A 57,671-nucleotide genomic window follows, 5' to 3' on the forward strand; every position below is an offset into this window, starting at 1 on the left:
TCTTACTTTGCCTATCTGAAAAAGTATTATAAAGCTCGACAAATGATAAACTTTGTTATTACACCAATCTGTATTGCAGTTTATATATTTGGATTTTATTTGCTACTACCTTACTTTAAGGATTACTTTTCAAAAGGGTTTTACACTTACATTCTAATTTCAGGAGTTATTTCTCTTATTGTTGTTATTGCTATTATTGTTAAAAGCACTATTAAAGAACAACGCTATTTAAAACAATTGCATAAATGATAAAAAATATCAATTTGAAAAAAACAACGTTGCACAACAAAGTACTGTAGTAAAAAACAAGTAAAAACCCATTAAGTTTTGACTAAAGTACTTTTATAATTTTAATCAAACAACAATCAAAATTGAATAAATGCCACTTAACGCTTGTTTCCTTTCTCATGTCGTCGCTCCGCATATTCGTAGCCTTCATTCCACCACTTTTCCATTAATCGTTTACTAAAAATCAGTGAGTTTTCGGTTAAACTTGTTGGTGTGTAGTATAAATTTAGTTTTACGTTTTTATTTCGCGCTGCTAATTTTCCGATAAGAATATCATTTCGCTCCACCTGATCTAATAAGTGCCCAAACAAACTAATCATTAGTGAAAAGGGATTTTTACCCAATACTTTTTGCTTTCCTAAAGTTTCAGCTTCTAAAACAATAGCATCTACTTCTGTGGCACCACGTTGAATGGCTTCTCTAATTGGAATTACAGATCCTAAACCACCATCAGCATATTCATAGCCATCCACTTTTACCAGCGACATAAATGGAATATAGTTGCACGAAATCCAAATCCAATTACAAAACTCTTCATAAGAACACTCTTGTATCGATTTATATTCAACACGATTCATAGACAAGTTAGAAACTGTTACAACAACATCGTGTTTTTCTTTTCTTATGCGCTGATATTCTTCATAAGTAACATTTTTTCTTATGTTTTTTCTAAGTGCTTTGCTTTCTCCAAATGTACGTTTACGCCTAATAAACTGCCATAACGAATTAACAAAATCAATAGATACGTACTCTCTGTCTCCTTTTTTGTGCTGTACAAACGGGCTTATACTAAAAATATCTTGCTGCTGTACGTTGGTAAAGATATCGTAGAGTTTTCCAATTTCGTTAACGGCTAAATGTGGGACTAATAAACTTCCTGTAGAGGTTCCTAAAAACAAATCGTAATTATGTTTTTCGCGTTCTATTAGGTATTGTGCTACACCACCAGCAAAAGCTCCTTTACTTCCACCACCAGATATTACTAATGCTCGCATTTAATTTTAAATTTAGTATTGATTTATTCTGTTTCTAATGGACTCACTTCTTCATCTTTAAAAGACGCATAGTTAAATCCACTTTGCCACCATCTCGTCATTTTATCTTTATCGAAAACCAGTGAATTGGTCGTTAAAACCGTTGGAGTATAATAAAAATTAATGATAGCATTTTGATTTGAAGCCACAAACTTACCTATTTTAATATTTTGATTTTCTATTCTATCTAACATAAACGCAAACATGTTAGTTAATAATGAAAACGCATTGGTTGATGGCATTCTATTTAATTGCGATACTTCTGTTTGCAAAATAATGGCATCAACTGTAGTTGCTCCGCGTTTTATAGCTTCTTCAATTGGTACCATTACACCAAGTCCGCCATCTGCATATTCACAACCATTTTTCTTTACTAAAGACATAAATGGTGTGTAATTGCACGACATCCAAATCCAATCGCAAAATTCATCGTAATCAAAATCATTAATAGACTTATACTCCACCTGATTGAGCGATAAGTTTGAAACCGTAACCACTATATCAGTAGCACTTTCTTTAAGTATCAAAAACTCGTCTTTTGTTAGCGTTCTTTTAATGAGCTTTTTCAAATTGAGACTCGACCCAAAAGTCTTGTGGCCTTTCAATAAATTTAGAAGTACCGCAAAATGATTAATCGCTATAGTTTCTACACCTTTTTTCTTTCTAATAATAAAAGGACAATTATCAAAAATGTCACCGTTATTTACACTGGTATAGACTTGTTTTATTTTTTCGACTTTGTTTAGACCTAAATGAGATACTAAAAGGCTTCCTGTTGAAGTTCCAATAAACAAATCGTATTTATGTTTTTTATTTTCAATAAGATATTGCGCAACGCCACCTGCAAATGCACCTTTACTCCCACCTCCAGATATTACTAACGCTCTCATTAATCGACTTTATTTTCAAGTTTTTCGGATTGCTCTTTAGCGAATTTAACCAATCTCCAGTTGTGATGTGATTTGGCTTTTTCTAAATTAGATTGACAGATGTCATTACAAGATTTGATTAAATCTAAATAATTAAAAGCCTTAATTCTTACATCTGCATTATACGTTTCATCTGTATAACCGACTAACTCATTAAACAATTCCTGCTTATTATCTGCGTCGTAATACGGTGTATTTAAATTTAAAACAATCCACAACATACGCACATTCTTATCCTTAAAGCCTATTACTTTTCTTGTTTTTGAAAGGTACTTAGAACGTTCTAAAGGAAAATTAACCCAAAGATTATATAAGGCGTTTTCTATGGTAACATAAGACTTATCATCTAATAAAGATTCATAGTCTTCTTTCAGTGCTTCCGGAATTTTAGTGACATGTTCTGAAATGGCTTGCCTCACCTTTAAACTGTTTTTAAATACATCTGATGTTACCAATGATGGCATTTGCGAAACAACCTTCACTTTTGCTTCATCTGAGACATAATATTTAAGGTATTCTTCGCACTTTGATGATTTGGCTTCGCAATCAACCATTGCATACTCATTGATAAAAGTAGATTGACGTTTTAGAATTGTATAGGCTTCATCGTAAGGAAAGGCTTTATTTTTAATCCAATAATTCACAAAACGAGATAAGGATTGTCCATATAATTTTTCAACTTCAGCAATAAAATCGGACGTTTCAACATTAGTAAATTGATGCTTTTCTAAATAATTTTTAACTGCTTTTTTAAAAATAGCATCACCAACCTTATCTCTTAAAACGTGTAAAACCCATGCTCCTCGTTGATAAAAGGTTAAACTACTCGATTTTGGATCTAAAAGTGAGGTTCCATTTCCGGAAAGATCTTGTTGACTTAACGCAATTACGGATTCTAAAAGTTTGTAATAAAAATAATTATCACCAAAAACATCGCGTTCTGCCAAAAGCGCATAATAGGTTGCAAAACCTTCTTGCAGCCAATGGTGCTCACTAGATGTCGCAGTAACCAAATCACCAAACCACTGATGCGCCAATTCGTGTGCGTTAACATTGACGTAATTTTTATCATTAAAACCAATACTATCCACCACAAAAGCATCCGAAAAAATAGTAAGGCTTGTGTTTTCCATTCCTGCATATAAAAAATCGTGAACAGGCACCTGTTTATAGTTTTGCCAAGGATACGCAAAGCCAATTTCTTCCTCTAAAAAATCGAACATTTGTTTTGTATAACGGTATGTTGGTTCAACTTTTAGGGAATCTTCTGGATAATAGTAATATTCTAAAGGAATACCGCTTTTTGACGTTTCTGTTTTTTTGTTGTATTTGCCTATGACTGCTGCGACTAGGTAACTTGACATTGGTTTTTGCATGTCGTATCGCCAAGTTGTTAATGAATCTCCAATTTGTTTTTCTATTAATTTACCGTTAGCTAAAGCCTCATAGTTATTAGGATACGTTAATGACAAATCGAATTCAATTTTATCATTAACATCATCAATACTTGGTAGCCAGTTACTCGTGTATTTCCCTTGACCTTGAGTCCAGATTTGGTTATCATTATCACGTTTCATGAAATACATCGCTTTTTTAGGTTTTGCATCGTAATCAAAAGAGATATTATAAATGACATCTTTTTTAAACGTATTCCTAAAAATTATTCTTTTTTGATTGTTCTCATAGTTTTCAAAAGACGAACCATCCAAAGCAACTCTATCGAATTTCATATTAATCGCATCAAGACTAACTGAGTCAGCATCTTTTAACATTTTAAATCGATAATTAACATTACCAAATACACGTGTTGAGTCTGCCTCAAATTCAATATTAGCAGTAGCACTTAAAAAATCGACATCATCCGTTTGCTGAGCAAAAAATAAGCTCGTAAAAAAAATACAAAAGGCAACAAAAAAATTCTTCATAAATAAGATTTGAGCAAGAATGAGACTAAAATACAACTTTTCTTTCGTCAGTTCGAGTGAAATTTGTTTTTTCAAATTTTGTTTCGAGAACCAATAACTTCTCGATACAATTTGCTCGTCCCTCATAAAACATTCGAAGTGACAAAAAATAGATTACTCTATTCGTAGTAATGACAACACCAAGATTTATTTATTGAGATTCTTCACTTTGTTCAGAATGACAGTAAAAAGAGATTCCTGCATTCGTAGGAATTTGGTAAATTCGCAACTATGAGTGTCAATTTACAAACTCCCATAGATTATCTAAAAGGTGTTGGTCCAAACCGAGCAGATTTATTGCGCTCAGAGTTGGGTATTCAGACATATCAAGACCTTATAAATTTATTTCCAAATCGGTATATAGATCGCACTAGGTACTACAAAATTAATGAACTACAACGCAACAACGCCGAAGTTCAAATTATTGGAAAAATCACAGGATTTAGGGAAGTTGCTCAAAAAAGAGGCAAGCGATTGGTTGCTGATTTTAGAGATGACACCGGAATGATGGAACTCGTTTGGTTTAGAGGTCAGAAGTGGATACGTGAAAGTCTAAAAACCGGTAAAACTTATGTGATTTTTGGAAAAACCAATTGGTTTGCTGGAAAATTCAGCATGCCACATCCCGAAATTGAATTGCAATCTGAACACGAACGCAATTTGCGATCTGCAATGCAAGCTATTTATCCTTCTACCGAAAAATTATCAAATAAGGGAATCACAAACAAGGTTGTTACTAATATTATGCAACAATTGTTTTTAGAAACTAAAGGGAGGTTTGTTGAAACTTTACCAGCTTCTATAATGACGGATTTAAAATTAATTTCAAAATCTGACGCGCTTTTTAATATTCATTTTCCGAAGACTCCAGAGCTTCTCGCAAGAGCTCAATTTCGATTAAAATTTGAAGAATTATTTTACATTCAGCTTCAATTAATCATTAAAAATCTTATTCATAAATCGAAAATAAAAGGCTTTACTTTTGATAAAGTCGGAGACTACTTTAACACCTTTTACAAAGATCATTTACCTTTTGAATTAACCAATGCACAGAAGCGTGTTTTAAAAGAAATTAGAAATGATTTAGGTAGTAATGCGCAGATGAATCGCCTTTTGCAAGGAGATGTGGGCTCTGGCAAGACCATAGTTGCGTTTATGTCAATGCTCATGGGACTTGACAATGGTTTTCAATGTTGTTTAATGGCGCCAACTGCTATTTTGTCAGTACAGCACTACCAAGGATTACAAGAGCTATGCAAGCCATTAGGAATCAGTATATCACTATTAACTGGCTCAACTAAAACTTCAGACAGAAAAATAATTCATCAAAATCTCGAAAATGGTAATTTACAAATCTTAATTGGTACACATGCACTTCTTGAGGATAAGGTGAAATTCAAAAATTTAGGCCTCGCAATTGTAGATGAACAACACCGTTTTGGCGTAAAACAAAGAAGTAAATTATGGCACAAAAATGAGCTACCTCCTAATGTTTTAGTGATGACCGCAACTCCTATTCCAAGAACCTTAGCAATGTCGGTTTATGGCGACTTAGATATTTCTGTAATTGACGAATTACCAGCCGGAAGAAAACCCATAAAAACAGTTCATAGATATGACAGTAACAGACTGAAAGTTTTCAAATTTATGAAAGATGAAATCGCTTTAGGTCGACAAATTTATATTGTGTATCCATTAATTCAAGAAAGCGAAAAAATGGATTATAAAGATTTAATGGATGGTTATGAAAGTGTCTCAAGAGAATTCCCAATGCCAAATTATCACATCTCAATTGTGCATGGTAAAATGAAACCTGCAGATAAAGATTACGAAATGGAGCGTTTTGTAAAAGGTGAAACTCAAATTATGGTTGCAACAACTGTTATTGAAGTTGGAGTTAATGTACCGAATGCTTCTGTGATGATTATTGAAAGTGCAGAACGCTTTGGCTTATCACAATTACACCAATTGCGTGGACGCGTTGGTCGTGGTGCTGAACAGAGTTATTGTATTTTAATGACCAGCCACAAACTAAGCCAAGACAGTAAAACCAGATTAGAAACCATGGTTAGAAGTAGTGATGGCTTTGAAATTGCTGAAGTCGATTTAAAACTAAGAGGTCCAGGCGACATTATGGGAACGCAACAAAGTGGAGTTTTAAACCTGAGAATTGCAGACATCGTAAAAGATAAAGACATCTTAGAACAATCGCGTTATTACGCTAAAAACATTCTTAAACTAGATCCTAGCTTGATTTCGCCTGATCATAAAGTAATTCTTCATACCTATAGACAAATGAGTAAGTATCGTAATATTTGGAATTATATAAGTTAAGCTCTCTTAAGTTATAACTTAGATTATCTAAAAATAAAAAGAGACACTTTGTAATAAAGTAGCTCTTTTCGCGCTACTAATCAATTATCCAACGGGTAATTTTCTTTTTCTAATTTTTCAATTCATTTAGAGCTTCACTGATAATTGTATCACCTTCTAAAATTTCGAAAGTAGAATTATACGGAGCATCATCATTTAGTGCTTTTACAAGCGTTTGAGCTACATCTGCTCTGCTAATTTCTCCTCGCTTATTTAATTTTTCTTTTAATTCTATAGTGCCTTTAGCCTCCTTGTTATTTAAAGCTCCTGGCCTAACAATAACATACTTTAATCCACTTCGCTTAAGGTGTTCATCTGCATTTTGTTTTGCTCGTAAGTAGTCTTTTAACGCTTCTGATTCTTCTGGCTTATCCGCTCCCATTGAACTAAGGAGCACAAAACGGCTTACATTTGCCATTTTAGCCACAGCTATTAAGCGTTTTGCTCCTTCTTGGTCAACTTCAACAACATTCTTACCTCCAGAACCAGCAGCAAAAATAACCTTATCAATACCCTTTACAGTATGTGTTAGATCTTCTGTTAAGTCTGCAAGGACGGTTTCTACACCTTCTTTCTTGAATTGTTTTTGTTGTTCTTCTTTTCTAACCATAGCAACTGGATTAAAATATTGCGTAGATTTTAGAAGCTTAACAACTTGTTTTCCTGTGGTGCCAGAAGCACCAGCAACTAATATATTTTCCATGGTGTGTATTGTTTTTATTTACTATTTACATAAAATGCATAAATCACTCCAGGCAACCAACCAACAAGGGTCAGTAAAAGGCTAATTAAAAATTCGGACCCTAAACCGTGTTTTAAAAACACTGCTAATGGTGGCAATAGAATAGATAGAATTATAGATAGTAAAGACATTTGCTTGCTTTTTAAGTTCTCGACAAACTTAAAGCAAACACCATAAATTCATTAACTTGTTTGATAGTTATGTTAGCGCAAATTGAAAACCATATTACTATTAAGAAGAAATTTCAAACAACCGAACGTATCTAAATGAGGATAATACAGTTCCTAATACAAGCATTATACAATTCTAACGGCAACTAAAAACACTTCATTACCTTACAAATCGCCCAGAAATATTACCCTCAATAATCTTAACAACATCGTCGACATTACTGTAGTTGACATCACCTTCATACGTGTGTTTTAAAGCACAAGCTGCACAAGCGAATAACATTGCTCTATAGTCATCGTAATGTTGTAAACCATGAATTAAGCCTGCTGCAAAAGCATCACCTGTTCCTATTCTGTCTACAATATGAGTAATATTTAAATCGTCGGTTTCCCTAAATTCAGTTCCAGTCCACATTCTAGCTCTAATTTTGTGTGAATTCGCATTTAAAGCTGTTCTTATTTTATCAAACACCTTTACAATAGATGGAAATGTTTCCATTAACTGTTTACTCGCTGTTATAAAATCGTCGTTAGAATAACTATAATCAGTTCCGAGCACTTCATTAATCTCATTAATTCCACCAATAAAAATATTAGAATAGTGTAATAAATCTATTAAGGTTTCTTTGGGGTCTTTACCATATTTCCACAATCCGCTGCGATACGTAGGATCTGCAGAAACAGTTAATCCTTTTTCTTTGGCTAAAACTAAACCTTCTTTTAAAGTGTCGTAAGCTCCTTGTGTTAATGCTGGTGTAATACCTGTCCAGTGCATCCAATTCCCCTTTTTCAATGCTTTTTCCCAATCTACCATAGCTGGTAAAACCTCAGAAAATGATGAATGCGATCTATTATAAGATATTTGGCTCGGTCTCATTACTGCTCCAACCTCTAAAAAGTAAACACCCAATGGCCGTTTGGAACGCACAAAAGACGATGTACTAATACCAAACTTTCTTACATAAGATACTGCAGTATCACCTATAAAATCATCCGAAACTAAACTGATATGTTTTACATTACCTCCAAAATTAGCTAATGAAATGGCCACATTTAATTCCGTACCTCCAAAATAAAATTCAACAATATTAGATTGCATAAATTTTTTGTTTCCTCTTGGTGATAAACGCATTAAAACTTCACCGAATGTTATAATTTGATTCATAATTTGATTTTTGTAACTGGCCTTTAAAAATAATTATTTTAATTCTAAATTTAGAAAAATAAAAGATAGTGACTTAAATTTACTTGAATAAACTTATCCTATATTTTGTTTAATTTTTTACATCGAACTCCTTAAATTACAATATGCTATTCAAAAACATAGAAACCGAACGACTTATCTTAAGACCAGTCACAGAAGAGGATATTCAAGATTTCTTTGAATTAGATTCCAACCCAAATGTTCACAAATATCTTGGAAACAAACCTGTGCAATCTATTGAAGCGTCGGAAGCAATGGTTGCCAGTATTTTAAAACAATATAAAACTAATGGTATTGGTCGTTTAGCTCTGATAGAAAAAAGCTCGACTAAATTCATAGGTTGGGCAGGTCTTAAATATGAAGATAACTTGAGAAAAGACTTTAACTATTTTGACTTAGGCTACAGACTAAAAGAACAGTTTTGGGGTAAGGGTTTTGCCACTGAAGCTGCGTTGGCATCTTTAAATTACGGATTCAAAGATTTAAAACTCAAAGAGATTGGTGCAGCTGCACATATTAACCATATCGCCTCTAACACTATTCTTTCTAAAATTGGTATGCAAGCTACAGATACTTTTGAACATGAAGGCGATTTGTGTAATTGGTACGAAATGACAAACCCATATGAATAACTTTGAAGAATAAAAAAATACCATTGCAAGCCGAATAGAAGTACATTTTAAATAATGCTTTCAATACGTCTTACAATGGCATTTCAATCAATTTAAAACTTAACACCATTAGGTTTTACAATCACAAAAACTAATTTTGTTCTAGTCTAAAGTTAATAGGTATACTATACGGAACACCTACATTCATGTCTCGTTGTCTTCCAGGTTCCATTTTAGGTAACAAATTAATAATTCGCTCTGCTTCTGCTTCTAAAATTTGGGCAGGTCCTCTACTTTTTACATTAGTTACTGTTCCTGTTTTATCAATTAAAAAGAACACATACACCTTACCTGATATATCAAGTTCTGCGGCAGCTGCAGGATATCTAAAATTTTTCTGCAAATGCTCTTGAATTTTACGCTCAAAACACGCTTTTAACTCTGCATTATTCCCTGTACAACCTGGAAAACGCGGTACTTTCTCAATCACGGCAAAAGGCACTTCAACATCTTCTTCGACTTCTATAACCTCGACTTCTTCTATACCAACTTCACGCTCATCAATAGTATCATCTTGTCCTATTTCTGTACTTTGTATGACCGTTTCTTCAATTTCTTCAACATCTTCAACTATGGTAATAACTTCAGTAACCACTTGTTGTTGCGGAGGTGGTGGAGGTGGTAACACATCAATAACAGTTATCGGAATATCTTCATCAATTTGATCCTCTAGCATTAACAAATCAATTTTAACGGCTTCTTTCTCGTAAGTCTTATGTTCTAATCCTAAATACGTTAGGAGTAACATTACGTTTAAGCCAACAGCAAAAAATAAACTACTGTTTCGACCTACATTGGCTCTTGGGTTTTTTTTGAGTTCCATGACGTTTAATTTTATAGTATAAATTTAAGAATGAATACACTAAAAAATTATGACTTATATCATGTTTAACTCAGACTCAGCACTTTAAAATTTATAAGTTATCTAACTGATTATCTGTACCATCTTCGCTAATGGTCCAAAAGAACCCTACAAAAAAGAATTGGTCTGATGCTGGTGTTAAAGATCTTCTGTTAAACTGACCGCTATAATCTGGAGTGTCTGCGTATTGGTAGCCATTAATATTTTTTAATCCTAATACATTATTTACTGAGAAGTACAATATTTTTTGTGGACTAAGTAAATAAGCCCAATTCACACTTAAACTATTAAAAGCTTTTGTGCGTTCACTTAAAAACTTATTCGTATTTGGATTGGTATAAGGACGCCCTGAAGAAAACCCATACGACATTCCAACTTGGCTTTTCCATTGGTCAATCCAATACTTACCAACAATAGATAAATTATGTTTGGTGGCATAATTGGGCTGTGCAGAAGTGGTATAATTTCTGTAATCGCGTTGCGTATCTAAATACGAGTAGCTCAACCAATAATCAATATTTTTAATGCTTGTATTATCTCTCCAAAAGAAATCTAGACCTTGTGCATAGCCATCACCAGAAGCATTAAAACTACTATCAAATCCTTCAAAAGCGGTATCAAACTTAATTAAGTTATCGTAATCTTTTCTGTAGGCTTCGGCTCTAAATATTTTTCCATCATTTACATATTGATAGTTTAAAATATAATGTGATGTTTTTTGTGATTTTAAATCGGATTCAAACTTTAAAATACTACTATTTGGGTTTTGATAAAAGTTACCATATGCCAAAGAAAATTGTCCGTTTTTAGAGCTTTTATAAGCCAATGCTGCTCTCGGAGCTACATCAGTGGATTTAAAAATAGAGCTATAATCTGCTCTTACGCCAAGCTTTAATGCCAAATCTTTTGAGAAAATAACATCTGCTTCAACAAATCCGGCAGTAATATTATTATCAAAACCATAGGTCTCATCAATTGAACTCTCTTTATAATTCTCATTAAAATCAGTGGCAAACTGTTCTGCTCCAAAACTTAACTTAAAACGACTGCTGAAACGTTTTTTTAATTTCAACTTTAAATGTACTGAGTTATCTGTATCCTTTATATCACTTGCTTCAATCCCAATTGTATTCTTCGCATACGTATAACTCACACCAGAGTTGATAGCCCAACTATCACCTAAAATACCTTTATAAGATGTATTGAGATAGAAGTTATTGTTATTCAATTTAAAATCTATTCCATCCGCATTGTTTATATCGTCTTGATTAACTTCAAAACTTGAAGTATCAAAAGCAGCATAAAATTTCAACCTACCATTGTTTAGTTTTTGCCTAAAAACGGTTTCGCCTTGTGCTGCAGAAACAGGTGTTTTCCACTCATTTCTATCTTTAAAAACAGCTAAATAAGGTGCCATATTAATATAACTAACGTTAAAACTCAAAGACGACTTTTCCCATTTTTGAGTATTTCCCAAACTAGCTCCAAGACTCATAATACCAATATCTGTTTTTTCTTGGTCTGGCTCGTCTATAGTATTTAATAGTAACACACTAGACAGGGCTTGACCATATTCTGAAGAATAACCACCTGTAGAAAAGGTAATACCGTCAAATAAAAATGGTGAATAACGACCACGAGTAGGCATATCATTAGTTGTAGGTGTGTAAGGTGTAAAAACACGAATACCATCTATAAAAACCTGTGTTTCTTCAGCATTACCTCCTCTAACAAACAAACGACCATCTTCTGAAACATTAGACGTTCCTGGTAAGGTTTGTAGCGCACCTACATAATCACCCAAAGCACTTGCGGTAGTAACGACATCTAAGGGTTTTAAAACGGAAACTTTAGAGTTATCACGAGCTTCAAAACTACCTGCACTAATAACAACAGCATCTAAAGACTCTACATCTTCTCGTAATTTAATTTGAAGATTATTTAGTTTTGAAACCGTTTCTGTAATTGTTTTTGTTTCAAAAGATAAAAATGAAATAATTAAGGTTTGTACACCTGTTTCATCTGTTGAAAATGAAAACTTACCCTTATCGTCTGAAGTATCACCATCATAAGTCCCTTCTAAATAAATATTAGCTCCAATTATCGGTTGGTTTTTTTGATCGGTAACTACACCTGAAATAGTAGTTTGTGCAACAACTAGTGATGTAAAAAATAGAATAATGATTGTGATGCGTTGTCTACGCACTTTAGTTCCATAGTGGGTTCTGTGTCTGTGGCTCTGTGGTGTCATAATTTGATTGGCAATTAAAAGTTCGTTTTTTGTTGATGACACAAATTTGAAGGATTTTTAAGTCTGTAAAAATTCTATTTTACCGAACTGTATTATTTGTATGACGAATTGAATATATTTGACTCAAAGCAACAGGCTTCTTAATAAAAACGGACTAAAAATGTTATCTACTACCGAAAAACAATTCAGTATTTTCTTCTTAATCATTGTACTTTTTGAACTTATAACAGGACATATAGCCTCGCTTAACACTTTGCATTATATCGCTAAACCAGCCATAGTCATCAGTCTTATTTATTTGTTTGCAAAAACCTCTAAATCGCTTCCTAAAGCCATTAAAAACACAACACTTTTGGCTTTAATTTTTTCGGTATTGGGCGATATATTATTAATGTTTGTAAACCACTCACCACACTTTTTCACGTTGGGATTAGTCGCTTTTTTAACCGCTCACATTTTTTATGTTGCTGTATTTTTAAAACACAGAAACAAACAAAAATCACCTTTTGGATTTATTATATTACTACTTATATATGCTGCGAGTTTATTCTATTTTTTAAATGGAAATTTAGGAGCTATGTTAGTGCCAGTTATTTTATATATGCTGGTGATTTTAAGCATGGCAGTTGCAGCTTATTTAAGAAAAGACAGGGTGAATATACTTAGTTACTGTCTTGTATTTTTAGGTGCCTTATTTTTTCTAATTTCAGATAGTATTTTGGCACTTAATAAATTTTACGAACCTCTAGCCTATTCTAATATTAGCATTATGGTGACCTATGCTTTAGCGCAATATTTAATTGTAATGGGAATTTTGAAATTAAAAGCTGATTAAATCTTACTTTTTAAACGGTCTAATGATAAGTCGTGCTGCTTTATCAAAATTGATGTAATTGTATGTCCAATTAAAGAGTACGATCACACGATTTCTAAAACCAACTAAAGACATAAGGTGTACAAACATCCAAATAAACCAAGCAAAGAAGCCACCAAATTTGTAATGTTTTAAATCTACAACAGCTTTATTCCTACCTATAGTTGCCATAGATCCTTTATCTTTATATATAAACGGTTTCAACGGTTTATTTTCTATGATTTTCATTATATTTTTCCCTAGTAAATGGCCTTGTTGTATAGCTGGCTGCGCCACTTGAGGATGCCCTTTTGGATACGCTTCAGTAACCATTAATGCAACATCACCAACTGCAAAAATATTAGGGTAGTTTTCAATTTGATTATATTGATTTACATTATAACGATTTGCTCGTTCTATTAATGCTTCCGCTTTTAATCCTTGTATTGGTGCTCCTGTTACTCCTGCAGCCCAAATTAAGGTTTCAGATTCTAGTTTTAATTCTGAATTTGTTGTCACTGTTGTACCATCGTAATGTTTTACAAAGGTGTTGCAATGTGTTTTCACTCCTAATCTACCTAAAAACTGAGTTGCTTTTTTTGAAGCAAATTCACTCATTGGTGGCAGAACACGATCTGCACCTTCTAATAAGTGAATGTGCATATCTTCAGGGTTTAAGTCATTATAATCTCTTGGTAAAATATTATTTTTAAGTTCTGCAATGGCACCAGCAAGCTCTACTCCTGTTGGACCTGCACCAACAATAACAAAGTTTAGTAACGCTTCTCGCTCCTCACTAGAATCTGCGATGGCTGCTTTTTCAAAATTCTGTAAAATAAGACTTCGGATATTAAGTGCCTGAGGCACCGTTTTCATTGGCATACTATTAGTCTGTATCGCCTCATTGCCAAAATAATTGGTTTTAGTACCTGTTGCGATAACGAGATAATCAAAAGTTAAATTACCAATAGAGGTAATTATTTCATTGTTTTCTGGCAGAATTTGCTCAACTTCAGCAAAGCGAAAAAAAGTAGTTTTATGCTTTTTTATTATCTTTCTTAACGGATAAGCAATGGAGTCTGGCTCTAAACCAGCACTAGACACTTGATATAACAACGGTTGAAACGTATGGTAATTCCGTTTGTCTATTAAAACAACTTGAACATTTTTATTCGCTAAGGATTTTACTAAATTCACACCTGCAAAACCGCCTCCTATAATAACGACTCTTGGTAGGTTAGACTGAGGAATATTCATCAAATAATAATTGAAATTTCAGTTGCAAAAATACAAATTCGGAAGACGAAAGTTACATTTTAAAATAATAGTTAAATAAATTTGTAACAAAAGTCAATTTCCTACTACTAATTAGTTAACTAACCAATTAAATCAATTGAACAAAGAACTTGAACATAGTTTTGTAGAACAGTTGCAAAAACATCAAAACATTGTACATAAGGTGTGCCGTTTGTACACAAACAATGCCGATGCGCATAACGACTTGTTTCAAGAAATCACGATACAATTATGGAGAGCTTATCCAAAATTTAGAGGTGATGCTAAATTTAGCACTTGGATGTATAGGGTTGGATTGAACACTGCAATAACGTTATACAGAAAATCGAAAAGACGCATAAACACTCAAGCATTTGATACGGTTCAGTTTAAAATTAAAGCGGAGGAATATGACGATACTGAAGAGCAACAATTAAAACTATTATACCAAGCAGTACACCAATTAAATGACATTGAAAAAGCCCTTGTTTTCCTGTATTTAGAAGACAAAGACTATAGAGAAATAAGCGCGACATTAGGTATAACGGAGGTAAATGCACGAGTGAAAATGAATCGCGTTAAAAAGAAATTAAGAACAATATTAAATCCGTAAGCATATGGATGAATTAGAATTATTAAAAAAAGACTGGAAAAAAGATAAGACGGAATATAAAAATTATTCAAATTCAGATCTAAATCCAATGTTGCATAAAAAATCGTCATCAATTGTAAAGACGTTATTTTATATTAGTTTGGCAGAACTAGGGTTTTGGATACTTATCAGTATTCTACCATATTTTATGTCTTCAAGTTTTACGGACCGAATGAATCGAAGTTATGAAAACCCACTATTTTTAGGGTTGTCTATACTTAGCTTTGTCATAGTCTTTGTATTTGTGTATCTATTGTTTAAATCTCACAAATCAATTTCCTCAACAGACAATGCCAAAAAATTAATGGAGAGCATTATAAATACACGCAAAGTAATTAAATACTATGTCCTCTATAATTTAATTATGATCTTTATTTCAGTTCCATTATCACTGTATTTTGAATTTAATCAAAACATAGTGTTTCATGATCAAGTTGAAGCTTTTAACGCTAAACAAATGTTCTTTTTGTGTGGTTTTGTTATTCTGTTAACAGGTGTTTTTATAACTGTAATTTGGTTGTTTTACAAGTTACTTTATGGTATACTATTAAAACGTTTAAACAAAAACTACAACGAACTAAAGAAGCTAGAAATATAATTTACAAGGCGTTAGATAAACACAATAGCAATAAACTATATTTATTATCAAAGATTGAGACTGTAAACTAAATTACATATCTCGCAATTCTTTATTTAAGCGTTCCTTTTCTTCTAGTTCTTCTTGTGGAATTACCTTTAAAAATGAAGGATGTTGCTCAATAGCATATTCAATTTTTTCAACAATTTCTGCAATAGACTCATTGTCGTAATCAATATCTAAAGGTTCTTTTATTTCAAAAGTTTGAAATATATTTTTCTTTTTAATTCGAAGTCCTTTTTTATCAAATGAGCGTCTAAAACCATCAATAACAATTGGTACTACAATAGGTTTATAGGTTTTAATAATATGGGCTGTTCCTTTTCTAATCGGTTTAAAAGGAGTGGTTGTACCTTGCGGAAATGTTACTACCCAACCATCATTTAGTGCGGTTTTTATCATAGTAATATCGCTCATCTTTACTTGCCTATTCACGTCTTTTCCTTTAGACCTCCATGTACGTTCTATACTAATTGAGCCCGTATAGGCAAATATTTTTGGAAGTAAACCAGATTTCATGGTTTCCTTTGCAGCAACGTAATACATATTCAATTTTGGATTCCATAGGTAACCAACATTTTTAATACTATCTAATCGTCCGCTTAAACTCGCATTAAACACATGAAACATGGCAATAACATCCGCAAAATACGTCTGATGGTTAGAAATAAACAACACATTAGTATCTGGCAAGTTCTTTATAATATCAGAACCTTCAATTTGCAAATCATTAAAACCTCTAAAACGTCTATGCGTAAAAACACCTAGAAGTCGTATTAGCCATTTCTTCACCCAAAGTATATGTCCAAAAGGATTTCTTTTAAATAATCCCATAGTAAATTTTCAAAATTTTGTCGATTACAAATGTAACCATTAAGTTAACTTATAAAACCTGTTTTAACAAGTCTTTTATTTCTCCAAGCATCATTGCTGTTGCTCCCCAAACAATATGACCATTAAATTTAAATGCAGGCACATCCACTTCAACTCCAAAAGAAGTTGGTACTCTTGTGGTTAAAGTACTACTTTCACTTAAGAAATCGGTAAGACTAACTTCTATTATAGCTTCAACCTCTTCGTCTTGTTTGGTAAAAATTAAATATTCTTTTGAAATACCAATATAAGGATGCACTATAAAATTACTTGGTGGTATATAAATAGGAGATACACCTTTTAAAACATCAAAATGTTGTCTAGCAACACCTATTTCTTCTTCTGTTTCTCGTATTGCAGTTACCATTAGATCATTACCATCTTCATCTTCATATTTACCACCTGGAAAACCAACCTGTGCAGAATGTACTCCTTTATAGGTTTTTCGCAGAATAAGCACCAAGTAAGTTTTGTCATTAGTTTTAGGGTAAAACAAAGCCATAACCCCCGCTTTTCTTGCTGTTGCAGACTTTTTTTTCATTTTTTCTGCCAAATCTACACGGTAAGGTGGAGACATTTTTGCATGCGAGTCTTCGCCAGTAAGCTCTAGATTTTTTATTTTTACTACAGATTCTAAAAACGTATTAAATAGCATTTATGAGATTTCTATTAATGTTTCCGATGGCTTTCGGAATTGGTTTATTCCTTCTGAGTTGTGAAGATAAACAAACTTCAAAAAAAACAGATACAACGGTTGTAAAAGATTCCGTTACCGCAGAAACAAAAGTTAAACCAAAAAAGAAAGCAGAGCCAGAATACCCAGAACTTACTGACGCTAATGCCATGGAATTCTTTTTAGAGTTTGAAAAAGAAAACCCAGAAAATAAAGTTAGAATTACAACCGATTTCGGAATTATAGACATCTCCTTATATGATAAAACCAAATTCCACAGAGCCAATTTTGTTTACCTCACAAAACGCAATTATTTTGATAACACCCAATTTTACAGAGTAGTTGAAAATTTCGTGATACAAGGTGGCAGTGGTGACGGACTAAACCTCTACAAGAAAAGACGAAAAATAGGACGTTACCTTTTACCACCAGACACAAAACAAGGCTACACACACAAACGCGGAGCGGTTTCTATGCCTAGTAGCGAAATTGAAAACGCCTATAAATTGGCGTCACCATATCAGTTTTTTATAATTCAGCGCGAAGGAGGAGCTCACTATTTAGATGGAGATTACACGGTTTTTGGTGAAGTTATTTCTGGTATGGACGTAGTAGATAAAATTAATGCTGTAGAAACAGATGAAGGAGATTGGCCTTTAAGTAATGTGTATATTAAAAAGGTTGAGATTATCGATTAGGTTTTGATGTTATTACACTGATATGCGCTGAGACACACTGAGGTTCGCAGAGCGATTTAGTATAGCGACAAAGTGAATTTAATCTAAGGTTATCACAACTATATTTTAAACTTTTATGCTCTTTTTCTCTGTGCCTCTCCGCGAAAACTACGTGAGTCTCTGTGCAACAACTATCAATAATAACCTTCAAGAATTATAGAATATTTCATACACTTCATTCCTATTTTCAGTATCTTGTAGGCTTTTAAAATTCCTATCAAATTTCTAACACTAAAAACTATCATACATGATTTCTAAAACCCTTAAAGCCACATTAATTTGTAGCGTTGTACTTTTCTCTAGCTGCAAAGACGACACCAACAAAACCACAGAATCAACCATGAGCGACAATGTATTAATCCAAGAGTGGACAGGACCTTACGAAGGAGTTCCTGCTTTCGATAAAATGTCTGTAGAAGCCATAAAACCCGCAGTAGAAGAAGCCATGAAGCTTAATCTAGCCGAAATTGAAACCATCGCCAACAATACAGCACCTGCTACTTTTGAAAACACAATAGTTGCTATGGAAAGCGCAGGTAAAGAACTAAGTCGTGTATTTACTTATTATGGGATTATGGGAAGTAATATGTCTTCACCAGAATTTAGAGCTATTCAAACAGAATTAGCACCAAAACTTTCCGATTTTAGATCACAAATTTCTCAGAACGAAAAACTATTCCAACGTATAAAAACCGTTTATGAAGCCTCTCAAGAGTCACCTTTAGAGCCACAAGCACAGCGCGTCGTCGATTTAACCTACAAACAGTTTGAAATGAATGGCGCCAACCTCAATGCCGAAAAGAAAAAACGCTATGCGGAAATCAACAAAGAATTATCATCGCTTTATACCGATTTTTCTAATAATGTATTACACGATGAAGAAAATTATATTACCTATCTAACCGAAAATCAACTTGGTGGACTGTCTGATGGATTTATAAAATCGGCAGCAAAAATAGCTACGGACAAAGGAGAAGACGGAAAATATGCCATTACTAACACACGTTCCTCAATGGATCCTTTCCTCACCTATTCTACTGAACGCGAATTACGCAAGCAAGTATGGGAAAATTACTACTCTAGAGGAGATAATGGAGACGAGTTTGACAACAACAAAATCATAGCCGAAATTTTAAAACTACGTAAAGAACGTGTTGGCTTAATGGGTTATGATAACTATGCCGAATGGAGATTACAAGATCGAATGGCAAAAACGCCAGAAAACGCCATGGATTTAATGCTGGCTGTTTGGCCTGCAGCAACCGCAAGAGTTAAAGAGGAAGTCGCAGATATGCAAACGGTTGCTGATGAACTTGGCGATAATATCACCATAGAACCATGGGATTACAGATACTACGCAGAAAAAGTACGTAAAAAGAAATACGACCTAGACAGCGAAGAAGTGAAACAATATTTACAACTCGATAAGTTAACAGACGCTATGTTCTTTACGGCTGGCGAATTGTTTAATTATAAATTCACACCAGTTGAAGAAGGTTCAGTACCAGTCTTTCACGAAGATGTTAAAGTTTGGGAAGTTACCGATAAAGATTCTGGCAAACATATTGGTTTATGGTATTTAGATCCATTTGCACGCGAAGGCAAACGTTCTGGTGCTTGGGCAACAACTTATAGAAGTTCTGATTCTTTTGAAGGAGAGAAAAATGTACTAGCCTCTAACAATTCTAATTTTGTAAAGCCAGCTCCAGGCGAAGCGGTTTTAGTGTCTTGGGACGATGCCACCACGTTTTTTCATGAGTTTGGCCATGCGCTTCACTTCTTTTCGGCAGATGTAAAATACCCAACCTTAAATGGAGGTGTTAGAGATTATACAGAATTCCAATCGCAATTATTGGAGCGTTGGTTATCTACAGATAAAGTCATTAACCAATTTTTAGTGCATTACAAAACAGGCGAACCTATTCCTGCAAGCTTGGTTGAAAAAATTAAGAACGCATCAACCTTTAACCAAGGTTTTGGTACCACAGAATATTTAGCCTCTGCTTTAATAGACATGAAATTACACTTAGCAGATCCAACCGATATTGACATTGATAAATTTGAACGTGAGACTTTAGACGAGTTAGGCATGCCAAAAGAATTACCAATGCGTCATAGAACACCACATTTTGGACATGTATTTTCTGGCGAAGGTTATGCCACAGCTTACTACGGTTATATGTGGGCAGATGTACTAACAAGTGATGCATCTGAAGCATTTAAAGAAGCCGAAGGTGGTTTTTACGATAAAGACGTCGCTGATAAATTAGTAAAATATCTATTTGCACCACGTAATGCTATGGAACCAGCAGAAGCGTATAGAAAATTTAGAGGTCGTGATGCTAAAATTGAAGCCTTAATGAAAGATCGCGGATTTCCAGTTCCTGGAGAATAAACGTTAACATTTAAAAACATATAAAAGTTCTCTTATCTCTTTCTTTTAGCTGATAAGAGAACTTTTTTTAATGATAAAACTGGTTAACTACAATATGAAACAAACAACATTCTTAATCCTATTAGCATTTAGTCCAAGCTTAATTTTTTGTCAGTCTAAACAAGAAAAGATTGATGAACTTTTTGAACAAATAAACTGTAAAGAAATAATTGAGCAAGGATTTAACGGAATAAGATTCGTAGTTGACAACAATAAGAAAAAACTATTTAATGAATTTGAACTTGACTTTAATAATAAAGCAGATGTCCAAGAATTTGACGAATTCTTAAATGAGGAAATAGAGTTGATAAAAGGCGAAGCTTATGTTTATATTTCTGACAAATATTCAAGACATTACTCTGAAAAAGAACTTCAAAAGTTTATTGATTTAACAAAAAAGAATAAGTCAAAAAAAGACATATTAAATGAAACCAATTTTAAAGTGGAACTTGACTCAATTTTAGATTATCAAGGACAGTATTTAAAAAATGATATACGTTTAATTTTAACTAAAATCCGAGCAAAATACAGACCTCTGATATTAAAATTTGTTGAAAATGATGAGGAAAAAAATATTTCTGCTATGCAATTGGACTTGTTACTAAACACAAGTAATGCGGAAAACCCAAAGTTATCCATTTTAAACAAATCAAATGCAGAAATTATTTTGCCTGATAATCTCGATTTTAATACCGTAAAATCTTTAACTATCAAATTGAACGATAAAAATTATACAATTGAAAGGTATAATATGAACTTACCCGAATTGGTAAGAGAAGTTTCAAGTCCATTAAAGAAAGATGGATTTGAAGACTTGGAATATTGGACTTTGACAATAAATGATGACGAGATAAGTCTAAAAATAAAAGCTGAAGTTATCTTTGAAAAATAAATACTGCAGGTAACACCTTGTATAATTAATTACTTGGTTTTTGCCTACTTACGAAAATCCTAACGGATTTTATATTCCGTTTTTATTTGTTAACTTAGTTGCTTAATCACGCAACGAAATCATACACACGACCGTTCTAGTTAGTTTTAAAAAATGAAGAACCTACTAATAATTTTCATCTTATTTACTTTTATCATCAATGCGCAAGAACAAAGCAAAAGTATAAAATATGAAAAGGATAATTATTCAATAGAGTATCCCTCTAATTGGATTTTAAACGATTCAGGCGAAAGTGGAACTGAAATTTTTCTTTACCCTACAAACTCTGAGAGTTCAGACGTTTTTACAGAAAACATAAATTTAATTGTGCAAAACCTCAATGACACAACAATAACTCTTGAAAAGTACAAAGGTCTAGTGGAAAATCAAATTAGTGAAATGCTGACTGAACCTAAAATTACTTCGAGTGAAATAGAAAATAAAGGAGGATTAAAATCTCATCAATTAATCGCAGGTGGAAAATCAGGAGATTATAAGTTTAAAACTATTATTCACACATACTTAATGAACAAACAAATTTACACATTGACATTTGTTACTCTGTATGAAAACTATAAAAATAATCAAATCGAATCATTGAGAATAATGGATAGTTTTAATCTGATAAAAAACTAATTACAACACTGGCAATAAGCTATAGCACGCTAAGAACCTACTTGGTAAATCTTGCAGATTTCCTACTGTTTGGGAATTCTCGCTACCTTAGTTGCAAAACTATTGTAAGTCATAAAAAAAACCAGAAACCAAATGAATAAAACGCTATTTGAAATTACCAAAATGGACTGTCCATCTGAGGAAAATCTTATCCGAATGAAACTAGACGGAATTTCAAGTATTGCGAATTTAGACTTTGATATTCCAAACCGAAAATTGACTGTTTTTCACAGGGGAGAAATAGATAAAATCGAAAAGTCAATTATAGAACTGAATTTAGGCGGAAAGAAAATCTCGACCGAACAAACCGACCAAACAAAATTTAAAGAAAACGCAAACCAAAAAAAACTACTTTGGTCTGTACTTGCAATCAATATTGTGTTTTTCGTTGTCGAAATGACCACAGGAATAATCTCAAAATCCATGGGACTTGTTGCCGATAGTTTGGATATGCTTGCTGACAGTTTCGTTTACGGAATTAGTTTGTTAGCCGTTGGAGGAACTGTGATTAAGAAAAAACGGATCGCTAAACTTGCAGGCTATTTCCAAATCTCACTTGCTATTATTGGATTTGTAGAAGTTTTAAGACGGTTTTTCGGAGACGAGAAACTTCCTGATTTTTCGACAATGATAATTGTTTCAATTTTAGCACTTATCGCAAACGGCATTTGTCTTTATATTTTGCAAAAGTCAAAAAGTAAAGAAGAGGCTCATATGAAAGCGAGTATGATTTTTACTTCGAATGATGTGATTATCAATTTGGGAGTCATCATCGCGGGAATTTTAGTAAACTATTTGAGTTCAAATAAACCCGATTTAATTATTGGTACCATCGTTTTTCTTTTGGTCATTCAAGGAGCGTTTAGGATTTTAAAATTAAGTAAGTGAATAAAAGCAATACGACTTACAACAATGTACACTAAAAATAGGCAAAACAGTAGTAGCTTCAAGGTTTTAGGTTGTGTCAAATATTGTGTTTAAACCAGAATTTACTGTTTTGAAATCGCCTATTTTCAGATACTCATCGTGGTAAAAAATGACAAGCTAAACTTTATAAAAATTGGATTAACAAATGAACAACACTTCATTTTATTGTATTTATATTAAATTATCCTGTAACAGTTGTTCTTTTAATACAGTAAATAGTTTTTCTTGCTTACTTTTTTCTAAATTATTTTTTTCCGAAAAGTGAACATATGCTAACGTAGCTCGTTTGAGTTCTGACTGTATTTCATCTATATTTAGCGCTTTATTATCGGCTAAATGTAAAAGATAATATACCACTCTTTTAAGTAGGTTTTCTGCTTCTTCTTTTTTACCAAGGTCTTCATAAGTATTCGCTAAATTATTACAAGAAATTATATACACTTGTACAAATGGAATTTTTAAACGGATACAATCTTCAATATTGTTATTCAATACTTCTGCCCTATACATAGCATCCTTATACCCTAATAAAGCTTTTTTTAAATTTCCTTTATTAAACAGTTCATTACTAGAACCTGTTAAAGCTTGCCAATGTTTTTCTATATGATTAATACACGTATCACTCATTATATTTTTAAATTTTTGTTTGCAAAATCCCAGTTTACTATTTCCCAAAAACTTTCTACAAATTTCGGTCTTGCATTTCTATAATCTATATAATAAGCATGCTCCCAAACATCTAATGTGAGAATCGGTTTTTTATGCGCTGTTAATGGTGTATGAGCATCTTTCATTGGAAGGATTTCAAGTTTACCTTTTTCATCTTGAGCCAACCAAGCCCAACCCGCACCAAACAACTTTGTTGCTGTCGTCGAAAATTGTTCTTTAAATTGCTCAAAATCACCAAAATCGCGAACTATTAATTCGCCTATTTTTCCTTCAGGAGCCTTTCCGCCGTTTGGAGACAGACAATGCCAGAAAAAAGAATGATTCCAGTGCTGTGCAGCGTTATTAAATAAAGCCGCATTGTTTTCAGCATAGCCTTTTTGGATGATCTCCTCAACACTTAAATCAACTAATTCAGTGTCTTTTACAAGTCCAGAAAGATTATTTACGTATGCAGCATGGTGCTTTCCATAATGGTAATCAAATGTCTCTTCTGTGATTAATGGATTGAGCGCGTTTTTATCGTAAGGTAACTCTGGTAATGTTTGTGTGATCTTCATTGTTTTCTGTTTTTTAATTTTAAAATTTTAATAGCCTTTTTTAATTCACTTACCTTTTTTAAATCTCTTGTTGCTTTTTGCATATTAACCTGCATAAGATTTTTTTTGATAACATTTCTTTCCAAATATTTTTTGTTTTCTTCTAATAACTCGATAACAAAATTCATAGTTGCACTATATTTAGTTTCACAAAACTAATATTTTAGATAAGACTAAAAAAATTTTTAAGAGAAATAATTATAATGCGCTAATAAAATAGTATTGTCGCAAGAATCAAAAAACTTTTCACATCACCATATCTAACGTATAGCTTGATTGAAGTTTAATTATAAAAACTCTTTTGGATTTTTTACGCTGTTTATATTGGCTAACTTAGTTCTTAAAACATGCCACAAACCATATACATCAACGTTTATAGACATACTCAGCATTGGTTATTAATACATTAATCACTCAACAATCCACCAACAAAACGTTCAAAATCCGCTTTAAACGCTTCGTATTTTTCACCTGTTGCAGGACCATTAAAACCAGTATGTATTTTTTGAACCTTACCAGATTTATCAATAAAAATTGAGGTCGGATAAGACAACACATGATTTAGCATCGGTAACTTTTCTTGCGCCTTTTCTTTATCAGACGTTCCGTATTGCGCTAAAAGAATTGGATAATTAATGTTTAATTTTTCTCGCAATCGCGATATACTATTAAAGGCTTTTTCTTCTGTTTTGGCATACTCAAAAGCTAAGGCAACAATTTCAAAGTCTTTATCCTTATTAGCCTCATAGAATTCATTAAAATAGATGCTTTCATCTAAACAGTTTGGACACCACGTACCCATAATTTGCACAATGACAACTTTATTTTTAAAGCGATCGTCGCTCAATGAGATTATTGTTCCATTTTCATCGGGAAATGAAAATTCTAAACTATCGTAACCTTCTTTTAAAAAGGTAAGTTCATCTGTACTTGGTAATTCATAAGATGCGTTACGTTTAGCTATAAAAGGAGCTTTCCAATGGTTTCCGGAATAGAATGTACCTTCCATGGTCGAGTCCGACACTTTCGCTGTAAACAAAAACGCATGTGCACCATCAAAGGTAGAAAGCTTCATTTGATCACCATCCATAACACCTTCAAGATAGCGGTAGTCGCCAGTTGTAGTTCTAAAGGTGCCAGTAACTTTACTGCCTTCTTGTTTAAAAACTCCTTTGGCAATGTATTGGTCATCAGCATCATTGTGATTAAAAACGGTTTCCCAAATTCCTGCAACATTTTCATTGGCTTCCGATGTTACTTCAAACCGATTCTTTTTGTTATACTCTGCCGAAAATGGCACTACTCTATCTAAACTTTCCTTAATATAACTCCCTTTTAAATTATCGCCTTCAAACGTTGCTGCTAAAAAGCCTTCAAACACCGGAGCTTTAATAAAAATAGAATCATTTCTATATTCAACTTCATCTACTTTAATGACTTCTTCAGCATTAATTATATGCAACTCTGTTGGTGATTTCACCTCAAACACAAAAGGTATTTCCTGATTATCCTCAGCTTTCAATATGGCGCGATATGTTCCAACTTTTAAGTTTTGCTGTTTTATGTCCTCGTTACAAGAGCATACTACTAAAGCCATAAAGCAACCTATTAAAATCCGTATCATAAATATATTTTTTGAATAAAGTTCGAAATAACAACAATTACCTTACATAAAAAAGCAATTTGATGTTTCATCCGCAAAACAACTGTTGCCATTTAGGGGTTAGAAGGCGTATCTGAAGCCCTTAATATTTAGGTTAAAAAATTAAACTTGGATATTTCATTCGCTAATGGGAATTACTATCTTTGCACCTCGATTAAATTGACACATGAAGATATCATACAACTGGCTTAAGCAGTTTATAAAAACCGATTGGGACGCTGAAAAAACAGGCGAATTGTTAACTGACTTAGGTTTAGAAATAGAAGGCATTGAGGCTTACGAGTCTGTAAAAGGCGGATTAAAAGGCATCGTTGTTGGCGAAGTTTTAACCTGTGAACAACACAGTAATGCAGACCGTTTAAAAGTAACAACAGTAAATATTGGTGCTGATGCTCCTTTACAAATTGTTTGTGGTGCACCAAATGTTGCAGCCGGTCAAAAAGTACCAGTTGCCACAATTGGAACCACATTATACACTGCTGAAGGTGAAGCTTGGACCATTAAAAAAGGGAAGATTAGAGGCGAAGAAAGTCATGGAATGATTTGTGCCGAAGACGAATTAGGTCTTGGCGAATCTCATGATGGCATTATGGTTTTAGATGACGATCTAAAAGTTGGTACACTTGCCGCTGATCTTTTTAAAGTTGAAAACGACGAGGTTTTTGAAATAGGGCTAACACCAAACCGAGCCGATGCTATGAGCCATTATGGTGTAGCACGCGATTTAAAAGCGGGATTGTTGCAAAAGGAAATTTCCCTAGAACTTATTACACCTTCCGTTAGTTCCTATCATGTAGATGCTCGCGCGTACAAAGTAGATGTTGATGTACAAGATTACGATAAAGCACCGCGTTATTGTGGTGTCACAATTTCTGATATAAAAGTAGAAGCGTCTCCTGCCTGGTTACAAAATCGCTTAAAATCTATTGGCTTATCTCCTATTAATAATATTGTAGATATTACTAATTACGTGTTGCACGAATTAGGACAACCTTTACATGCTTTTGATGGCGATCGTATTTCAGGAAATAAAATTGAAGTTAAAACCTGCAACGCTGGAACAAAATTCACCACTTTAGATGGTGTTGAACGCGAATTGCACGAAGATGATTTAATGATTTGCAATGCCAAAAAACCGATGTGTATTGCAGGTGTTTTTGGTGGTTTAGATTCTGGTGTTACGGAAAACACATCACGTATTTTCTTAGAAAGTGCTTATTTTAACCCAGTGAGTGTTCGTAAAACGGCAAAACGACATGGCTTAAACACCGATTCGTCATTTAGGTTTGAACGTGGTATTGATCCTAATCTTACAGAATATGCGCTAAAACGTGCAGCATTATTAATTCTAGAAATTGCTGGTGGTGAAATTACAAGTGATATCGTTGATACTTATCCGAAGAAAATAAATGATTTTGAAGTACGGTTGAGTTTTGACAATGCTAGAAAATTAATTGGTGAGACTATTCCTGAAGAAACCATAAAGAGTATTTTAACCTCTTTAGACATCAAAGTTAAAAATGTTACCGAAACCGGATTAGGATTAACCGTTCCTGCATACCGAAATGATGTACAGCGTGAAGCCGATATTATCGAAGAAATCCTTAGAGTTTATGGCTACAACAATATAGCAACGACAACGAAATTGAATGCTTCTATTTCAAATTCAACACGTTTTGAGGATTATAAACTTCAGAATATTATTGGAAACCAACTCGCTTCGCAAGGCTTTTTCGAAATTATGTCTAATTCATTAACAACACCAAAGTATGTGGAGTTAAGTGAAGATTTAAACGCAGATCATAATGTAAAAATGCTAAATCCACTGAGTAACGATTTAGAAGTAATGAGACAGTCGTTATTATTTTCTGGATTAGAAGCTGTTGCCCATAATATTAACAGAAAACGCAACGATTTAAAATTATTTGAATTCGGTAAAACATATCATCAATATTCCGATAATCGTGAAGAATACAAGCACCTATCGCTTTTTGTAACAGGAAATAAAACAGAAGAACGTTGGAACTCTGCAGCAGCCCCAAGTGATTTCTTTTACCTAAAAGGAACTATTGAAGTTTTACTGCAACGCTTAGGTTTAACACGTTTAAAATCAGCACCTATTTCGTCTGATATTTATAGCGAAGGCATGAGCTTTTCTGTTGGAAAGAAAAAAATGGTGGACTTCGGTTTGGTTAAAAAACCGATATTAAAACACTTTGGAATTTCGCAAAATGTCTTATTCGCAGATTTTAATTGGGACAATGTTTTAGATATGGCTAAACACAATACCATTAGGTTTAGCACTATTTCTAAATACCCATCAATTCGTCGTGATTTTGCATTGTTGTTAGATAACAAAGTTACTTTTGAAGATATTGATACCATCGCAAAACAAACCGAAAAAAAACTGCTTAAAAACGTAAATTTATTTGATGTTTATGAAGGCAAAAATTTACCAGATGGTAAAAAGAGTTATGCGGTAAGTTTTATATTTCAAGATGAAAACAAAACGCTTAACGATAAGCAAATTGATAAAATTATGTCTAAGCTTCAAGCTAATTTTGAAAATAGGCTTGGCGCAGAATTGAGATAACCTTAAAATCTTATTTAAAAAAAGCCCTTAAACTACAACAGGTTAAGGGCTTTTATATACCTAGAAAACACTTATAACTATTTTAAATATTTAGGCTTTATTTAGGAGAAGTAAGTATAAAAGTTGGTATTTTTAACACACTAAAAAAAATAAATCATGGCAAATATAACATTAGGAGGAAATCCAATTGAAACTACAGGAAAATTACCATCTGTTGGTAGTAAAGCACCAAATTTTAATCTAACAGCAACCGATTTATCGGCAAAGTCTATCACAGATTATTCTGGAAGTCGATTAGTGCTGAATATTTTCCCGAGTATTGACACAGGTACTTGTGCAACGTCTGTTAGAACATTTAACGAAAAAGCTAGTAGCTTAGACAATACAAAAGTGTTATGTATTTCTAAAGATTTACCATTTGCACTAAAGCGTTTTTGTGGTGCCGAAGGCCTTAATAATGTCGAAAATTTATCGGACTACAAAACTGGTGAATTCGGAAAAGATTACGGATTAACCTTTAAAACAGGACCTTTAGAGACCTTACTATCGCGATGTATTGTTGTTATTGATACGGATGGCACTATTTTACATACCGAACAAGTTTCTGAAATTAAAGACGAACCAAATTACGAAAGTGCTTTAGCAAGTTTAGCCTAAATTCTACATGTCAGAAAAGAAACCTTTTATAATTAATAGGATAAAAAGTGTAGGTTATGCTTTTAAAGGCATGCTTATTCTTATTAAAACAGAAGCCAGTATTAAGACGCAATTATGTATTGCACTTGTTGTAATAGGTGCTGGCTTCTATTTTGATATTTCTAAAACCGAATGGATAGCACAAATTGCTATGATTGGTTTAGTCCTAAGTTTAGAAGGCATGAACACGTCTGTTGAAGCTTTAGCTGACTTTATACACCCAGACTTTCATGAAAAAATCGGAACAATTAAAGATGTCGCTGCTGGTGCTGTTTTTATTGCATCTATTGCAGCTGTTGCTATTGCTTGTGTAATATATATTCCAAAATTCACCTAATGAAAAACACACCTTTTCAATTCAACTAACAAAGGCTTAAAATTTTAGCGATTTCCTGTTAGCGATTGACCTTAAAGAATATTGTGTTTACATACCAAAATCAATACGATAAACGTTTCATATTTGTATTTTAGCAGTGAAAAAGAAAATGCTATTTAAGAATGGCTAATTTTAAGCGTTAATAATGTTGGTTTTTACACCAATTATAAAAACGTTAGAACACGTTACAATCTTAAAAAATGGTTTTTCATAACAAGAAAAAAAATACAATTAAATAAATAGACGTCCAAAATAAACGGAACTAGCTACCGAAATAAATTCGGCATAAAATGGCAAAAAAAACAACAAAAAAGAAAACAACCGCGAAAACAAAACCGAAGGCTAAGACAGTTCGAAAAAAGCGTTCGTTTAAGTTATCGAGTCAGCAAAAACTGATTTTTGGTAGTTTCCTTATTATTTTAGGAGTTCTACTTTTTATCTCATTCCTCTCTTTTGTGTTTACAGGAAGAGAAGACCAAAGTGTGCTTCATAATTTTCCAGAACGATCTAATGAATACAAAAATTGGGCGAGTCAGCTTGGTGCTTGGGTGAGCGAATTTTTTATAACCAAAGGCTTTGGTTTACCATCGTTTATATTTGCTGGTTTATTATTTCTTTCAGGTGTTTATGTCTCTTTAAACTTAAACAAAGCAAAGCTAAGAAAACATTGGATTTGGGGAACACTTATTGTGGTATGGTTGTCCATTCTGTTTGGATTTTTCACTCATAAATACGACGTTTTAGGCGGCACAATTGGTTTTGAAATGAATCAATTTTTTCAAGATTACATAGGCAAAGCAGGTACAATTCTTCTTTTAGTATTTGGACTTATCACCTATTTAGCCATCAGGTTTAAAGTTACAGGCGAAACGCTTGTCAATAGTTTTAAACGTGCTAAGCGTTCTATAAAAGAAGATTTAAAATCCGAAGACGATTCAACACAACCCACTGTCGCTTTTGATAATAGTTTAACCGAAGAAGCCGAAGCTATAAAATCTACTATAGAAATTCCGGTAGAAGACTCTAAACCAACCATTAGTAACCATTCTAATCCTAAACCTAAAACAGAATCTGAACCAAAAGAGCTCACCATGGAAGTTTCCGAAAAGCCACAGGAAGAGACTATTGACGATGAGGAATTAGAAATGAAAGTAGAAACTGTTGAGGAAGAAAAATCAGAATCCGATAATTTAGCTGATAAATTAGTTGAAGATTTTGGACAGTTTGATCCAACACTCGAATTAGGAAAATACCAATTTCCAACTTTAGATCTATTAAAGAAGTATGACAACGAAGGTATTTCTATAGATCAAGAAGAACTTGAAGAGAATAAAAATAGAATTGTTGAAACACTAAAGAACTATAAAATAGGTATTGCGAGTATTAAAGCAACCATTGGACCAACAGTTACCTTATATGAAATTGTTCCAGATGCAGGTATTCGAATTTCAAAAATTAAAAACTTAGAAGACGATATTGCTTTATCACTTGCCGCATTAGGTATTAGAATTATAGCACCAATTCCTGGAAAAGGGACCATTGGTATTGAGGTACCAAACAAAAACTCTACTATAGTTTCTATGCGTTCAGTTATTGCGTCACAAAAATTTCAGAAATCAGAAATGCATTTACCCATTGCATTTGGTAAAACCATTAGTAACGAAACTTTTGTTGTCGATTTAGCTAAAATGCCACATTTACTAATGGCTGGTGCAACAGGACAAGGTAAATCTGTAGGTTTAAATGCGGTCTTAACTTCATTATTATATAAGAAGCATCCAGCTGAAGTAAAATTTGTACTTGTCGATCCTAAAAAGGTAGAACTCACACTTTTCAACAAAATTGAACGTCATTATTTAGCAAAATTACCAGATAGTGAAGATGCCATCATCACAGATAACACAAAGGTTATTAATACATTGAATTCACTTTGTATTGAAATGGATAACCGTTACGAAATGCTTAAAAACGCCTACTGTAGAAATATTGCTGAATACAACGATAAGTTTAAAAAACGGAAATTAAATCCTAATGAAGGCCACGCTTATTTACCATACATTGTTTTAGTGGTCGATGAGTTTGCAGATTTAATTATGACGGCTGGTAAAGAAGTAGAAACACCAATTGCCAGATTAGCACAGCTAGCACGTGCCATTGGTATTCATTTAATAATAGCGACGCAACGACCTTCAGTTAACGTTATAACAGGTATTATTAAAGCCAATTTCCCAGCACGTATTGCGTTTAGAGTTACTAGTAAAATAGATTCGCGTACCATTTTAGATGGTGCTGGTGCAGATCAATTAATTGGTCGTGGAGATATGCTATACACTCAGGGTAACGACCTTATAAGAATTCAATGTGCCTTTGTAGACACACCAGAAGTCGAAAAAATAACTGAATTTATAGGCTCACAGAAAGCTTATCCAGATGCGCATTTACTTCCAGAGTACGTTGGTGAAGAAGGTGGCACAAATCTTGATGTTGACATATCGGATAGAGATAAACTATTTAGAGAAGCAGCAGAACTTATTGTAACATCGCAGCAAGGATCGGCTTCTTTATTACAGCGAAAATTAAAATTAGGTTACAACAGAGCTGGCAGAATCATTGACCAACTCGAAGCTGCCGGAATTGTCGGCAATTTTGAAGGTAGCAAAGCGCGCCAAGTTTTAGTTCCAGATTTAGTGTCTTTAGATCAGTTGTTAGAAAATGAACAACCATAAAAATTACATTTTAGCTTAATAAAAATATCATTTTATAAAAAAAAGAAATACAAACGAATGAAAAATTTAATTATTATCGCATGTTTCGCTATAGGTTTTAACGCTTTTGCTCAAAATGACACACAAGCCGAAACATTACTAAATGAAGTAAGCACAAAAATTAAAAACTATAACAATATTAGTTTAGATTTTAAATATGAACTCAATAATATTAGCGAAAATATTAAACAAGAAACGCGTGGAGACGTTGTTATAGAAGATGAAAAATATAAACTTAACATCTTAGGCATAACACGAATTTTCGATGGTAAAACCCTATATACCATAAGTCCAGAAGATGAAGAAGTTACAATATCTTCAGATAATACGGAGGACGAAAGCACAATTACACCTAGTGAAATGTTATCGTTTTATGAAGATGGTTACACCTATAAAATGGATATCACACAAACAGTAAAAGGAAGAAAAATACAGTATGTAAAATTGAGTCCAATTGACACTAATTCTGAAATAAAGCATGTGTTATTAGGCATTGATGCGACTACAAAACACATTTACAATTTAATAGAAGTTGGTAAAAACGGAACAAAAACCATTTTAACTGTTAATTCTTTTAAAACCGACCAACCTATATCAAAAACCTTATTTACATTTGACAAAAGTAAATACAGCGATTACTTTATCAATAAAATTGATTAATCCATTTTAAATAGGTAATATCTCTTAAAAATCTATATTTTAATAGGTATAAGGCTAAATTTTAACTGTGTGAAAATACTAGATAGGTACATACTTATTACCTTTTTAAAAACGTTTTTTAGCGTTTTTATTATATTCATGTTCATCTTTATTTTACAAGGGGTTTGGCTGTATATTGCCGAACTTGCAGGTAAAGATTTGGACATAACTGTAACTGCAAAGTTTATTATGTACTACATGCCAAAGCTAATTCCTTTGGTTGTGCCGCTAACTGTGTTATTATCTTCCATTATGGTTTTTGGCAACTTTGCCGAAAATTATGAATTTGCAGCCATGAAATCTACAGGTATTTCATTGCAACGTGCTATGCGAAGTTTAAGTGTATTTATCGTTGCGCTTGGTATTGGTTGTTTCTTTTTTGCCAATAATGTTATTCCTTGGGGAGAATATAATTTTTTTAACCTAAGACGTAATATTGCCAAAATGAAACCTGCTTTGGCTATTGCTGAAGGTCAGTTTAATGAAATAGGAAACATTAATATAAAAGTTGAAAAGAAGTCTGGTGATCGTGATCAGTTTCTTGAAAACGTTGTTATTCACGAAAAAAGTTCTACCAGAAGAGGTAATTTCAAAGTCATCGTTTCTAAAAAAGGGGAATTAAAAAGTAGTCCTGATTCTAATATCCTTCAACTCGAATTGACAGATGGAAATTATTACGAAGAGATCATTAGTAAGAACATACAAAAGAACCAAAATAAACCACATGTTCGCAGCTATTTTGATACCTACATTACAAATGTAGATTTAGAAATACTTAATGATGAAGACTTAGATGAAAAAAGTCAATCAGACAGGTATAACATGTTAAATGTTAGTCAGTTAAATAAATACATTGATACTTTAGAACAAAATCAACAAAACGATTATAAAGCCTTAGCAACCACATTGTACAACCGAAGTACCTATGCATCACTAAACATTAATATTGATACTGCTAAGACTAGAAAAAACATTCTAAAAGATTCTACTTTAATAACTAAAGATATTTTGAGTTTTTATAATACAGCTCAAAAAATACAAATTCTTAATTTGGCTAAGAACTCGTCTAATAGTACAAGGCAAATTTTAGACTCTAACAAAAAGAACTTAGAAATAAAACAAACTCATTTAAACAAGCACATTATTGCGTTGCAAGATAAATTTGTTTTAGCTTTCGCATGTGTTATTCTGTTTTTTGTAGGTGCACCACTTGGAGCTTTAATACGTAAAGGTGGACTTGGTTTGCCAATGGTTATTGCAATATTACTATTCTTAACCTATCATTTTTTTGGAATTTTCGCTAAAAACAGTGCAGAAAACGGAAGTTTTAGTCCAATTATTGGTACATGGTTTTCTACAGCCGTTATGTTTCCATTAAGTATTTATCTTACCACACGAGCAACAAATGATAAAGGCGTTTTTCAGTTTGATAGTATAGTAGTGCCACTAAAGCGTTTATTCAACTCAAAACAAAAATTTCAACTTTCGGAAAGTGATACTAAAGTTTATAATTTCTATTCAAAAAACACAATTGAAGAATTGGTTGGGATCATAAAAAAACAAGATGACTTCGATCTCGATAAAAAACCGAAAGAGATTGCGCTTCATAATTTGTTAGACCGTAAAGTATCACTCGAATCTTTAAAATCTGAAGGATTAGAAATACCAGATTCACAAATTAAAGCGCGAGTTTTACTCAAAGATTACAAAGATTATTCTAAAACCAGTTTAGTTAGTTATTGTGTGGGTGCTGTATTATTAGTATTGCATTTTGTATTTAACAACAATAAACTTCCAGAATTAGCTGAATCTTCTTTAACGTTGAGCATCATTGCATTTGTGTTTTTTGTCATCTATGTGATTGTTAACGCTTTTGTGTATTTAAAATTCTATAAAACTATCAATCAAGAGCGTAAACGTATCAATCCACTTTTACTAGCTTTAACACTGCCTATTTATCCATTAAAATACGTTATTGTAAGAAGTAAAATTTCTCAAGACTTCTACTTAAGCTGCCTTCAGAACATAAAATAAAATGTATCTTTACATGGTCTAAAAACCGAGTCATGATTACTACTAAAGCAATGAACATAGAAACGAGTCTAAATACTATTGAAGAAGCCATTGAAGACATTAAACAAGGAAAAGTTATAATTGTTGTCGATGATGAAAACCGTGAGAATGAAGGTGATTTTTTAGCTGCTGCCGAAAAGGTAACACCAGAAATGATCAACTTTATGGCCACCCATGGACGAGGTCTGATTTGTGCTCCACTTACAGAACATCGTTGTGAAGACCTAGACCTTAATATGATGGTGCGTAATAATACGGATCCTATGGAAACCGCCTTTACGATTTCAGTAGATTTAAGAGGCAATGGTGTTAGTACCGGAATTTCTGCTAGCGACAGAGCAAAGACCGTAAAAGCTTTAGTTGATAAGGATACAAAGCCTTTTGAATTAGGACGACCTGGTCATATTTTTCCATTAGTTGCTAAAGAAGGTGGTGTGTTAAGACGTACTGGCCACACAGAAGCTGCCATAGATTTTGCACGCCTAGCTGGTTTTGAACCTGCTGGAGTGATTGTAGAAATCATGAATGAAGATGGTACCATGGCACGCTTACCGCAATTATTAAAAGTGGCTAAAAAGTTTGACTTAAAAATTGTATCTATTGAAGATTTAGTGGCTTACCGAATGGAGCACGATTCTTTAATTGACAAAAAGGAAGATTTTAATATTGAAACACGTTTTGGTAAATTTAGGCTTAGAGCCTACCAGCAAACTACTAATGATCAAGTTCATATTGCATTGACTAAAGGATCATGGAGATCTGACGAGCCTGTTTGTACACGAGTTAATAACACCTTAGTCAATAGTGATATTTTAGGCGCCTTAACAAATAATGCCGATAAGAAATTAGACGATATGTTTAAGGTTATTAATAGCGAAGAAAAAGGGGCTATTATTTTTATCAATCAACAACCAGAATCTATTAACCTTTTAACACGACTTTCAATATTAAAAGAAAATCAAGTTGATGGTAAATTAATAAAAGCGCCTAGCTTAGGTATGGATACTAAAGATTTTGGTATTGGTGCTCAAATTCTTCACGATTTAAAAATCAGCAAACTAAAACTCATATCTAACAGTCTCCAAACCAAACGTGTTGGGATGATTGGTTATGGTTTAGAGATTGTTGAATATGTAGCGTATTAAAGACGCATTTTATTAGAAAAATTAAATCATCTTAAGAAAGATATACAATTCAAAATCATTGGCATTAAATAAAATGAGAACCAAGATATATTATAAATCGAAGTTCTCATTTTATAACGATTGATAAGTATTTTTTTACTATTTAATAACTATCTTTTTTGTCGCTTTCCCTTTATCAGTATAAATTTTCAACAAATAAATACCAGACTGAAACTGCTCTACATTTATATGGTTTGAATCACCTTCTGCCAAAACCAATTTTCCTAAAATATCATAGATCTCAATGTTTTGTACATTTAAAGTTGTACGGATATTTATATATTTAGAGGTAGGGTTTGGATAAATTGTTACATCTTCTGACCTTACAATTTCATCTAAAGATAACGTGGCACCTTCACTTACAAATACAGCATCAATTATTTGAGAACCTGGATTTGCTGCACAATTTGCTAAAGCAAAAGGGTCATCTGTAGGGCCACAAGCTGTAAAGAACTGATCTCTTGCCATATCAACTATCGCTTCATTGTCTTCAAAAACAACCATAGGATCTTGAGTTACATCTAAATATTTCATTTTGATATGAACTAGTTTTTTTGGTGTTGATGTTATATTATTTTCAGTAAAAGTACCCGATGAATAGGATTGTTGATTTGAATACGACAGTCTGAAATCCGTATTATTATTTAATTGAAGTGTTCCATAGATTTTCAAAGCAGGAAGTGCATCTATACCCTGCCCTACTATATAATCCTCTAATGGCCCATCTCCGTCGTTTGGAAACGTAATTTCTACACCATCATTTTCTTGATCATTACCATCGTAAATATTTACTCCAAATGCATCTGTATTATAGTTAATATAGAATTGTGCTGCACCCATTTTAAAATCTGGCATACCATCATGTGTCTGTATCATAACATCGACTTCATAAAAATCATCTACACCATCGTTAGTGTTTTGAGCATTTTCAAATGATACTTGAATAGTTTGCGCATACATTCCAATACTAGCTATAAATGCAAAGTAGATGGTCGTTAAAATTTTTCTGTAATTGTTTTTCATAATTTCTATTGATTTAAGGTTATTATTAATTATCATTTTCAGTTGTTGTTTTACGTTTTGCAAAAAGTTGTCGGCTGGAATATTGTTCACCTCTACCGATATTAGGATTAAGTGTGTTTAAAATATCAGTATTCTGTCCCTGACTGTTCATATCTATATCTGCATTTAAATATCCAGATAGCCCAATAAATGGTAATGCTCCAACAGCATCACTGTTCTGTATTTGTCCGTTTCCATCAAAATCACCAGCAAAAAGAGCATAATTACCGTCGTCCATATTGGCTATACCATTAGCACCACCTGTTACTAATAGACTATCAGTAGTAAGATCTAACACTGTTGCACTTCCTGATAGATTGATAGGATTAGCAGTTAATACCCCTAAATGATTACGATGACTAACCATTACATAATAATTTCCTGGTGACACATTTATATTTATTACCGAAGTGCCATCAGTTGCTACCACATCTCCATCGGCTTGTAAAAGTGCCGAGGTTTCGGCTAATACGGTTATACCATCATTACTATCGCGCAGTTCAATCCATACCCAATCTATTATGGCATTAGCACCTGTGATATCAAAAACCGTGGCATTACATGTAGCGTTATCTACATAAGGACTTGATGTTGGGATATTATCGCTACTCCGCAGAACATCATTCATCTGTCCAGCATTATAAGGCCCTTCCAAAAATATTTTGGGATCTAGATTTATCATAAAGCTCACTGGATTTATAAAGCCTTCAGAAACCGATATCCCTCCAGCACTTAATTCTTGTACATTGACTTCTCCAATGGTATAAAGCATTTGAATACCTCCTGCGGTTACTGATGCACCTCCTGAATCGATGCTGAATTTTTCCATGGATTGTGATGCTAGTGGTAAAACCACTAAGAGCATCAGTAAATTAATTATCTGTTTCATTTTTTCTAAAGTTTGAATTCTATTATTAAAATATATACCCCTGATTACTAAATTTTTATTTTAGTTTTTTAACTATTTAGAAACCCATTATTAAAAAGTTTCCTTTGCTATTATAGCTCCATTCCATCCTCCAGGATCTAAACCAACATTCGATGAAGTCCCAAATGGAGATGTACTAGCATAAACTTGTATAGTATGCGATCCTACTGAAAGCCCTTCAAAAACAGCAAATATTGATAAGAAGTCTATCGTATTTGAGTCAATAATACTACCTATATTATCTAAGGTAGTTTCTATACCATCAATTCGAATTTTAAAATTTATACCATTAACACTGGGACTAGAAAAAACTCCACCATTTACTCGTGAATTTAACGTGACTTCAATGTTTGAATCTGAAAATTCCTTATTAATTATTAATACTGGTCCTATAGGTTGATATGTACTAGTTGCAGTAATATTATTTGTATTTAGATTGTCGATTTTCCAATAGTTAGATTGACCACGATTATCCACATAAGCTTTTACCGCAGCTTCAGTAGGTATGGCATTATTACTGTTTCCAGCTAATGTTCCATCAGTAGAAAACTCATTTATTCGTGTACCATTTTCTAATTCCAATCCTGAATTGGAAAGTGTCATTTTGCTTTCATATCCTTCTCCAGTAGCTGAAAGGTCAGTATCCAATTCAAACCTCAGCGCATCCTCTCTGTTTAGAATTTTATAAAATGAGTGAAAACCGGTTTCAGAACCATTTTTAAACTCAATTTGGGATACATCTGAGAAATTTGGCACGGATAAATTAATCCCTGATGTTTCATCATCATAGATATGCAAAAGATCTGTTGGTGCCGTTGTTCCAATACCAACATTTTTAGTCAGCACATGAACATTGTCTGTTTCCACTTCCCAAGATTTATCTCCAGAAGCGATAGCATAAGGCACCGTTTTGAATTGCGTGGTTCCCATATCTGTAAGGCCATCTCCTACATTGATTTGAACATTTAAATAATGGTCTTCACTTGCCCAGTCGATGGAAGCAAACGTTCCCGAAACTGGTGTTCCTTCTCCAATATTTACTGTAATTATACCATTCTCATCCGTTGATGGAGAATGGGTTTCTGTAAACACATTAGTTTGTGCTGCTCCTTGTAAAATTGAAAATTGTACAACAACAAGATCATTAGCTACAACATTGCCAATGTTGTCTTTAATTACTGCTTTATAATTAATGCCATTTTGAGCAAATCCTAAAGTAGTTAGGAATAAGATGAGTAATGTAATTTTTGTTTTCATAAGTTTAAATTGTTTATTTCTTAATTACATATTGCATACATATATCAAGACGTTTGATTATTAGTATTACAATACTTTGGTAAAAGTATCTTAGATCTGTTTGTAACCTTATTACTATTGTAACAAATGCTGTGATTTATGTAACAACACTTACTATAACTGGTTATTTGGTCTTATTACAACTCAGTTTTAATAGCACTAAGTTTAACAGAATCAAGAAAGCAACTACTGAACAGATGTGGGTAATTGTCATCATTTTTTATGTGTTGTTACCAAATAATTAGCTAAATCATTTGACATTATTTTGAGTTCATCGTGCTGTTCCTCAGTTCTACCTTGAACAGAAGCTTTCGTTTGATAAGTAATAACAATGAAGCTATCATAGTTTTCATTTAATATGCGTACTGTGCCTCTCCTTGGCTGAGATGCGATATAGCAATCACCAGCATCTGCTAATACGATATCCCTCCCCATAAGTATGCCGCTTGACAACTCCGCTTTGTCTTTTAAAAGGTTGGCGATTTCCTTTTTACTCTGCCCTTTGCTGCTAGGAACTAACATTAAGCGCAAGGTTGTCCCTGTATTATCGTGACCTTCCCCAAAGCCTTTTATTTTAAAAAGACATTCGTTTGGCGAATTGCTTGTTTGTGCACTAATGTCAGAGTCTGGTATTTGTAGCACTTTGGCGAGTTCTGTGACAGAAACATCGCAGGTATAGTTTTTAAATAAACTGCTGTAGTCTGCACTTGAGTTAATTTGTGTGGTGACTTCTTGCTTTGGTTCGCTTTTAACGGTTTGGTTGGTTTCTTTGTTGGTTTCCTCTTTACAGGCTACCGATAATAGTATTACGAAGATTAATGTGATGTGTTTTTTCATGATATTTATGTACAATTGTTAATGACTACAAAGTTTTAAAGCTGTTTTTATTATTGTTTATAAATGACGAATTGAAACGAGTTAGCAACTTGTCCGAAGCTAGAATCGAAGATATGTACGCGAACACTTCCGTTAGAATGCGAAATACTAGATGTTCTAAATTGACCAGAAATAGTTGATACAGTAGTAGCACTATTAGAATGGCTCAATGCTAAATCTACATTAGTATTGGGGTCAGCAACCGTTATGGTATACGTGTGTGCTGCATTTTTGGTTACTTCAAAAGACCCACCTGAAGCGTAAATAGCTCCTGTACTAGATACACTCCCATACGCTACAGGTATCATATCGTCTGTGCCGCCTCTGTTTATCTCACCTGTTAAAACCATACCATCTTCTGCTATAAAAAGATCTTTAACAGTTAACCACCGATTTACTGTCATATCTTCATAGAACGTAGATTTACCAGTCTTATAAATTACCATGGCATTCCCAGAGGATGTATTAACCGGACCTTTTCCTATGGTAAATAATGCATTGGGCTCAACTGTATTATTGATTCCCATTGCTATAGAACCCTCACCTTCTGCTTTTGTACCATTTCCAATGGCAATGGAATGATCCCCTGAAGCCCTTGCATTTTTACCCACCGCAAAAGCATTTAATCCTGATGCTCCATTGATGCCTGCTGGAGAACTACTCTCACTAAGGTCTACGGCATTATGTCCGATATCATCATAGTTTGCTGGGTCAACACCTTTCAACCTCCAACCTGTTCCATTACCTTCATCAATAGCCACAAGACCAGATACATTAGCTGCGCTTATAGCATATGGCACCGTTTTGAATTGCGTGGTTCCCATGTCAACTAATCCATCTCCAATATCAATTTGCACGTTAAGCCAATGTTCGTCATTTCCCCAATTTATATCTGAAAAATCATAATTTGTAACGCCTTCTCCAATATTGATAATTAGTATCCCATTAGCATCTGTTGATACATTAGGTCGAGATTCAAAATAAACTTCTCTAGTTAATGCAGCACCTTCATAAATTGTAAAGTGAACATTGATATTATTGGCATTTATCAGTGCATTCCCATTATCATCCTTAATAAGAGCCTTATAATTAATGCTTTGTTGTGCAATACTTATCGTTGAAATAAGTACCGCAAGTATGAGTGTGAATCTTGTTTTCATAATATTTTATTTAATTAATAGCTATTGTTTTATGTATTGCTCATTTATTAAAGCTTTATTTTTTGTGATACCAGTTGACTCATTTCCTCGGATTCAAATAGGGTTTTAAATTCCCTCTTAAAAATGGTTCTTAATGATTTTGTATAATTTTTAGCGAGTTCTTTTTTATCGCTTCTTTCAAATTTTCCACTTATGGTAATGCCGTTTAACTCGAATTCAATTTTATTATCCACCTTTTTTGGGGTCAGCAAAAGGCTTATATATTTGTCATCTGTCCAATTCACTATATGCGACGCAGAATCTGATAAACTATGATAACTTGTGTAAGTATTTAGTCCACTTCTTATAACAATAGTGTCTTGATTATTAAAATGAATAGTACAGAACAGTTGTTGATATTTGTTGGGTTTAAATACCACCTCGGAGCTTGTAGCGGCTTGAAAATTATACTTCCAAAATACAGGACCTACATAACGACCTTGGTATAACTTTGTCTTAGCAGCTTTTGATAGACTATCTTCCGCTATGTGAGCGCTATCTCTTATGTCTAGCGTTTTGCTCAATTGTTCTATGCTACAAATAGCCTTATCACCTTTTAATTCTACTCTAAGATCAGAAGCAACTGTTGTATTTAAAAGATCATTTAGCTTTACGATCTCATCTTGTTTTAACTTTTGACTATACATGGCGTGAAACATAAATACTGCTGCCAAACTCCATATTAATTTTTTTGTATTCATAACGTTTTGATCATACATTGATTAATTAGGCACCACCAATATTTCTACACGCCTATTTTTACTTCTATTTTCATCGGAATCATTTTCTACTATCGGTTTTGATTCTCCATAGCCTTTTTCTTGCCATTTAAACTCTGTGCTCGGTATTAATTGTCTTAAGGCTTTAGATACACTTTTGGCACGCGCTAAAGACAAGGTTTTATTGGTTGCATCACTGCCCACATCATCAGTATGCCCTTCTACGATGACTTTTCCTTTTTTTAGTACTGTGATGCTATTTACTAATTCTTTTAAGGCATTTATACCTGCTGGTTTTAGTTCACTTTTACCTGTATCGAATAATACTTGGCTGTCTAAATTTAAACGCATGGCAGAACCAATAGCGGCAATGGCATCGACATCGGCACCTGGAATGCCACTTTTTTCTTTAAGATCTTTAAAGCGTACATAGTAAAAGAGGTCATTTGGTTTTACATAAGGTGCAATATCTACCTCAGCGACTCCTCCATCTATCTTTCCTATTTTTATCCAAGATTTTCCGTCTTTTGATATTTCTAACTCTGTGGGTTCTAATTGCCCTATTTCGAACAAGTATAAATCCGGACCATTAACATCTACCAAAGCATTATCTGTAAACCGAATCGTTAGTGTGCCTGCAAGTCCAAGGCTGTAAATCCCAGTAGCATCATCAAAGGATTCAATAACATCGGGTTCTCCAAGCACATTATTGACCTCTTGTGTTAAAAGTTGTGGGTGATTAACGTGTACAACCTCATCTGCAAAAGACAATGGCCCTAATGGCAAGTACACTGTTTTATTGAGATTACCAACATAGCTTACGCCAACGTCATCTCCGTAAAATAAATCTGGATTTAACGCTTTAAATTTCCGTTTCGCTGCTTCCGATTTACGAACAATATCTTTATGAAAATAAGTAACAGTCTTTTTCCTGTATGCAATGGCACGTTGGTATTTTGGACTGGCTTTTAATGTTCCTGAAGCGATTGCCTGATCGGTTGCTTCCAACTCAGCGAGTAATTCTCTAGACTCTTTTTCACTATGCATTTGGCGTGATTTATCTTGAAGTTCTTTCATTTTTTGTTCTTCTTCATCACTAGATTTGACCTCATTTTTCCGCTCCACATCTCCCATCACATAACCGGCTTCTGTAAGATCTAATTGAGACATCATATTAGTGCCTGCTAAAGAATCTATAGTTTTTAATTTTGCCATGGTTGCTTCAGGACCCGATTCTGCTTGGACTATTAAAATAGCTTCTTCTAAGGACACGCCTGTTGGTGTTTTTTTTGAAGCTAATTGTTCTTTTGTTAGCTTTCCTTTTAGAACAGGTTCTTCGTTATCACGAGCTTCTAGCCTTTCCTTCATAGCTTGTTGTGCAAGTACTTTAAGACTGTCTGGATTGTTGATGAGTTTTTCCAATGATTCACGTGACACTCCGCTTTCTACCAACATGTCAATCAGCATTTCGGGATCCAATTGAAAATCCACTTCACCATTTCTTTTAGAACCTTCAACCATGTTTTTTCCCATGTTGAAAAGGTCGTTTAACTCCGAGTTCGAGCTTTTATTTGAAATGTTATCCGCATCATTAATTGAGGGTACAGATTCTTGATTGATACCTGAGTTTAAACCCGAGTTCAAATCACTAGGATTGTTTAGGTCTTTGGATTTATCTGGACTATTACCACAGGAATGCATTATAAAACCAATGGCTAAAAGAAGAACTATTTTTTTCATAACGTTTGTTTATTTTGAGATTCTTGCGGCTTTTAGCGCTTGTAACGTCTGTCCTACTTGTGTTTCGTAAGTACCTAAACTGATGAGCTGCCTACTAGATGCGCAATCTCTTATATTGTTGAGATCCGCTTTCATTGACACTATATAATCATCAAATCTAGTATCATAGGCTGTCTTCATTTCTTTCATGGCAGGTCTTACTTTGTGCAATAAAATTGACGTCCATCCAATGCCTCCTCCTCCAGGCAAACTAGACATATTATTACCCCAAGTGATATAATCACTTAACACAGTTGATTTAAAAAAATAATATTGTTGCAAATGAATATAATAGGCATAATGGGTCGTAAAATCTTCTAAATGTTGATCCATGCAATCGAGGCATTCTTCTCGTACTTCACAATAGATTAAAATTTCATTACCTGGATTACTTTCAGTTTCGTCGTCATTATTATCTTCATTCTCTGCCTCCAATCTTTCAACGGCTGCTTGGAGCCTTCGTACTTGTCTTCTTAATTGTTCGAGTTCTTCGGCAGTTCGGTCAACTGGGAGTATTCTTTGATCTCCATCGGTTTCCTCTCCGGACATATTGTCCCTAAAATCCCGATTAAAATCATCGGTAGCCTCTTGCATTTGTCTATTGACCTCTGCTGCTGCTTCAGGAGACAATTCGTTTGAACTTTGATTAGGTCTTAATCTTATCAATGCGGTAGTTTCACCTCCATCGTTTGACACATAGGCGTCTCTATCCATGGCTGGAATCAAACCAGGATCATCATATGAAACAGGTACTTGATCGACCACGTTATTATTGGCATAATCCAAAAAAACGTCAGGTTGATCAGCCATAGGCACACTAATTGGTACTGGACTTTGAGACATCATCAATTGTGAAAAACCAAAACAAAGCATAACTAATAGTGTGTTTTTTACGGGCTTTTTCTTTAAAAGGAATATGCCAAACAGTATTACTATTATTGACAAGAGACCAATAATAATGTACAAAAGTGTGTTGTTCCCATCGGAACTTCCCGTTGTTGCCACCGTACTTTGTGACGTATTAGAAGAAGAATTGCCACCAAAAGGGTCACCATGAATACCAAGACTACGTAGATGCTTGGCATATTCTTCCTTATCATCGGTAACACGAATGACAGACTGGGTAGATGGAAATTGTAAACCAACCCTAACGCTTATTAAATAGGGAATGCCAGCAACCTCTGAACTTACACCAAGACCCAACAAATTTTTAGTCCTAAATACTTTATCCACAAATTTCTTACCGTTGGTAGAAATTTTAGCTTCTTCGCTATCCCAATTATTTTTGTGAAATGTAAGATCTATATTATGATTTGGTGCTTTTGATACTATCCTAACCATAACTGGAGCTTTAATACTTAGGTCATTAATCACAAATCGTTGTAAGGAATCGGCGCCTCCAGTTGTCCATTCGACCGCACCTGTATAAGTACCATCATCATGTTTATCCAATGCAATTTCATGAGTTATTATTTTACCGAAATTATCTATTAGTTGCGCAAAACTTAAATAGCTAAAGGCAACAAACAAAAGTGTGAGTATGGTTTTCATAGTAATGATGTTTTAAAAATTTAATTAGAACCAAAAACTTTAGAGAGATCGGAGTAGCCTACTCCACTAAATTGTATGGGAGAAAAAGAAATAACTGCCATAGATGCATCTTCTAAATTACCTTCCTCAAAACGGATTTTCATATTAGAGACCTCAGCAGTACCAGATGCAGCTGTAGCATGAGACAAATCTATGGTTCCTGAAATTTCGCTATCCGGTAAACGTTGACCTCCTTCATGAAGCAGCTGGTACATGGCACTCATAGTACCACCGCCATTTTTGGGTTGTTTAATATCTGCCGTAACTTTTTCTAATGCTTTGGTATCTCCATCATAAAAAAGCTGCACACTTTCTGAGCCTTTATCTAACTTCTTGGTAAACGTTATTATAGCCGTACGTTTTTTTGTTTTGGCATGTGTATTAACAATACCTGATGCTTTGGTGTAAGCCCAATCTTTTCCGTTTATTTTACATAGAAAGGTGCCTTTATTTGTTGATTCACTTTTGGTTGCTGTGTCTTTATTTGCAATTTCCACAGTTGCAGTTTCGGTTGTTTCGCTTTGTTCTAATGCATTGGTTTCATTACTTTCTTTGCAAGATGTGAGCGTGATAATAAGTACTAATAATACTATGTATGGTTTCATGGTTTTGATTTTATTGGTTATTGGCTTCTATTTTTTCAACACGCGATATGAGGTTGTTAAGGGTCGTTTTTAAAGAAGAATTGTCTGCTGACATGGTTTCTATTTGTGTGTTCTGTCCATCAATAATACCTTGTTGCTCTTGCAACGCTTTTATTAATATGGGAATCAACTCTGTATAAGACAAGGTTATTAAGTCTGCTTCTTCTACATAATTTGTGATACTTGGAAAGATTTTTTGTACTTCTTGGGAGATTAAACCTAGGTTACGTTTTGTATCCTTTTGGTCTTTCATTACGTAACTCACAGGATTGAGTTGCATCACTTTGTTGAGTGTGCCGTTGTCTAAAGCAGTGATGTCTTTTTTGGTATGTCTATCTGAAATAGAAGAATAATTACCTGTAGATTCACTAAAAAACCCACGATAACTACCATTTCTATACATGGATAAACTTCCATTTGGTCGTGTTTCAAGGCGCCATGATGAGGTCGCGTCTGATATATGCTTTATTGTTAATGGTCCTCCTATATCCATTTCTTCAGTAACATCTAAAGTGCCGTTTATACGTATTAAATTGGTATCAAATTCACCATAAATAAGTGGATTACTTGATTGACCATTATTTATATATAATTTATTATCACCATTTGAAGGATTTGTACCTGCAGAATTACCTATAAACACATTATCGTTTCCTGTATTAGAGATTCCTGCACTGCGACCAATAGCTATGTTACCATTTCCTATTAAATTAGATTGAAGTGCGCTAGGTCCAATAGCGACATTACCAACACCAGATGTATTGCTATACAGCGATAAGTACCCTAAACTTGTATTAAAATTACCACCATCATCATCAATTCCTGCACCATGACCAAGGAATATAGAATAACCATTTCCATCTGATTTTCCATCATTTAAATCGTTTACTCCTATGTGAATATTATTAACGTTCACTCTCTCGGCATATTTAGCATAAGGCACATACAAAAACGGCGTTGAACCCATGTCTACAAACGAAGTACCTCCTGTAATGTCAATTTCAACTCTTAAAGAAAAATTAATATAGTGCCAAGGAAGATTAGAAAAAATACCTGTTGGAGTTCCTTCGCCGATATTAATTATAACAATACCATTATCATCGGTTGTAGTTGAATGAGTTTCTTGGTAATAATCGTTATTACTTTCGAAAATAGTAAACCGTAATGTTACATCTTGTTCAGCAAGCACATTGCCAAGATCGTCTTTAATAAGAGCTTTGTAATTAATGCCTTGTTGCGCAAAAGTTGAAACCGTTATCAATAATGATACGACTAATGTGATTATATTTTTTTTCATGTTCTTGTCTTTTTAATTACTTGATTTTGACTCTATAAGGTTTAAGCGTGTTACTAAAGCTTCTATAGATTTATCCTGGGTAATATCTTTTTCTTTTAGCAATGAATTATCTGCTGTTATTGTTTCAATTAGATTGTTTTGCCCATCAATAATGCCTTGCTGCTCTTGTAATGCTTTTATGAGTACAGGAATAAGTTCCGTATAAGACAATGTGATTAAGTCTGCTTCTTCAACATAATTGGTAATACTTGGAAAGATTTTTTGAACTTCTTGGGAGATTAAACCTAGGTTACGTTTTGTATCCTTTTGGTCTTTCATTACATAACTCACAGGATTAAGTTGCATCACTTTATTGAGGGTACCATTTTCTAAAGATGTGATGTCTTTTTTGGTACGTCTATCAGAAATAGATGAATAATTACCTGTAGATTCACTAAAAAACCCACGATAACTACCATTTCTATACATGGATAAACTTCCATTTGGTCGTGTTTCAAGTCGCCATGTGGACGTAGCATCTGATGCGTTTTGAATTGTTAAAGGACCATCAACATGTCCGTTGATATTTAAATAATTAGTATCAGCATATTCTTTAGTGATTAATGCTTTATCTCCAGCAGTATTTATTTGAGTTATGCTAAATGAAGGAGCAGTAATGGTTCCATTTTTTAAAATACGGAAAGCATCGCTATAACTTATAATATTACCAGTTCTAAAGCCATTTCCAATCGAAAATAACTTATCGGTTTGAACCCATGAACTTGTACTATTTGGTGTTTGAGTTAAGTTATAGCTGCCTATTGCTGTTTCTGCATAAGATTGGGCATTAGTCTTAACTCCTATTGTTGTGGAATTATCACCCATGGCACCATTCAAGCTTGCGTCAAAGGTTGAGTTATTATAACTTAAATCTACAGCGTTTCTTCCTATATTTGCATAATAATCGGGATTGCTACCAGCTAATCGCCAGCCATAAATTGGGAGATTAGTGTCAGGGTCTATGCTCTCTGAAATTTTTTCCAAACCCGAAGGAACGGTTATTGTTGGTTGATTGGTTAAATCGTTATAATCACCACTAAAAACATTATCAGCATGAATTGCCATTGGGACTTTTTTGAAATTAGATTCACCAAAATCTACAAATGTGCCATCTCTTTCTATATCTATTTCTGTGTTAAGTGTAATGTTAGGAAGCCAAAAATTATTAGGAAAACTTCCTGTTATAATCTCACCTTCTCCTATAGTAACAATTGCAATACCATTACTATCTGTCGTGGTTGAATGACGTTCTTGATAGGACGCAATAAAAACAGGTCCTTCGAGCGTTTGAACTGTGAATCGTATATCAATTTCTTGATTGCTTAAAACGTTCCCGTTTGTATCTTTTATTAGTGCTTTATAATTAAAACCAGTTTGCGCATAACTTGAAATTGACATCAAACAAATAGCAAGCACTGCAAATAGTACCTTACTCATTTTTAGATATTTTCTTTGGAAGTTGTGAATCTGTAATTTCATAATACTATTTTTTAAAAGTGGTTGTTTTTATGACTTTGTTTTTATGCGTTATTTTTAAAATATAGGTGCCTTTTTTTAAATGATTGACATTAAGATAAATACGACACTCAGGAAACTGATCTATTTCACCTTTAATGCTGTTTATTTTTTTAACCATTGCAACGATTTTACTACTGTAAGGAAGAAGTATGTCATAAATGTAAAATGTAAAACATGAGACAGTTATTACTTATGTAACAATTGTTATGACTATTGTAACACGCTAGTAATATCAAGGCTTACAAGAGGTTTTAAAGTGAAATTATTTAGGATTAGTTTGATAAACAAATGAAGATCACTTACTTAAACAAGCTCAAAACGAGTCGCTTTTATCCCGATACCTATTGGAAAAGAACCAAGGCTACAACATGGAGATGCCTACTGTAATTTTATGAAATAAAATCATTGTAATTAAAATTGATTTCGGTGAGGTTTGAATCAACTTTGTTTTGCAAACTCAGATGGTGTGCAGTTATAGCTTTCTTTAAAGCATTTTGTAAAATATGAATGATCATTAAACCCTACAGAATAGCCGACTTGAGATACATTAATCTCAGACGTTTTTAATAAATTGGCTGCCAGTTTTAGACGTTGCGAACGAATAAATTCGGATGCTGTTAGACCTGTTAATGCTTTTAATTTTCTGTGCAATTGCATACGGCTCATCCCAACGGCATCTGAAAATTCTGTAACATTAAAGGACGGTTCAATTAGGTTTCGTTCTAAAACAACCTCTACTTTGTTAAGGAATTTTTCGTCTAAATTGGTAACTGATAAATCTTTGGGTAGCAATACCAATTCTTGGCTATACCGTAATTGTAATTGTCGTCTAGACGCAATTAGCTTTTCAACCTTAAGGGCTAATAATTTTTTGTTAAATGGTTTGGTAATATAATCATCCGCACCGCTATCAACACCTTTAAATTTACTTTCTACTCCTGCTTTAGCTGTGAGTAATATAATAGGAATGTGGGCCGTTCGTTCATCATTTTTCAATTCTTCTGTTAGAGAAATGCCATCTTTTTTTGGCATCATAACATCAGAAATAATAAGGTCTGGAATCTGCTCTAAAGCCAAATCTACTCCAATTTTCCCATTAGGAGCCGAAATAATATTATAGTGCTCTTCAAAAATTTGAATCAATAACTGTCTTAAGTCATCATTATCTTCAACGATTAATACGATTGGTAAGTAACTATCCGCAATAACTTCTTCATCTTCAAGTGTTGGGTTGAGGTAAACTGGTACTTCTGTTTCAACCTTCGTATTAGACGTTACTGTAATAACATCCTTTTTAAAGCTTTTTCTATCCACAGAAAGACGAAGTTGAAAGGACGTTTCTTTATCTACTTCACTTTTAACTTCAATTTTACCATGATGTAAGGCAACAAGTTCCTTTACCAAGGCTAAACCGATTCCGGAACCTTGATTTTGTGCATTGGTTTGGTAAAACCGTTCGAAAATATTGTTGCGTTCAAAAGGTGTTAGACCTCTACCTGAGTTTGTAACGTTTAAAAATAGTTCTTCATTTTCTATATAAGCTTCACACACAATTGTACCATTAGTCGGTGTGTATTTTAAAGCATTAGACAATAAATTAATGCTTATTTTTTCAATGACATCTTTATCAAACCAAACCGCATCTTCTGCTTGTGCAATAACAATTGTATATATTATATTCTTTTGTTTAGCAGCATAAGAAAAGGATTCACTTAAACCCGAAATAAATTGAAGCACATTACCGCGTTGCAATTGTAATTTTAAATGCCCTTCATCAATTTTAGAAAGATCTAGTAATTGGTTAACAAGTTCTAAAAGGCGTTCGGAATTTTGTTTAGCTACTGTAAATTGTTGACGCTTTTTGTCTGAGATTGAAGCATCAGCCAAGGTGTCCTCAATAGGACTTGCTATTAGTGTTAATGGTGTACGAAACTCATGCGAAATATTCGTAAAAAAATTAGTTTTGAGCGCATCTAACTCTCGCAACTTGGTGTTGGTTTTTTTTCGATTACGAAAAAGTAGGTATAAAAATAATCCAGCAATCGTAGTAATACCAACCACGCTAAGTAATATAATTTTTTGATTCTTGCTGCGTTGTTCAATTATTTCTTTTTCAGATTTTAGCAAACTGATTTCTTGTTCCTTTTTATTGGTTTGGTATGCCGTTTCAAGTTCAGATACATTTTTCTTATTAAATTCCGTTTGAATTATAGTAAGATGTTGCCTTGCTTTTTCTGAAGCCTTAAACGCTGCTTCAAAATTTCCAAGATTAAAATAAACACTTGCTAAAACATCTTGAATTGCATACTTATTATCTTCACGCACAAAGAAAGCGTTCTCCATTAATTTTTGAGATGTATTGAGGTGCTGCAATGCTGTTTTTGGATCACCATTATTATTATAAAATTCTGCAACTTTATAATTAGAAATGGCTTGCCTTAACGTATCTGTTGTTTTAGTAATAGCTATTAATTCTTTCTTAAAATAATGTAATGCAGAATCCTTTTGGTTTTCTCTATCATATAGGTTCGCCAACCCATTATAAATAAGCGATTTTCTAAGATGGTTATCATTAGATATCGTATTCTCTAATGCCATTTGGTAGTTGGCAATTGCTTTTTCAGGCTGATTTCTTTGTGTGTATATATAGGCCTTTTTTTCATAAAGAATAGCGGCTGGTACATTGAGTGCATGCGCATTATAAAAATTAATACTGTCTTTGCTTAATTCTAAACCATCCTTTACAATATTAAGTCCATCAGTAATATTCTTACTCATTTGAGGAAAAAAACTAGTATCATTTTCTGTACGTGAATCATATAACACGTTAATAATACTAACCTTAGTCATTGCTGCTAAAAATTTATGATCTTGCCGGACTTCTAAAAGCGAATCTAACTTTAAGAAATGTACTAATGCACGTTCATCTTTGGTTCTGTGATAATACAATGCACCTCTGTTATGGTACATATATTCTAAAGCCTTCCATTGCTTATTCTTAATAGCGAGTGGTTCGGACTCATCTATATATGACAAGGCCTTGTCTAAGTCGGGTTCATAAGTACTCAGAATCCCAACAATGTCTACTTGTAAAGAATCTGCTTTAAGGCGTTTTGCTAAATTATAGCTGATTTTTGCATAATAATATGAGCTATCATGTTGTCCTTCGTCACTTAAATCTTTAGACTTTTTAATAAGATTTTTTAAAGAATCTATTTGCTTTGGATTTTGTCCAAAGCAAAAAAAGGGCATTAAAAAGAAAACTACTATGTATCTTAAATTCATACAATTAACTAATGACCTTTTAAAGATAAGTCAATATTATGAATATGTACGTTAAGAATGCTTATTTGCGTATTCCGTAGGGCTGCAACCATAGAGTTCTTTAAAACATTTGGCGAAATAAGAATGGTCATTAAAACCTACAGAATACCCAACTTGTGACATATTAATATCAGAAGATTTTAAAAATTCCGTAGCTAATTTTAGACGTTGCGAACGAATAAATTCAGAGGCAGAAAGACCAGTTAAGGCTTTTATTTTGCGATGTAATTGCATACGGCTCATTCCAACCGCTTCTGAAAATTCTGTCACATTGAAAGACGGATCAATAAGACTGTCGTTTAAAGTTAGCTGTACTTTTTCAAGAAATTGTTCATCTAAATTAGTGAACGCAACATCTTTTGGCAGCAATACCAATTCCTGACTGTAACGTGCTTGGAGTTGTCGTCTAGATTCAATTAGCTTTTCAACCTTTAAGGCTAGTAATTTTTTATCAAATGGCTTGGTGATATAATCATCTGCACCTGTATCTATGCCTTTAAACTGACTTTCTACCTCTGCTTTTGCTGTGAGTAAAACAATAGGAATATGTGCCGAACGTTCATCTGTTTTTAACTCTTCAGTTAATGTAATTCCATCTTTTTCGGGCATCATAATATCCGAAATCACAAGATCTGGAATGTGCTCTAAAGCTAACTCAACACCTATTTGTCCATTAGAAGCTGTAAGCACGTTGTAATTACTTTCAAAGGATTGTTTTAATAAATTTCTTAAATCGTCGTTGTCTTCTACAATCAATAAAATTGGTAAATCACTATCTTGAAATTCGTCATCGTCTTCCATCGAAACGCTAACGAAAGATGGGATGCTATTCTCAATTTCATTATGAGATGTCACTAATGTAGTGTCTTTTTTAAAGCTGTTTTTATCTATGGATAACGTAAGGCTAAATGACGTTTCTTCATTAGCCACGCTGTGCACCTCAATAGTTCCATTATGTAAATCAACTAATTCTTTAACCAACGACAAACCAATTCCGGAACCTTGATTTTGTTCGTTAGTTTGGTAAAAACGTTCAAAAATATTTTTTAATTCATAGGATGTTAAGCCTTTTCCTGAGTTTGTTACCGTTAAGAATAATCTTTTATTTTCCAAATGTGCTCTACACGACACCATCCCATTATGAGGTGTATATTTTAAAGCATTAGACAATAAGTTAATGGTTATCTTTTCTACGACGTCTTTATCGTACCAAACTGCTGCTTTACTTTGACTAACATCAATTTGATAGGCAATATTTTTCTGTTCTGCATAATAAGAAAACGAATGACTTAAAGCAGAAATAAGCTGCAATACATTGCCTTTTTGAAGATGTAATTTTAAATGACCTGCATCAATTTTAGACAAATCTAATATCTGATTTACCAGTTCTAGCAATCGTTCAGAATTTTGCTTTGCAACAGTAAATTGATATCGTTTTTTATCCGATATCGTCTCGTCTGAAAGCATATCCTCAATAGGACTTGAAATCAATGTCAATGGTGTACGAAACTCATGAGAAATATTGGTGAAAAAGTTGGACTTGAGTGCGTCCAGTTCTTTTAATTTTGTGTTTGTTTTTTGACGATTACGATAGAGAAAAAACATAAACAATCCGGCAATTGTAGTTATACCGATGCCACCTAGCATTACATTTTGTTGATTTTTTTTCTGTTGTTCTACAATTTCATTTTGTGATTTTAATAAGGCTATTTCTTGCTCTTTTTTTTCGGTTTGGTATTTGGCTTCAAGTTCAAATGTTTTTTCTTTTATACTCTTTTCATCAACTTTTTTTTGAATATCGATATAATTATCGTAAGCCTCCAACGCCAAAGATAAATCGTTATTTTTTCTATAAACTTCAATTAACTTCTCTGTTATTTGAAGCTCTTTGCTAAAATCATTTATTGCCTTACACTCTTTTATCGCAGATTTAAAATAGTCAATAGCTTTTTGAAATTGATTTATGTTAACATAAAAATCACCAAGATAAACTAGTCCTCGTATTTGGTAGAATCTGTTTTTAGAATTTACTGCAAGATCATAATATAATTTATAGTCTTTTTCTGCATCCTTAATTCTATTCATCTTAACCAACAAAAATCCTCTTACAATAACACCATATGAATAGGAGTTGACTTCTGGTGCATGCTTCTGGTGGTAATCAACTGACTCGTTTAGTAGTATTAAAGCATTATCATAATTGCCTAATGCTGTTTCTACTTGAGAAATAGCAATATTCACTTCTTGAACACCAAATGTATTATTTAGTTCTTTATATAATGTTTTAGCGGTATTAAAATACTCTAAAGCAGTTTCATCACCATGAGTTTTACGGACACAGAAACCTAAGTAGTTATTAACTTGTGCTCTCTTTTTAGATATTACAAATTTTGGAGATTTCTCAAAAATAGAATCTGCTGTAGTATAACTTTTAAATGCATTACTATAATCATACTTCTGTAACCACATATTTCCAATAGACATATGACTTCTTCCTGTTAAATCAATTCTATTACTAAAATTTATACTTTTGTTAAAATAAACCAACGCAGAATCATATATACCACTCTTTGTATACTCTAAACCAATTAATTCGTGTAAATAATAATTATAAATGCTTGAAGTGCTTAAATCTTTTATGCCTTTTTTATATTGAGAAATCGTTGAATCTGTATTGTATTTCCTTTTTTTCCAATTTCCAATTTTGGAATGTATCAGAAATATCCCGTAATTAAATTTATTCTCCTTAGACAGTGCTAGAATTTTTTCAAACTTTTCGAGTTGTAGGATCGTATCTGATTCTTTATCTGCAGCTTCTATAAGGGTAGTAATATGTAATGAGTCAGACACTTTAATTTGTGCAAACGAATAAAAGCTAAATACTAACGAAAAAAGAAAATTGAGACATTTCATAAGACTGATGAGAAGTTAGTTCATAAACTTACACAATATTATGAAAATCAACCGATTACAACTACAACATATGTAACAAAATAGGTTACATACCTTATAATCCTGCTATTCTCGTTAAAAAAATGGAAAATATAATGGTGATAAATCAAACCGAAGTCTGTATTTATCACACAACAATAGAACTAGTGAAGTGCCCTTAAAATTTAAATCGTCTCTTTTATAATTCTTGCCATCTTATCTGCACGTGCTTTGACTTCATCCTCTGTCCAAGACAACTTTATTAAACACGAAATATTACGAGCAATATACTTATCACTTTGTTCAAAGGTTTTTGTTTGAAGATATTCTAAACCGTCTTTGACCTCTTTTGATATTGGCATTAATGATTTTAAATCTTTAAGATGATGCCATTCCTTAATGTAGTGCCAATTGTTTTGGTAATAATTCCAACACGCATCTACTCCATTTACTTTAAAAGCTTCAATCACTTTTTGCGAAGATTCTAAATCGGGCAAAAAGAAATTTAAAAAGGCATAACTTTCTTCTCCTCCTTTAGGAACAGTTCTAAAGGTTACACCAGGAACTCTGGCCAATGCATTTCTTAAAATAGTATAGTTCTTTTTCTGAATTTCAATAAATTCTGGCAAACGTCTAACTTGTGCTAAACCAACAGCTGCATGCAATTCTGAAATTCTAAAATTATAGCCTAAAAACGGATGGGTTTCTGCTCCTCTATCGTTACCCACATGATCGTGACCGTGATCGCTGTAATGGTCAGCATTTATATAGTACTCTTTATTATTTGTTACTACAGCACCACCTTCACCGCAGGTAATCGTCTTTACAAAGTCGAATGAAAAACAACCCAAATCTGCAATACTTCCTAATGGTTTTCCTTTGTATGTACCTCCAATAGCCTGACAAGCATCTTCTATAAATAATAAATTATGTGCATTACAAATGTTTTGCAAAGCATCCATATCTCCCATACTTCCACACATTTGCACCACCATAACCGCTTTTGTTTTCGGTGTAATAGCAGCTTCAACTGCTTTTGGGTCTAACGTAAGTGTATCATCAATATCTACTAAAATTGGAATCGCTCCAAGCATCATAATAGCTTCAAAACTCGCTACAAAGGTGAATGTTGGCATAATAACCTCATCTCCTGCACCAACTCCTGCCGATGCTAAGGCTACAGATACTGCAGCAGTTCCGCTAGAAACCAATTGAACATGATTAGTCTGAAACGTGGTTGCCAATTCTGCTTCCAACTCTTTAGCTTTCCAATGGCCTTTTCGCATGCCATCAAAACCATAGCGCATTAATACTCCGTTGTCTAAAACATCATTAACTTCTTTGCGTTCTAAATCGCTAAATAACTCGAATCCTGGCATAGTGAATTTTAATTTTATTATGTTTTTTCAGTCGAAAAACAAAGATATCATTTTACCTATTTGAAGGTGTTAAAAACGGCTATAATTCTATAACTGTTTTTGACAAAGGTTGTCTTACTTTTTTAAAATCGGCAAACATATCATCATCTGCTCTATAACCAACAGGCAATAACAAAACAGAACTTAAGCCATGCTTATCTAAATCTAATTTTTTATCTAAGGCTTCAGGTAAAAAACCTTCCATAGGACAACTATCGATACCTTCTACTGCACAAACGGTCATTAAATTACCCAAAGCGATATAAGCTTGTCTGGTTGCCCAACCAACTTTTTTATCACTTTGCATATCGTTAATCGTAGATATCATTTGTTCTTTAAAGGGTTCTAGAATTGCGTCTGGTGTATTTCTTATCGCTTTAATTGTTTCAAAATGTGTATTTACATCCGTATCATCAATCTCATTTTGAATACATAACACCAACAAATGGGAAGCCTCTACAACTTGACGTTGACCATAAGCGACTTCAACCAATTTTTCTCGATCCATTTTATCTTCAACAATAACTAGTTTTAAAGTTTGTAAACCATAAGACAAAGCTGTTAAATTAAACGCTTCCTTTA

General features: G+C 33.4%; 49 protein-coding genes (1 of these 49 running past the window's edge). 18 read left to right on the forward strand and 31 right to left on the reverse strand.

Going from position 1 to position 57,671, the window contains the following annotated elements; genetic code table 11:
* A partial coding sequence (locus ITJ86_RS13025) for a hypothetical protein (RefSeq protein ID WP_230080305.1) occupies window positions 1–249 on the forward strand: 249 nt, incomplete at its 5' end.
* Window positions 250–386: 137 nt separating this feature from the next.
* Here the strand turns inward: ITJ86_RS13025 and ITJ86_RS13030 are convergent.
* The 3 genes from ITJ86_RS13030 to ITJ86_RS13040 are packed head-to-tail and all read right to left on the reverse strand — an operon-like array spanning window position 387 to window position 4,176.
* Entirely contained in the window at window positions 387–1,283 is an 897-nt protein-coding gene (locus tag ITJ86_RS13030; RefSeq protein ID WP_195872091.1) for a patatin-like phospholipase family protein, read from the reverse strand.
* A 23-nt stretch (window positions 1,284–1,306) separates the two neighbouring features.
* Window positions 1,307–2,212, reverse strand: a complete 906-nt coding sequence (locus ITJ86_RS13035; RefSeq protein WP_195872092.1) for a patatin-like phospholipase family protein — start codon at window positions 2,210–2,212, stop codon at window positions 1,307–1,309.
* The gene (locus ITJ86_RS13040; RefSeq protein ID WP_195872093.1) at window positions 2,212–4,176 is read right to left on the reverse strand and encodes a M1 family metallopeptidase; all 1,965 of its coding nucleotides are present in this window, start codon (window positions 4,174–4,176) and stop codon (window positions 2,212–2,214) included. Before ITJ86_RS13040 ends, ITJ86_RS13035 begins: the two co-directional genes overlap by 1 nt.
* Window positions 4,177–4,446: 270 nt before the next feature.
* On the opposite strand from ITJ86_RS13040, the gene recG reads away from it, so the two are divergent.
* Entirely contained in the window at window positions 4,447–6,549 is a 2,103-nt protein-coding gene (recG, locus tag ITJ86_RS13045) for an ATP-dependent DNA helicase RecG (RefSeq protein WP_195872094.1), read from the forward strand.
* A gap of 109 nt (window positions 6,550–6,658) precedes the next feature.
* Here the strand turns inward: recG and ITJ86_RS13050 are convergent, their stop codons facing one another.
* The 3 genes from ITJ86_RS13050 to ITJ86_RS13060 form a co-directional block, all read right to left on the reverse strand.
* Window positions 6,659–7,291, reverse strand: coding sequence for an SDR family oxidoreductase (locus ITJ86_RS13050; RefSeq protein ID WP_195872095.1), 633 nt, complete (start codon window positions 7,289–7,291; stop codon window positions 6,659–6,661).
* A 14-nt stretch (window positions 7,292–7,305) separates the two neighbouring features.
* Window positions 7,306–7,461: a YqaE/Pmp3 family membrane protein gene (locus tag ITJ86_RS13055; RefSeq protein WP_195872096.1), complete on the reverse strand. Its 156-nt coding sequence runs from the start codon at window positions 7,459–7,461 to the stop codon at window positions 7,306–7,308.
* 199 nt (window positions 7,462–7,660) lie between these two features.
* Window positions 7,661–8,665, reverse strand: a complete 1,005-nt coding sequence (locus tag ITJ86_RS13060; protein ID WP_195872097.1) for a sugar kinase — start codon at window positions 8,663–8,665, stop codon at window positions 7,661–7,663.
* Window positions 8,666–8,808: 143 nt separating this feature from the next.
* Here ITJ86_RS13060 and ITJ86_RS13065 point away from each other — a divergent pair, with 143 nt between their 5' ends.
* On the forward strand, window positions 8,809–9,336 hold the full coding sequence (locus ITJ86_RS13065; RefSeq protein ID WP_195872098.1) for a GNAT family N-acetyltransferase: 528 nt from the start codon (window positions 8,809–8,811) through the stop codon (window positions 9,334–9,336).
* Between the two features lie 130 nt (window positions 9,337–9,466).
* Here ITJ86_RS13065 and ITJ86_RS13070 read toward each other — a convergent pair whose 3' ends face one another.
* Both ITJ86_RS13070 and ITJ86_RS13075 read right to left on the reverse strand, forming a co-directional pair.
* Entirely contained in the window at window positions 9,467–10,198 is a 732-nt protein-coding gene (locus tag ITJ86_RS13070; protein ID WP_195872099.1) for an energy transducer TonB, read from the reverse strand.
* Between the two features lie 91 nt (window positions 10,199–10,289).
* On the reverse strand, window positions 10,290–12,488 hold the full coding sequence (locus tag ITJ86_RS13075; RefSeq protein WP_195872185.1) for a TonB-dependent receptor: 2,199 nt from the start codon (window positions 12,486–12,488) through the stop codon (window positions 10,290–10,292).
* A 160-nt stretch (window positions 12,489–12,648) separates the two neighbouring features.
* On the opposite strand from ITJ86_RS13075, the gene ITJ86_RS13080 reads away from it, so the two are divergent.
* Window positions 12,649–13,323: a lysoplasmalogenase gene (locus tag ITJ86_RS13080; protein ID WP_195872100.1), complete on the forward strand. Its 675-nt coding sequence runs from the start codon at window positions 12,649–12,651 to the stop codon at window positions 13,321–13,323.
* Between the two features lie 3 nt (window positions 13,324–13,326).
* Here the strand turns inward: ITJ86_RS13080 and ITJ86_RS13085 are convergent, their stop codons facing one another.
* Window positions 13,327–14,598, reverse strand: coding sequence for an NAD(P)/FAD-dependent oxidoreductase (locus ITJ86_RS13085; protein ID WP_195872101.1), 1,272 nt, complete (start codon window positions 14,596–14,598; stop codon window positions 13,327–13,329).
* A gap of 136 nt (window positions 14,599–14,734) precedes the next feature.
* On the opposite strand from ITJ86_RS13085, the gene ITJ86_RS13090 reads away from it, so the two are divergent.
* Together ITJ86_RS13090 and ITJ86_RS13095 are read left to right on the forward strand one after the other, a co-directional pair.
* Entirely contained in the window at window positions 14,735–15,229 is a 495-nt protein-coding gene (locus ITJ86_RS13090) for an RNA polymerase sigma factor (RefSeq protein ID WP_195872102.1), read from the forward strand.
* A gap of 4 nt (window positions 15,230–15,233) precedes the next feature.
* Window positions 15,234–15,866, forward strand: a complete 633-nt coding sequence (locus ITJ86_RS13095; protein WP_195872103.1) for a hypothetical protein — start codon at window positions 15,234–15,236, stop codon at window positions 15,864–15,866.
* Between the two features lie 72 nt (window positions 15,867–15,938).
* Here ITJ86_RS13095 and ITJ86_RS13100 read toward each other — a convergent pair whose 3' ends face one another.
* Both ITJ86_RS13100 and ITJ86_RS13105 read right to left on the reverse strand, forming a co-directional pair.
* Entirely contained in the window at window positions 15,939–16,739 is an 801-nt protein-coding gene (locus tag ITJ86_RS13100) for a lysophospholipid acyltransferase family protein (protein ID WP_195872104.1), read from the reverse strand.
* Window positions 16,740–16,788: 49 nt separating this feature from the next.
* On the reverse strand, window positions 16,789–17,433 hold the full coding sequence (locus ITJ86_RS13105) for an NUDIX hydrolase (protein WP_195872105.1): 645 nt from the start codon (window positions 17,431–17,433) through the stop codon (window positions 16,789–16,791).
* Between the two features lie 2 nt (window positions 17,434–17,435).
* Here ITJ86_RS13105 and ITJ86_RS13110 point away from each other — a divergent pair, with 2 nt between their 5' ends.
* From ITJ86_RS13110 to ITJ86_RS13130, 5 genes are all read left to right on the forward strand, one after another.
* Window positions 17,436–18,149, forward strand: a complete 714-nt coding sequence (locus ITJ86_RS13110; protein WP_195872106.1) for a peptidylprolyl isomerase — start codon at window positions 17,436–17,438, stop codon at window positions 18,147–18,149.
* A gap of 286 nt (window positions 18,150–18,435) precedes the next feature.
* Window positions 18,436–20,583, forward strand: a complete 2,148-nt coding sequence (locus ITJ86_RS13115; protein WP_195872107.1) for a M3 family metallopeptidase — start codon at window positions 18,436–18,438, stop codon at window positions 20,581–20,583.
* A 94-nt stretch (window positions 20,584–20,677) separates the two neighbouring features.
* Window positions 20,678–21,514: a hypothetical protein gene (locus ITJ86_RS13120; RefSeq protein WP_195872108.1), complete on the forward strand. Its 837-nt coding sequence runs from the start codon at window positions 20,678–20,680 to the stop codon at window positions 21,512–21,514.
* A gap of 153 nt (window positions 21,515–21,667) precedes the next feature.
* Window positions 21,668–22,189: a PsbP-related protein gene (locus ITJ86_RS13125; RefSeq protein WP_195872109.1), complete on the forward strand. Its 522-nt coding sequence runs from the start codon at window positions 21,668–21,670 to the stop codon at window positions 22,187–22,189.
* A 132-nt stretch (window positions 22,190–22,321) separates the two neighbouring features.
* A complete protein-coding gene (locus ITJ86_RS13130; protein ID WP_195872110.1) occupies window positions 22,322–23,116 on the forward strand; it encodes a cation transporter in 795 nt (264 codons plus the stop codon).
* A 210-nt stretch (window positions 23,117–23,326) separates the two neighbouring features.
* Here the strand turns inward: ITJ86_RS13130 and ITJ86_RS13135 are convergent, their stop codons facing one another.
* The 4 genes from ITJ86_RS13135 to ITJ86_RS13150 all read right to left on the reverse strand — a co-directional run bounded on the left by ITJ86_RS13135 (window position 23,327) and on the right by ITJ86_RS13150 (window position 26,044).
* Complete coding sequence (locus tag ITJ86_RS13135) at window positions 23,327–23,782, reverse strand: tetratricopeptide repeat protein (protein WP_195872111.1); 456 nt, start codon at window positions 23,780–23,782, stop codon at window positions 23,327–23,329.
* A complete protein-coding gene (locus ITJ86_RS13140; RefSeq protein ID WP_230080306.1) occupies window positions 23,782–24,381 on the reverse strand; it encodes a superoxide dismutase in 600 nt (199 codons plus the stop codon). Before ITJ86_RS13140 ends, ITJ86_RS13135 begins: the two co-directional genes overlap by 1 nt.
* Window positions 24,378–24,548: a hypothetical protein gene (locus tag ITJ86_RS13145; RefSeq protein ID WP_195872112.1), complete on the reverse strand. Its 171-nt coding sequence runs from the start codon at window positions 24,546–24,548 to the stop codon at window positions 24,378–24,380. Before ITJ86_RS13145 ends, ITJ86_RS13140 begins: the two co-directional genes overlap by 4 nt.
* 278 nt (window positions 24,549–24,826) lie before the next feature.
* On the reverse strand, window positions 24,827–26,044 hold the full coding sequence (locus tag ITJ86_RS13150; protein ID WP_195872113.1) for a peroxiredoxin family protein: 1,218 nt from the start codon (window positions 26,042–26,044) through the stop codon (window positions 24,827–24,829).
* Between the two features lie 205 nt (window positions 26,045–26,249).
* Here ITJ86_RS13150 and pheT point away from each other — a divergent pair, with 205 nt between their 5' ends.
* From pheT to ribB, 7 genes are all read left to right on the forward strand, one after another.
* Window positions 26,250–28,676 carry a phenylalanine--tRNA ligase subunit beta gene (pheT, locus tag ITJ86_RS13155; protein ID WP_195872114.1) on the forward strand — a complete coding sequence of 809 codons (2,427 nt, stop codon included), beginning with the start codon at window positions 26,250–26,252 and terminating at the stop codon, window positions 28,674–28,676.
* A 156-nt stretch (window positions 28,677–28,832) separates the two neighbouring features.
* A complete protein-coding gene (gene tpx / locus ITJ86_RS13160) occupies window positions 28,833–29,333 on the forward strand; it encodes a thiol peroxidase (RefSeq protein WP_195872115.1) in 501 nt (166 codons plus the stop codon).
* 7 nt (window positions 29,334–29,340) lie between these two features.
* Window positions 29,341–29,709: a diacylglycerol kinase gene (locus ITJ86_RS13165; RefSeq protein ID WP_195872116.1), complete on the forward strand. Its 369-nt coding sequence runs from the start codon at window positions 29,341–29,343 to the stop codon at window positions 29,707–29,709.
* Between the two features lie 329 nt (window positions 29,710–30,038).
* On the forward strand, window positions 30,039–32,474 hold the full coding sequence (locus ITJ86_RS13170) for an FtsK/SpoIIIE family DNA translocase (protein ID WP_195872117.1): 2,436 nt from the start codon (window positions 30,039–30,041) through the stop codon (window positions 32,472–32,474).
* Window positions 32,475–32,531: 57 nt separating this feature from the next.
* Window positions 32,532–33,173 (forward strand): LolA family protein, encoded by a 642-nt coding sequence (locus ITJ86_RS13175; RefSeq protein ID WP_195872118.1) that lies wholly within the window; start codon window positions 32,532–32,534, stop codon window positions 33,171–33,173.
* Window positions 33,174–33,242: 69 nt separating this feature from the next.
* Complete coding sequence (locus ITJ86_RS17535) at window positions 33,243–35,246, forward strand: LptF/LptG family permease (RefSeq protein ID WP_195872119.1); 2,004 nt, start codon at window positions 33,243–33,245, stop codon at window positions 35,244–35,246.
* 32 nt (window positions 35,247–35,278) lie between these two features.
* Window positions 35,279–36,430, forward strand: a complete 1,152-nt coding sequence (gene ribB / locus ITJ86_RS13185; protein ID WP_195872120.1) for a 3,4-dihydroxy-2-butanone-4-phosphate synthase — start codon at window positions 35,279–35,281, stop codon at window positions 36,428–36,430.
* A gap of 138 nt (window positions 36,431–36,568) precedes the next feature.
* On the opposite strand, the gene ITJ86_RS13190 is transcribed toward ribB, so the two are convergent.
* The 16 genes from ITJ86_RS13190 to ITJ86_RS13265 all read right to left on the reverse strand — a co-directional run.
* The gene (locus tag ITJ86_RS13190) at window positions 36,569–37,492 is read right to left on the reverse strand and encodes a T9SS type A sorting domain-containing protein (protein WP_195872121.1); all 924 of its coding nucleotides are present in this window, start codon (window positions 37,490–37,492) and stop codon (window positions 36,569–36,571) included.
* Between the two features lie 25 nt (window positions 37,493–37,517).
* Window positions 37,518–38,420, reverse strand: coding sequence for a hemagglutinin protein (locus tag ITJ86_RS13195; protein ID WP_195872122.1), 903 nt, complete (start codon window positions 38,418–38,420; stop codon window positions 37,518–37,520).
* Between the two features lie 90 nt (window positions 38,421–38,510).
* Window positions 38,511–39,716 (reverse strand): hypothetical protein, encoded by a 1,206-nt coding sequence (locus ITJ86_RS13200; protein WP_195872123.1) that lies wholly within the window; start codon window positions 39,714–39,716, stop codon window positions 38,511–38,513.
* A gap of 252 nt (window positions 39,717–39,968) precedes the next feature.
* Window positions 39,969–40,592 carry a hypothetical protein gene (locus ITJ86_RS13205; RefSeq protein WP_195872124.1) on the reverse strand — a complete coding sequence of 208 codons (624 nt, stop codon included), beginning with the start codon at window positions 40,590–40,592 and terminating at the stop codon, window positions 39,969–39,971.
* Window positions 40,593–40,642: 50 nt separating this feature from the next.
* Entirely contained in the window at window positions 40,643–41,791 is a 1,149-nt protein-coding gene (locus ITJ86_RS13210) for a hypothetical protein (protein ID WP_195872125.1), read from the reverse strand.
* A 47-nt stretch (window positions 41,792–41,838) separates the two neighbouring features.
* The gene (locus ITJ86_RS13215) at window positions 41,839–42,531 is read right to left on the reverse strand and encodes a hypothetical protein (RefSeq protein WP_195872126.1); all 693 of its coding nucleotides are present in this window, start codon (window positions 42,529–42,531) and stop codon (window positions 41,839–41,841) included.
* A gap of 21 nt (window positions 42,532–42,552) precedes the next feature.
* A complete protein-coding gene (locus ITJ86_RS13220; RefSeq protein WP_195872127.1) occupies window positions 42,553–44,289 on the reverse strand; it encodes an OmpA family protein in 1,737 nt (578 codons plus the stop codon).
* A gap of 9 nt (window positions 44,290–44,298) precedes the next feature.
* The gene (locus ITJ86_RS13225; RefSeq protein ID WP_195872128.1) at window positions 44,299–45,669 is read right to left on the reverse strand and encodes a hypothetical protein; all 1,371 of its coding nucleotides are present in this window, start codon (window positions 45,667–45,669) and stop codon (window positions 44,299–44,301) included.
* A 230-nt stretch (window positions 45,670–45,899) separates the two neighbouring features.
* Window positions 45,900–46,523: a hypothetical protein gene (locus ITJ86_RS13230; protein WP_195872129.1), complete on the reverse strand. Its 624-nt coding sequence runs from the start codon at window positions 46,521–46,523 to the stop codon at window positions 45,900–45,902.
* Between the two features lie 10 nt (window positions 46,524–46,533).
* Window positions 46,534–47,859 carry a tail fiber domain-containing protein gene (locus tag ITJ86_RS13235; protein ID WP_195872130.1) on the reverse strand — a complete coding sequence of 442 codons (1,326 nt, stop codon included), beginning with the start codon at window positions 47,857–47,859 and terminating at the stop codon, window positions 46,534–46,536.
* Window positions 47,860–47,871: 12 nt separating this feature from the next.
* Window positions 47,872–49,335 (reverse strand): tail fiber domain-containing protein, encoded by a 1,464-nt coding sequence (locus tag ITJ86_RS13240; RefSeq protein ID WP_195872131.1) that lies wholly within the window; start codon window positions 49,333–49,335, stop codon window positions 47,872–47,874.
* A gap of 46 nt (window positions 49,336–49,381) precedes the next feature.
* On the reverse strand, window positions 49,382–49,534 hold the full coding sequence (locus ITJ86_RS13245) for a hypothetical protein (RefSeq protein ID WP_195872132.1): 153 nt from the start codon (window positions 49,532–49,534) through the stop codon (window positions 49,382–49,384).
* Window positions 49,535–49,854: 320 nt separating this feature from the next.
* Window positions 49,855–52,701, reverse strand: coding sequence for a response regulator (locus ITJ86_RS13250; RefSeq protein WP_195872133.1), 2,847 nt, complete (start codon window positions 52,699–52,701; stop codon window positions 49,855–49,857).
* A 51-nt stretch (window positions 52,702–52,752) separates the two neighbouring features.
* Entirely contained in the window at window positions 52,753–55,590 is a 2,838-nt protein-coding gene (locus ITJ86_RS17540) for a response regulator (protein WP_195872134.1), read from the reverse strand.
* A gap of 266 nt (window positions 55,591–55,856) precedes the next feature.
* Window positions 55,857–57,050 (reverse strand): DegT/DnrJ/EryC1/StrS family aminotransferase, encoded by a 1,194-nt coding sequence (locus tag ITJ86_RS13260; protein ID WP_195872135.1) that lies wholly within the window; start codon window positions 57,048–57,050, stop codon window positions 55,857–55,859.
* 79 nt (window positions 57,051–57,129) lie between these two features.
* Window positions 57,130–57,671 carry the 3' portion of an NAD(P)H-dependent oxidoreductase gene (locus tag ITJ86_RS13265; protein WP_195872136.1) on the reverse strand. Its footprint extends 88 nt past the window's final position, so 542 of the gene's 630 nt are visible here — the last part of the coding sequence; its start codon lies off the right edge, out of view; the stop codon is at window positions 57,130–57,132.

This window comes from Winogradskyella marina (assembly GCF_015645385.1).
GTDB classification, from domain to species: Bacteria; Bacteroidota; Bacteroidia; order Flavobacteriales; family Flavobacteriaceae; genus Winogradskyella; species Winogradskyella marina.

Bases quoted from the DNA above. Each gene is read 5' to 3' on its own strand.
- ITJ86_RS13200 (WP_195872123.1), bottom strand. From the start codon at position 39,716: ATGAAAACAAAAATTACATTACTCATCTTATTCCTAACTACTTTAGGA.
- ITJ86_RS13035 (WP_195872092.1), bottom strand. From the start codon at position 2,212: ATGAGAGCGTTAGTAATATCTGGAGGTGGGAGTAAAGGTGCATTTGCA.
- ITJ86_RS13170 (WP_195872117.1), top strand. From the start codon at position 30,039: ATGGCAAAAAAAACAACAAAAAAGAAAACAACCGCGAAAACAAAACCG.
- ITJ86_RS13220 (WP_195872127.1), bottom strand. From the start codon at position 44,289: ATGAAAAAAATAGTTCTTCTTTTAGCCATTGGTTTTATAATGCATTCC.
- ITJ86_RS13105 (WP_195872105.1), bottom strand. From the start codon at position 17,433: ATGCTATTTAATACGTTTTTAGAATCTGTAGTAAAAATAAAAAATCTA.
- ITJ86_RS13030 (WP_195872091.1), bottom strand. From the start codon at position 1,283: ATGCGAGCATTAGTAATATCTGGTGGTGGAAGTAAAGGAGCTTTTGCT.
- ITJ86_RS13150 (WP_195872113.1), bottom strand. From the start codon at position 26,044: ATGATACGGATTTTAATAGGTTGCTTTATGGCTTTAGTAGTATGCTCT.
- ITJ86_RS13210 (WP_195872125.1), bottom strand. From the start codon at position 41,791: ATGAAAACAAGATTCACACTCATACTTGCGGTACTTATTTCAACGATA.
- ITJ86_RS13120 (WP_195872108.1), top strand. From the start codon at position 20,678: ATGAAACAAACAACATTCTTAATCCTATTAGCATTTAGTCCAAGCTTA.
- ITJ86_RS13095 (WP_195872103.1), top strand. From the start codon at position 15,234: ATGGATGAATTAGAATTATTAAAAAAAGACTGGAAAAAAGATAAGACG.
- ITJ86_RS13040 (WP_195872093.1), bottom strand. From the start codon at position 4,176: ATGAAGAATTTTTTTGTTGCCTTTTGTATTTTTTTTACGAGCTTATTT.
- ITJ86_RS13225 (WP_195872128.1), bottom strand. From the start codon at position 45,669: ATGGTTAGGATAGTATCAAAAGCACCAAATCATAATATAGATCTTACA.
- ITJ86_RS13065 (WP_195872098.1), top strand. From the start codon at position 8,809: ATGCTATTCAAAAACATAGAAACCGAACGACTTATCTTAAGACCAGTC.
- ITJ86_RS13205 (WP_195872124.1), bottom strand. From the start codon at position 40,592: ATGAAAAAACACATCACATTAATCTTCGTAATACTATTATCGGTAGCC.
- ITJ86_RS13135 (WP_195872111.1), bottom strand. From the start codon at position 23,782: ATGAGTGATACGTGTATTAATCATATAGAAAAACATTGGCAAGCTTTA.
- recG (WP_195872094.1), top strand. From the start codon at position 4,447: ATGAGTGTCAATTTACAAACTCCCATAGATTATCTAAAAGGTGTTGGT.
- ribB (WP_195872120.1), top strand. From the start codon at position 35,279: ATGATTACTACTAAAGCAATGAACATAGAAACGAGTCTAAATACTATT.
- ITJ86_RS13125 (WP_195872109.1), top strand. From the start codon at position 21,668: ATGAAGAACCTACTAATAATTTTCATCTTATTTACTTTTATCATCAAT.
- ITJ86_RS13175 (WP_195872118.1), top strand. From the start codon at position 32,532: ATGAAAAATTTAATTATTATCGCATGTTTCGCTATAGGTTTTAACGCT.
- ITJ86_RS13145 (WP_195872112.1), bottom strand. From the start codon at position 24,548: ATGAATTTTGTTATCGAGTTATTAGAAGAAAACAAAAAATATTTGGAA.
- ITJ86_RS13230 (WP_195872129.1), bottom strand. From the start codon at position 46,523: ATGAAACCATACATAGTATTATTAGTACTTATTATCACGCTCACATCT.
- ITJ86_RS13165 (WP_195872116.1), top strand. From the start codon at position 29,341: ATGTCAGAAAAGAAACCTTTTATAATTAATAGGATAAAAAGTGTAGGT.
- ITJ86_RS13070 (WP_195872099.1), bottom strand. From the start codon at position 10,198: ATGGAACTCAAAAAAAACCCAAGAGCCAATGTAGGTCGAAACAGTAGT.
- ITJ86_RS13260 (WP_195872135.1), bottom strand. From the start codon at position 57,050: ATGCCAGGATTCGAGTTATTTAGCGATTTAGAACGCAAAGAAGTTAAT.
- ITJ86_RS13245 (WP_195872132.1), bottom strand. From the start codon at position 49,534: ATGGTTAAAAAAATAAACAGCATTAAAGGTGAAATAGATCAGTTTCCT.
- ITJ86_RS13115 (WP_195872107.1), top strand. From the start codon at position 18,436: ATGATTTCTAAAACCCTTAAAGCCACATTAATTTGTAGCGTTGTACTT.
- ITJ86_RS13055 (WP_195872096.1), bottom strand. From the start codon at position 7,461: ATGTCTTTACTATCTATAATTCTATCTATTCTATTGCCACCATTAGCA.
- ITJ86_RS13110 (WP_195872106.1), top strand. From the start codon at position 17,436: ATGAGATTTCTATTAATGTTTCCGATGGCTTTCGGAATTGGTTTATTC.
- ITJ86_RS13075 (WP_195872185.1), bottom strand. From the start codon at position 12,488: ATGACACCACAGAGCCACAGACACAGAACCCACTATGGAACTAAAGTG.
- ITJ86_RS13100 (WP_195872104.1), bottom strand. From the start codon at position 16,739: ATGGGATTATTTAAAAGAAATCCTTTTGGACATATACTTTGGGTGAAG.
- ITJ86_RS13060 (WP_195872097.1), bottom strand. From the start codon at position 8,665: ATGAATCAAATTATAACATTCGGTGAAGTTTTAATGCGTTTATCACCA.
- ITJ86_RS13130 (WP_195872110.1), top strand. From the start codon at position 22,322: ATGAATAAAACGCTATTTGAAATTACCAAAATGGACTGTCCATCTGAG.
- ITJ86_RS13140 (WP_230080306.1), bottom strand. From the start codon at position 24,381: ATGAAGATCACACAAACATTACCAGAGTTACCTTACGATAAAAACGCG.
- ITJ86_RS13250 (WP_195872133.1), bottom strand. From the start codon at position 52,701: ATGAATTTAAGATACATAGTAGTTTTCTTTTTAATGCCCTTTTTTTGC.
- ITJ86_RS13235 (WP_195872130.1), bottom strand. From the start codon at position 47,859: ATGAAAAAAAATATAATCACATTAGTCGTATCATTATTGATAACGGTT.
- ITJ86_RS13215 (WP_195872126.1), bottom strand. From the start codon at position 42,531: ATGAATACAAAAAAATTAATATGGAGTTTGGCAGCAGTATTTATGTTT.
- ITJ86_RS13050 (WP_195872095.1), bottom strand. From the start codon at position 7,291: ATGGAAAATATATTAGTTGCTGGTGCTTCTGGCACCACAGGAAAACAA.
- ITJ86_RS13240 (WP_195872131.1), bottom strand. From the start codon at position 49,335: ATGAGTAAGGTACTATTTGCAGTGCTTGCTATTTGTTTGATGTCAATT.
- ITJ86_RS13085 (WP_195872101.1), bottom strand. From the start codon at position 14,598: ATGAATATTCCTCAGTCTAACCTACCAAGAGTCGTTATTATAGGAGGC.
- tpx (WP_195872115.1), top strand. From the start codon at position 28,833: ATGGCAAATATAACATTAGGAGGAAATCCAATTGAAACTACAGGAAAA.
- ITJ86_RS13195 (WP_195872122.1), bottom strand. From the start codon at position 38,420: ATGAAACAGATAATTAATTTACTGATGCTCTTAGTGGTTTTACCACTA.
- pheT (WP_195872114.1), top strand. From the start codon at position 26,250: ATGAAGATATCATACAACTGGCTTAAGCAGTTTATAAAAACCGATTGG.
- ITJ86_RS13190 (WP_195872121.1), bottom strand. From the start codon at position 37,492: ATGAAAAACAATTACAGAAAAATTTTAACGACCATCTACTTTGCATTT.
- ITJ86_RS13080 (WP_195872100.1), top strand. From the start codon at position 12,649: ATGTTATCTACTACCGAAAAACAATTCAGTATTTTCTTCTTAATCATT.